Source organism: Kitasatospora sp. NPDC088351 (genome assembly GCF_040685575.1).
Taxonomy (GTDB): domain Bacteria; phylum Actinomycetota; class Actinomycetes; order Streptomycetales; family Streptomycetaceae; genus Kitasatospora.
On record NZ_JBFBIL010000031.1, the window covers coordinates 1 to 56,489 of the forward strand.

General features: G+C 72.4%; 51 protein-coding genes (1 of these 51 running past the window's edge). 28 read left to right on the plus strand and 23 right to left on the minus strand.

Annotated features, from left to right (window positions below):
- Positions 1 to 100 precede the first annotated feature (100 nt).
- Positions 101 to 1,297, plus strand: coding sequence for a hypothetical protein (locus AB0P06_RS21610; RefSeq protein ID WP_363609640.1), 1,197 nt, complete (start codon positions 101 to 103; stop codon positions 1,295 to 1,297).
- Between the two features lie 8 nt (positions 1,298 to 1,305).
- On the opposite strand, the gene AB0P06_RS21615 is transcribed toward AB0P06_RS21610, so the two are convergent.
- The gene (locus AB0P06_RS21615; protein WP_363609642.1) at positions 1,306 to 2,322 is read right to left on the minus strand and encodes an NAD-dependent epimerase/dehydratase family protein; all 1,017 of its coding nucleotides are present in this window, start codon (positions 2,320 to 2,322) and stop codon (positions 1,306 to 1,308) included.
- Between the two features lie 329 nt (positions 2,323 to 2,651).
- On the opposite strand from AB0P06_RS21615, the gene AB0P06_RS21620 reads away from it, so the two are divergent.
- Positions 2,652 to 3,308, plus strand: a complete 657-nt coding sequence (locus AB0P06_RS21620; RefSeq protein WP_363609644.1) for an RDD family protein — start codon at positions 2,652 to 2,654, stop codon at positions 3,306 to 3,308.
- Positions 3,309 to 3,402: 94 nt separating this feature from the next.
- Here the strand turns inward: AB0P06_RS21620 and AB0P06_RS21625 are convergent, their stop codons facing one another.
- Positions 3,403 to 4,626 carry a putative PEP-binding protein gene (locus AB0P06_RS21625; protein ID WP_363609646.1) on the minus strand — a complete coding sequence of 408 codons (1,224 nt, stop codon included), beginning with the start codon at positions 4,624 to 4,626 and terminating at the stop codon, positions 3,403 to 3,405.
- Positions 4,627 to 6,510, minus strand: a complete 1,884-nt coding sequence (locus tag AB0P06_RS21630) for an FAD/NAD(P)-binding protein (RefSeq protein WP_363609647.1) — start codon at positions 6,508 to 6,510, stop codon at positions 4,627 to 4,629.
- Positions 6,511 to 7,002: 492 nt separating this feature from the next.
- Here AB0P06_RS21630 and AB0P06_RS21635 point away from each other — a divergent pair, with 492 nt between their 5' ends.
- Together AB0P06_RS21635 and AB0P06_RS21640 are read left to right on the plus strand one after the other, a co-directional pair.
- Positions 7,003 to 8,682, plus strand: a complete 1,680-nt coding sequence (locus AB0P06_RS21635; RefSeq protein WP_363609801.1) for an MFS transporter — start codon at positions 7,003 to 7,005, stop codon at positions 8,680 to 8,682.
- Entirely contained in the window at positions 8,679 to 9,203 is a 525-nt protein-coding gene (locus AB0P06_RS21640; RefSeq protein ID WP_363609649.1) for a MarR family transcriptional regulator, read from the plus strand. The genes AB0P06_RS21635 and AB0P06_RS21640 overlap by 4 nt, the downstream gene beginning before the upstream one ends.
- 54 nt (positions 9,204 to 9,257) lie before the next feature.
- On the opposite strand, the gene AB0P06_RS21645 is transcribed toward AB0P06_RS21640, so the two are convergent.
- From AB0P06_RS21645 to AB0P06_RS21655, 3 genes are read right to left on the minus strand one after another with little or no spacing between them, the layout of a single operon-like run.
- Positions 9,258 to 9,650 carry a roadblock/LC7 domain-containing protein gene (locus AB0P06_RS21645; protein ID WP_363609651.1) on the minus strand — a complete coding sequence of 131 codons (393 nt, stop codon included), beginning with the start codon at positions 9,648 to 9,650 and terminating at the stop codon, positions 9,258 to 9,260.
- Positions 9,647 to 10,630, minus strand: a complete 984-nt coding sequence (locus tag AB0P06_RS21650; RefSeq protein WP_363609653.1) for a hypothetical protein — start codon at positions 10,628 to 10,630, stop codon at positions 9,647 to 9,649. The genes AB0P06_RS21645 and AB0P06_RS21650 overlap by 4 nt, the downstream gene beginning before the upstream one ends.
- Positions 10,627 to 10,986, minus strand: coding sequence for a hypothetical protein (locus tag AB0P06_RS21655; protein ID WP_363609655.1), 360 nt, complete (start codon positions 10,984 to 10,986; stop codon positions 10,627 to 10,629). Before AB0P06_RS21655 ends, AB0P06_RS21650 begins: the two co-directional genes overlap by 4 nt.
- Positions 10,987 to 11,132: 146 nt before the next feature.
- Here AB0P06_RS21655 and AB0P06_RS21660 point away from each other — a divergent pair, with 146 nt between their 5' ends.
- Entirely contained in the window at positions 11,133 to 11,498 is a 366-nt protein-coding gene (locus tag AB0P06_RS21660) for a hypothetical protein (RefSeq protein ID WP_363609657.1), read from the plus strand.
- A gap of 258 nt (positions 11,499 to 11,756) precedes the next feature.
- Positions 11,757 to 11,960: a hypothetical protein gene (locus tag AB0P06_RS21665; protein ID WP_363609659.1), complete on the plus strand. Its 204-nt coding sequence runs from the start codon at positions 11,757 to 11,759 to the stop codon at positions 11,958 to 11,960.
- Positions 11,961 to 12,021: 61 nt separating this feature from the next.
- On the opposite strand, the gene AB0P06_RS21670 is transcribed toward AB0P06_RS21665, so the two are convergent.
- The gene (locus AB0P06_RS21670; protein WP_363609661.1) at positions 12,022 to 12,741 is read right to left on the minus strand and encodes a DUF6193 family natural product biosynthesis protein; all 720 of its coding nucleotides are present in this window, start codon (positions 12,739 to 12,741) and stop codon (positions 12,022 to 12,024) included.
- A gap of 122 nt (positions 12,742 to 12,863) precedes the next feature.
- On the opposite strand from AB0P06_RS21670, the gene AB0P06_RS21675 reads away from it, so the two are divergent.
- Positions 12,864 to 13,307 (plus strand): NUDIX domain-containing protein, encoded by a 444-nt coding sequence (locus tag AB0P06_RS21675; protein WP_363609663.1) that lies wholly within the window; start codon positions 12,864 to 12,866, stop codon positions 13,305 to 13,307.
- Between the two features lie 144 nt (positions 13,308 to 13,451).
- On the opposite strand, the gene AB0P06_RS21680 is transcribed toward AB0P06_RS21675, so the two are convergent.
- From AB0P06_RS21680 to AB0P06_RS21690, 3 genes are all read right to left on the minus strand, one after another.
- Positions 13,452 to 13,988 carry a kinase gene (locus AB0P06_RS21680; RefSeq protein ID WP_363609665.1) on the minus strand — a complete coding sequence of 179 codons (537 nt, stop codon included), beginning with the start codon at positions 13,986 to 13,988 and terminating at the stop codon, positions 13,452 to 13,454.
- A gap of 186 nt (positions 13,989 to 14,174) precedes the next feature.
- Positions 14,175 to 14,429, minus strand: coding sequence for a hypothetical protein (locus AB0P06_RS21685; protein ID WP_363609667.1), 255 nt, complete (start codon positions 14,427 to 14,429; stop codon positions 14,175 to 14,177).
- Positions 14,430 to 14,773: 344 nt separating this feature from the next.
- Entirely contained in the window at positions 14,774 to 15,724 is a 951-nt protein-coding gene (locus tag AB0P06_RS21690; RefSeq protein WP_363609669.1) for a MerR family transcriptional regulator, read from the minus strand.
- Positions 15,725 to 15,788: 64 nt separating this feature from the next.
- On the opposite strand from AB0P06_RS21690, the gene AB0P06_RS21695 reads away from it, so the two are divergent.
- Entirely contained in the window at positions 15,789 to 16,550 is a 762-nt protein-coding gene (locus AB0P06_RS21695; protein ID WP_363609671.1) for a maleylpyruvate isomerase family mycothiol-dependent enzyme, read from the plus strand.
- A gap of 17 nt (positions 16,551 to 16,567) precedes the next feature.
- On the opposite strand, the gene AB0P06_RS21700 is transcribed toward AB0P06_RS21695, so the two are convergent.
- Positions 16,568 to 17,206, minus strand: coding sequence for a GntR family transcriptional regulator (locus AB0P06_RS21700; RefSeq protein WP_363609673.1), 639 nt, complete (start codon positions 17,204 to 17,206; stop codon positions 16,568 to 16,570).
- 104 nt (positions 17,207 to 17,310) lie between these two features.
- Between AB0P06_RS21700 and AB0P06_RS21705 the strand changes: the two genes are divergently transcribed.
- The 13 genes from AB0P06_RS21705 (at position 17,311) to bla (ending at position 31,860) form a co-directional block, all read left to right on the plus strand.
- Complete coding sequence (locus AB0P06_RS21705; protein ID WP_363609675.1) at positions 17,311 to 19,266, plus strand: beta-galactosidase; 1,956 nt, start codon at positions 17,311 to 17,313, stop codon at positions 19,264 to 19,266.
- 9 nt (positions 19,267 to 19,275) lie between these two features.
- Positions 19,276 to 20,625, plus strand: coding sequence for an aminomethyl-transferring glycine dehydrogenase subunit GcvPA (gcvPA, locus tag AB0P06_RS21710; RefSeq protein WP_363609677.1), 1,350 nt, complete (start codon positions 19,276 to 19,278; stop codon positions 20,623 to 20,625).
- Positions 20,622 to 22,178, plus strand: coding sequence for an aminomethyl-transferring glycine dehydrogenase subunit GcvPB (gcvPB, locus tag AB0P06_RS21715; RefSeq protein ID WP_363609679.1), 1,557 nt, complete (start codon positions 20,622 to 20,624; stop codon positions 22,176 to 22,178). The genes gcvPA and gcvPB overlap by 4 nt, the downstream gene beginning before the upstream one ends.
- Positions 22,112 to 23,281 carry an NAD(+)/NADH kinase gene (locus AB0P06_RS21720; protein ID WP_363609681.1) on the plus strand — a complete coding sequence of 390 codons (1,170 nt, stop codon included), beginning with the start codon at positions 22,112 to 22,114 and terminating at the stop codon, positions 23,279 to 23,281. Before gcvPB ends, AB0P06_RS21720 begins: the two co-directional genes overlap by 67 nt.
- The gene (locus tag AB0P06_RS21725) at positions 23,278 to 24,027 is read left to right on the plus strand and encodes an SDR family NAD(P)-dependent oxidoreductase (protein ID WP_363609683.1); all 750 of its coding nucleotides are present in this window, start codon (positions 23,278 to 23,280) and stop codon (positions 24,025 to 24,027) included. The genes AB0P06_RS21720 and AB0P06_RS21725 overlap by 4 nt, the downstream gene beginning before the upstream one ends.
- Positions 24,028 to 24,088: 61 nt before the next feature.
- A complete protein-coding gene (locus AB0P06_RS21730; protein WP_363609685.1) occupies positions 24,089 to 25,402 on the plus strand; it encodes a sugar ABC transporter substrate-binding protein in 1,314 nt (437 codons plus the stop codon).
- Positions 25,399 to 26,352, plus strand: a complete 954-nt coding sequence (locus AB0P06_RS21735) for a sugar ABC transporter permease (RefSeq protein WP_363609687.1) — start codon at positions 25,399 to 25,401, stop codon at positions 26,350 to 26,352. Before AB0P06_RS21730 ends, AB0P06_RS21735 begins: the two co-directional genes overlap by 4 nt.
- 7 nt (positions 26,353 to 26,359) lie before the next feature.
- Positions 26,360 to 27,184 (plus strand): carbohydrate ABC transporter permease, encoded by an 825-nt coding sequence (locus AB0P06_RS21740; RefSeq protein WP_363609689.1) that lies wholly within the window; start codon positions 26,360 to 26,362, stop codon positions 27,182 to 27,184.
- Positions 27,184 to 28,767, plus strand: a complete 1,584-nt coding sequence (locus AB0P06_RS21745; RefSeq protein WP_363609691.1) for a glycogen debranching protein — start codon at positions 27,184 to 27,186, stop codon at positions 28,765 to 28,767. The genes AB0P06_RS21740 and AB0P06_RS21745 overlap by 1 nt, the downstream gene beginning before the upstream one ends.
- Positions 28,768 to 29,219: 452 nt before the next feature.
- Positions 29,220 to 29,456 (plus strand): hypothetical protein, encoded by a 237-nt coding sequence (locus tag AB0P06_RS21750; protein ID WP_363609693.1) that lies wholly within the window; start codon positions 29,220 to 29,222, stop codon positions 29,454 to 29,456.
- 19 nt (positions 29,457 to 29,475) lie between these two features.
- Entirely contained in the window at positions 29,476 to 30,258 is a 783-nt protein-coding gene (locus tag AB0P06_RS21755; RefSeq protein ID WP_363609695.1) for a helix-turn-helix transcriptional regulator, read from the plus strand.
- An 80-nt stretch (positions 30,259 to 30,338) separates the two neighbouring features.
- The gene (locus tag AB0P06_RS21760; RefSeq protein ID WP_363609697.1) at positions 30,339 to 30,761 is read left to right on the plus strand and encodes a sigma factor-like helix-turn-helix DNA-binding protein; all 423 of its coding nucleotides are present in this window, start codon (positions 30,339 to 30,341) and stop codon (positions 30,759 to 30,761) included.
- Between the two features lie 172 nt (positions 30,762 to 30,933).
- On the plus strand, positions 30,934 to 31,860 hold the full coding sequence (gene bla, locus AB0P06_RS21765) for a class A beta-lactamase (protein ID WP_363609699.1): 927 nt from the start codon (positions 30,934 to 30,936) through the stop codon (positions 31,858 to 31,860).
- Positions 31,861 to 31,962: 102 nt separating this feature from the next.
- On the opposite strand, the gene AB0P06_RS21770 is transcribed toward bla, so the two are convergent.
- Entirely contained in the window at positions 31,963 to 34,683 is a 2,721-nt protein-coding gene (locus AB0P06_RS21770; RefSeq protein ID WP_363609700.1) for a M4 family metallopeptidase, read from the minus strand.
- Positions 34,684 to 35,187: 504 nt separating this feature from the next.
- Here AB0P06_RS21770 and AB0P06_RS21775 point away from each other — a divergent pair.
- The 3 genes from AB0P06_RS21775 to AB0P06_RS21785 all read left to right on the plus strand — a co-directional run bounded on the left by AB0P06_RS21775 (position 35,188) and on the right by AB0P06_RS21785 (position 39,831).
- The gene (locus AB0P06_RS21775) at positions 35,188 to 36,147 is read left to right on the plus strand and encodes a LysR family transcriptional regulator (RefSeq protein WP_363609702.1); all 960 of its coding nucleotides are present in this window, start codon (positions 35,188 to 35,190) and stop codon (positions 36,145 to 36,147) included.
- A gap of 241 nt (positions 36,148 to 36,388) precedes the next feature.
- The gene (locus AB0P06_RS21780) at positions 36,389 to 38,959 is read left to right on the plus strand and encodes a collagenase (RefSeq protein WP_363609704.1); all 2,571 of its coding nucleotides are present in this window, start codon (positions 36,389 to 36,391) and stop codon (positions 38,957 to 38,959) included.
- Between the two features lie 254 nt (positions 38,960 to 39,213).
- Positions 39,214 to 39,831, plus strand: a complete 618-nt coding sequence (locus tag AB0P06_RS21785; protein WP_363609706.1) for a TOPRIM nucleotidyl transferase/hydrolase domain-containing protein — start codon at positions 39,214 to 39,216, stop codon at positions 39,829 to 39,831.
- Positions 39,832 to 40,156: 325 nt separating this feature from the next.
- Here AB0P06_RS21785 and AB0P06_RS21790 read toward each other — a convergent pair whose 3' ends face one another.
- From AB0P06_RS21790 to AB0P06_RS21805, 4 genes are all read right to left on the minus strand, one after another.
- A complete protein-coding gene (locus AB0P06_RS21790; RefSeq protein WP_363609708.1) occupies positions 40,157 to 41,314 on the minus strand; it encodes a hypothetical protein in 1,158 nt (385 codons plus the stop codon).
- A gap of 200 nt (positions 41,315 to 41,514) precedes the next feature.
- Positions 41,515 to 42,492, minus strand: coding sequence for a DUF6529 family protein (locus AB0P06_RS21795; protein ID WP_363609710.1), 978 nt, complete (start codon positions 42,490 to 42,492; stop codon positions 41,515 to 41,517).
- Entirely contained in the window at positions 42,489 to 43,442 is a 954-nt protein-coding gene (locus AB0P06_RS21800) for a metallophosphoesterase (RefSeq protein ID WP_363609712.1), read from the minus strand. Before AB0P06_RS21800 ends, AB0P06_RS21795 begins: the two co-directional genes overlap by 4 nt.
- Positions 43,439 to 43,954: a cupredoxin family copper-binding protein gene (locus AB0P06_RS21805; RefSeq protein ID WP_363609714.1), complete on the minus strand. Its 516-nt coding sequence runs from the start codon at positions 43,952 to 43,954 to the stop codon at positions 43,439 to 43,441. Before AB0P06_RS21805 ends, AB0P06_RS21800 begins: the two co-directional genes overlap by 4 nt.
- Positions 43,955 to 44,772: 818 nt before the next feature.
- Between AB0P06_RS21805 and AB0P06_RS21810 the strand changes: the two genes are divergently transcribed.
- The gene (locus tag AB0P06_RS21810) at positions 44,773 to 45,183 is read left to right on the plus strand and encodes a hypothetical protein (protein ID WP_363609716.1); all 411 of its coding nucleotides are present in this window, start codon (positions 44,773 to 44,775) and stop codon (positions 45,181 to 45,183) included.
- A gap of 132 nt (positions 45,184 to 45,315) precedes the next feature.
- On the opposite strand, the gene AB0P06_RS21815 is transcribed toward AB0P06_RS21810, so the two are convergent.
- From AB0P06_RS21815 to AB0P06_RS21845, 7 genes are all read right to left on the minus strand, one after another.
- Complete coding sequence (locus AB0P06_RS21815; RefSeq protein ID WP_363609718.1) at positions 45,316 to 46,053, minus strand: class I SAM-dependent methyltransferase; 738 nt, start codon at positions 46,051 to 46,053, stop codon at positions 45,316 to 45,318.
- Positions 46,050 to 47,090: a thiopeptide-type bacteriocin biosynthesis protein gene (locus tag AB0P06_RS21820; protein ID WP_363609720.1), complete on the minus strand. Its 1,041-nt coding sequence runs from the start codon at positions 47,088 to 47,090 to the stop codon at positions 46,050 to 46,052. Before AB0P06_RS21820 ends, AB0P06_RS21815 begins: the two co-directional genes overlap by 4 nt.
- 20 nt (positions 47,091 to 47,110) lie before the next feature.
- Positions 47,111 to 48,418, minus strand: a complete 1,308-nt coding sequence (locus tag AB0P06_RS21825; RefSeq protein ID WP_363609722.1) for a lanthionine synthetase C family protein — start codon at positions 48,416 to 48,418, stop codon at positions 47,111 to 47,113.
- Entirely contained in the window at positions 48,415 to 51,456 is a 3,042-nt protein-coding gene (locus AB0P06_RS21830; protein ID WP_363609724.1) for a lantibiotic dehydratase, read from the minus strand. The genes AB0P06_RS21825 and AB0P06_RS21830 overlap by 4 nt, the downstream gene beginning before the upstream one ends.
- A gap of 279 nt (positions 51,457 to 51,735) precedes the next feature.
- Entirely contained in the window at positions 51,736 to 51,936 is a 201-nt protein-coding gene (locus AB0P06_RS21835; RefSeq protein ID WP_363609726.1) for a hypothetical protein, read from the minus strand.
- 214 nt (positions 51,937 to 52,150) lie between these two features.
- Positions 52,151 to 52,576 carry a hypothetical protein gene (locus AB0P06_RS21840; protein ID WP_363609728.1) on the minus strand — a complete coding sequence of 142 codons (426 nt, stop codon included), beginning with the start codon at positions 52,574 to 52,576 and terminating at the stop codon, positions 52,151 to 52,153.
- A 188-nt stretch (positions 52,577 to 52,764) separates the two neighbouring features.
- Positions 52,765 to 53,220 (minus strand): hypothetical protein, encoded by a 456-nt coding sequence (locus AB0P06_RS21845; RefSeq protein ID WP_363609730.1) that lies wholly within the window; start codon positions 53,218 to 53,220, stop codon positions 52,765 to 52,767.
- A 231-nt stretch (positions 53,221 to 53,451) separates the two neighbouring features.
- Between AB0P06_RS21845 and AB0P06_RS21850 the strand changes: the two genes are divergently transcribed.
- The 3 genes from AB0P06_RS21850 to AB0P06_RS21860 form a co-directional block, all read left to right on the plus strand.
- On the plus strand, positions 53,452 to 53,913 hold the full coding sequence (locus AB0P06_RS21850) for a hypothetical protein (protein WP_363609732.1): 462 nt from the start codon (positions 53,452 to 53,454) through the stop codon (positions 53,911 to 53,913).
- Between the two features lie 109 nt (positions 53,914 to 54,022).
- Positions 54,023 to 55,321 carry a CBS domain-containing protein gene (locus AB0P06_RS21855; RefSeq protein WP_363609734.1) on the plus strand — a complete coding sequence of 433 codons (1,299 nt, stop codon included), beginning with the start codon at positions 54,023 to 54,025 and terminating at the stop codon, positions 55,319 to 55,321.
- A gap of 404 nt (positions 55,322 to 55,725) precedes the next feature.
- Positions 55,726 to 56,489: the 5' portion of a divalent metal cation transporter gene (locus AB0P06_RS21860; RefSeq protein ID WP_363609736.1), read on the plus strand. The gene runs 703 nt beyond the window's last position; 764 of the gene's 1,467 nt are visible here — the first part of the coding sequence; the start codon lies at positions 55,726 to 55,728; its stop codon lies off the right edge, out of view.

Genomic DNA, 56,489 nt, shown 5'->3' on the forward strand with positions numbered 1-56,489 from the left:
TTCACCAAGAAGCAGTAGCCGACCGAACCCCCGCAGCCAGCAGCCCTCTCCCCAACCTCAACTCGAAACGGACATCAACTCTCGAACCGCCCTCTCAGTCATGACCGTCTCCCGCTGGAGGAACGGCGGTGTGAAGGGGTTGCCCCGCTTTCCTGCACCGGCGGTTCTGGAGCGGATGTTCCCCAGGCTCACCGCCAAGGACCTGTTCGCCCCGGCGGGCGGCAGCTCAATGCCGCCAGCCGTCGGGTCCGTGATCGATGAAAGCGATCTTGTAATGAATGCACGACGAGCCGCCGAGCACGCGAGCGATGCCGCGGCCGGCAACCTGCCGGACATGACGCTCGACCAGGTTGAGGACGATGCCCTCGCGCTGGCTCGGGCCTATCACACCCATCCGCCGTTCGCCGTGTACGGGATGGGAAACGAGTTGCTCGCCACGGTCACGGCGATGCTTGACCGCACCCAGATCGTCAGGCAGCGGGAACGTCTCTACCTCGCGGCCGGCCAGGCTTCGGCAGTCTTGGCGACTGCGGTGTTCGACCTGGGGTCGATCACTGCTGCTACGAGCTTCGCACGGACAGCCGCCATGTACGGGGAGGTCGTCGACCATGGCCCTCTCAGGGCTTTCGCTCACGGAACTCTTGGGATTCTGGCCTACTGGGATCAGCGGCCCGCAGAGGCCATCCGACAGGTAGAGAAGGCGCAGAGTTTCCCTGGACTCGGCGACACGGCCCGCCAGCGCCTGGCGGTGATCGAAGCGAGGGCCTATGGCCACCTTGGTGATGCCAACTCCGCTCGCCTGGCCGCGACTGCCGCTCTGGAACCCGGCGATGGGAAGCGAGACGGCCTGCACGATGACGTCGGCGGTGAGTTCAGCTTCTCGCGCCGCCGCGCGCTCATGAGCAACGCCACGACGTTCCTTCTCGTCAAGGACGGTCCGGCCGCCGAGCAGTCGGCAATGGAATCGATTGCCCTGATGCGGAAGGTCCACGATTCTGGCCTGTCGACCCCTCAGGAAGCAACGGATCTGGCGCAGGCAGCCATCGACCTGAGCCACGCCAGGCTACTGGCCGGCGAATTCGATGGAGCCGTGGAGGCGGTAGCGCCCGTTTTCGAGATCCCCAAGGAGCGGCGGGTAGCCGGCATCACATCCCGTGCTGGGGGTCTTCGGCGCGCTCTCGCGTCTCCGGAGATCAGCGGACCGGGTCCTGTACGGGTGGAACTCGCTGAGCGGATCGAGGAGTATGTGGCCGTCGGCGCGCACTCCCAACTCGGCGGCACGCTGGCCATAGGCTGATCCGTCAGTCAGCGGACGCTGGCCAGCACGAGGGCTTCCTTGTCCTCGCTGATGCCGTGGGCGTGGCGCCTCGGGTGGTCAATTAGTTCGCCACCCTCTTGGAGCCACGCCCACGTTTCGTTGATCGTCTGCTCGATCGGCCGGAACCGTGCCCCGGCGGACACTGCCTTCTGAGAGCAGACGCTCCAGACACCCTGGTGCGTCCGCCACAGCGGCAGTTCGGTCCACTCCGTCACACCATGCCTGGCCAGCGCGTCGCTCTGGGCCCACACAGGTCGGCCGACCCCGCCCGTGACGCGCAAGCAGGCCTCAACAAAGTCACCGAAGGTAATTCCGATCGGGTGTGTGACGTTGAAAATGGCGCCCTCGGCTACGGCCGCCCGGTCCAGCGCGAAACCGGCAACGTCTCTGACGTCAACTGGCTGGATGAGTCGATCGGCCGGTGCGGGCGCGAGAATGCTGCCGCCACGAGCTGCCCGGCCGAGCCACCACGGAAGCCTCCCGACATACTCTTTAGGGCCGAGGATTACCCCCGGGCGTAGGAATGTCACGTCGTTCCCGAACATGGTGGTGACCGCCCGTTCACCGCCGGCCTTCTGGAACCCGTAGACAGTCGGGGACCCGTCCACACCCGTGTATCCGAAGGTCTCGTCGGCGTCAGGCGGGCAGTCAAGCATGGCGTCCTGTTCGGTCAGTACCGCGTGGGGCCACCCCCGATACACAGAGACCGTCGAGACATGCACCCAATGGCGAACCTGGGAACGCAACACCGAGGCACCCAGGAGTACGCCCCTCGGGGCCAACTCGGTCGAGGACGTGTCGATCACCGCGTCCCACGGACCATGACCGGCAAGACGGCGCAGATCTTCCTCCACCGTCCTGTCTCCCAGTACGTGATCAGCCCCGGGCGCCGGTGAACCGGACCGGCCGCGGCTGAACGTCGTCACTGACCACCCACGCGCCAGCGCGCCGTCCACCACCGCTCTGCCGAGAAACCAAGTGCCACCCATCACCAGAAGCCTCATGCGTCGATCCTGCCTGCTCAACCGCCATCTACGCCACCCTTGACGGAGGCTGGCCAGGTCGAGCCGGCGCGGAAGGTCAAGTCTCCCGTGTGCCACAGCGCGCAGCAGCGCCGTGTTCGAGGAAATTCATCACCGCACAGAGAGACGAGATCACACGTGACCTTTCACCAGAACGCCTACCGTGATGGCGGCCTCGACGCCGGGGCCTGGAGCGGCCGTGACGAGATCGCGAATCCGTGGTGTTCACGTAACGGTTGACCCCGCGGTCTTCCTAAAGGATCACCCAGCCGCTAGACCCTAGGGGACACCACCACGAGACGAGCAGGACGATGACGAACCCACCTCCCGGCTACGGCTACCCGTCAGAGCAGAACCCCTACGGCAAGCAGCCTCCGGCGCAGCCGGGCCACGGTGCCCCGCAGGGCCCGTACGACCCGCAGTCCGGCCCCGGCTACCCGCCCCCGCCCCCGCCGCCCGGTCCCGGCTACCCGCCGCCCGGCTCCGGCTACCCGCCCCCGCCCGGTTACCCGCAGGGCGGCGGCCAGATCCCGCCGTGGCTGGGCCCGGGCCGCACCCTGGCCGGCCCCGGTGACCGCTTCCTGGCCCGCCTGATCGACTGCCTCGTGCTGCTGATCCCGTTGCTCGTGATCCAGCTCACCGTCGCGTCCGCGGCCGGCTCGATCCTGGCCGGCGTCATCGGCGCCGTGGTCGTCTTCGGCTACGAGGCGGTGATGATGCTCACCCAGCTCCAGCAGTCCGTCGGCAAGAAGGTGATGAAGCTGCGGGTGGTCTCGGCGGCGCACGGCGGCCGTCCCTCCGACAACGAGCTCTGGACCCGCAGCGCGGTCTACGGCCTGCCCCAGGCGGTCTACTGCATCGGCTCGTTGTTCTCCCTGGTGAACGTGCTGTCGCTGCTCTGGGACAAGCCGCTGCAGCAGTGCTTCCACGACAAGGCGGCCAAGACCGTGGTGGTCAAGGAGGCCTGATCGGCGGCCGGTCGCCGCCCGTGAGCCCGACGAAGCCCGGTCGCCCCGGTCACCCCGGCGGCGGCCGGGCTTCGTGCTCCGCGCGGTGGCGGCGTCAGGGCTGCGGCTGAAGGACCACCTGCCGGAGTTCGGCGGTGCACATCATGTAACCGTCCGGGGTCGGCAGGCGCTCCAGGTAGTGGGTGAGGTCCGCGCCCAGCGAGAACACCCTCACCGGGGTACCCGCGGCGCGCGCGGACTCCACCACCCTGCGCACCCCGTCCAGGACGGCCGGGTGCCGGGTCTGGTAGGACTCGGCCACCAGGTGGTTGGTCCGGTCCGCGGCCAGGTAGAACTGCACCAGGTCCTTGGTGCCGACGAACAGCTCGCTGGCGCCCGCGGCGCAGATCTCCGTGGTGGCGTGCACCGCCGCGGGCGTCTCGATGAACGCGGACACGGGCACGTCGGCCGGCAGTTCGAGGTGCGCCCTGAGCTGGGCGAACTCCTCCGCGTCGTTGAGGAACGGAACCGAGAGGTGCACGCGGTCCGCGTCGTCGCCGAGCCGCTTGCGCAAGGACGCGAGCACGGTGTGCAGCGCGTCCCGGTAGGCGGTCGAACCCAGCAGCCAGCGCGCGCCGTGCAGGCCCAGCTCGGGGTTCGGCTCGACCGCGACCGGGGCCAGCTCGGTGACGCCGGCGGCGTGGTCGGAGCGGAGGTCGAGAAGCCTCAGGACCAGCCGCTGGCCGGGCAGGAGCGCCTCGACGAAGGTGCACAGCCGGTCCGCGACGGCCTGCCCGTAGACCGCGATGTCGGCGGGGCCGCCGTCCAGGGCGTCGAGCGGACGCAGGCCCGCCGCCAGGCAGAGGAACTCCTCCCGGATGAAGAAGGAGTCGACCCGCTTCGCGTTCGGCCCGCACGAGTTGATCGTGCGGATGTCCTGCAGGTCCGCGATGACCGCGCACGCGGAGCCGAGATGGTCCACCGACGGACTCCCGGCCCCCGGGCCCGGGGCCCCGACACCCGCGTCGGACCCGATGACGACCGACTGGCTCTCCAGGTGCAGCGTCACCTCGCCGACCAGGTCGGCGAGGTCCGCCTGGTCGACGCGGAGCACGGGTATTCCCCGGCCGCGGCAGATGGACTGCATGTGGCCGGTCAGCCCACCCGAACCGCAGACGATCGCACGCGCCGCCACGATCGCGTCGTACAGACCCGCTTCGAGGGAAGGGGCGACGAGGATGGATCCCTCGAGTGGACTTCTGGTGCGGTTACAAGTACCTCGCAACACACTCTGTGTACCACCGGTCAAAAGGAATCCCTGAATCCGCCGCCCGTTCAATTAATCCCCCAGATCTTCGGCGTTCGCTATCCCCAGTTGTCGACGCAGCTGCCGTGGTGTCACGGAGACGTCGGTGAGTCGTTCGACGGCGGCCCGGGTGACGAACGCCCTGGTCAGGCGGTTGTGCCGGGAAGCCTCCACCGGAAGGGTCGGAAGTGCGCCGATGGACCGGATACAGGCGTCCAGCCGGGAATCGAGCAGTTCCCGTTCACTTCGGGCACGGGTGGCCATCCTCCTCACCTCCATGACCACAGCCTCCTCGAATCCGGCCCCGGCCGCTTCCTCTGTATTGCCGACATGGCCACGGTATTGAGCCATGTTCCCGGCCAACCCGTCTTCGCGCAGTTCCAGTTGTTCGATCGCGTGTGCGGCGACCGCGATTGAATGGTTCTTGATGGCGGCGAGATTGAAGGTGAAGGCACCGGTCCGGCCGTTCCGCACGATCTCGTCGCCCTCTCTCAGCACGCCGACCGCGGAGACCGGGCCGGCCGGCTCCCCGCCGGGGCCCAGCAGCACCCCCTGCCCGTCGACCTCCAGGCCGCGCCCGGTGCGCTCATGGGGGACCGCGATCCCCCTGCGCAGGAGATTCCTCCAGAGCGGCTGGCCGACCCTGCTGTAGTCCGACTCCCGGCCGAAGTTGGACACCACCAGGTCGGCCTCGATGGCGTGTTTCTCCTCCGGGGCCACGACCGAGACGACCAGCCGCCCCGACCGCGCCGGCGTGATCCCCTCCACGTTGCCGACGACCAGCTTCACCGACCCGTCCGCCGGGTGCATCGCGCGCTCGATGACCTCCATCGTGTACTCCACCGCGCCGACCCGGAAAGCGGCTATCGCGGTACCGAACTCGTCCAGCAGGCGCCGCAGTTCATCGGAGGGAATCCGCTGGAGGGCCTTGGGCAGATGCGGCTCCCACGCCTTGGCCACCCGCTCCGCGACCACCACCGGGTCGACCCCGGGATGGTCCCGGACGACCGCCGAGCACGCCGCCTCCCACTCGGCCCGGACCCGGGCGAGGAACTCCTCACGATTGCGGTACGGCTCCAGCAGCGTTGCCGGGCAGGGAAGTTGCACCACTCCGTGCTCGTGTCCGCCGGGGTACGTCCGGAACATCGTCCCGGTCTTGGAGATCAGATGGATCCTCCCGGTGTGGCCCCGGCGCAGCAGAAGGCCCGCCGAGTCGTACGCGCTCAGCACGGACCCGACGATCGCGACGGTCGCCCCGGGCGGCAGCGCCGCGAGCTTTCGGACGCCGGCCGCTGAGTACGGGTTCCGCACGAAGGACTCGTGCGCGAACACCCCGGCGGCGAAGGGCGGTTCCCTGAGTTCGAGGCCGGTCGCGAGAACGACGTGATCGGCGAACAGCACGGTCTCTTCCGGGCCCGGCCCGGCCCCGGTACCGCCCGCGGACGGCCGGCGCACCGTCACCTCGACCCCTGCGGGCCGTACGTCCAGGTCGACCGCCTCGCCGTCCGCCTCGACGAGCACGACACCGGGACAGGCCTCCCGCCTGGCCTCGGCCAGCCGGTCGATCAGGTAGTCCTGGAAGATCCGCCGGGGCGCCGGGCCCTGCTCGACGAACTCGAGCCCGGCCCAGGGCTCCGGCCAATCCCGGCGGTCGGCCTCGGAGTTGGCCCAGCGGACGAAGTCATGGACGTCCTCCCGGAACACCGACATCCGACCCGCCTGGATGTTGAACACATGGTCCCAGGGGTTGCCGTCGCGGTGGTACGCGACGCCGGCGGACCGGTAGTCGCAACGCCGCTCCAGCAGGACGATCTCGAGCGGCCTGCGCGCGAAGCGGAGCAGCCGGATCGCCGTGGCGGTGCCGGCCAGGCCCGCCCCGACGACGAGAACTCTTGGACATATGCCTGTTCGACTCATGGTGGAGCCTCCCCGCTGAACGATGGGCACCCGGCTCTGCGGTCTCCCCCCGGGCGCAAGGACTGCTGACGGAGTGTTACCTCGACGGAAGGAAGTACTGTCCGGACTGAGCCGATCCGTCCTTTCCAGGGACCGATCACCGGCGACGCGGACGCGGATCGTCCGCGCACAAGGCTAAGGGCTCGCACACAAGATCACATGAACACGGACCGGACGGCCGCCGCGGATCCGCGCGGCAGCCCGGGACGCACCGGGTCCCCGTACCCGGTGCGCCTGTCCGCAGGGCGATGACCGGACTATCGTTAGCTGACGAGAGCTATCGACATGCTCTCCGCACGGCAGCCACAGCCGATCGCTCTCCAGGAGGCAGCGGTGGCGACCAGAGCAGCGAGCGGTGACAGAACCGGCCGTACGGGCCGCTCCCGCAGGACCGCCGGTCCCGGCCGTCCGCACGACAAGTGGGTCGCGCTCTCCAACACCACCCTCGGCACCCTGATCGCCACCGTCAACGCCTCGATCGTCCTCATCTCACTTCCCGCGATCTTCAACGGCATCGGCCTGGACCCGCTGCAACCCGGCAACGTCGGCTACCTGTTGTGGATGCTGATGGGCTACCTGCTGGTCACCGCGGTCCTCGTGGTCACCCTCGGCAGGCTGGGCGACATCCACGGCCGGGTGCGGATCTACAACGCCGGCTTCCTGATCTTCACCGTCACCTCGGTGGCCCTCTCGCTCGACCCGCTGCACGGCGGCCCCGGCGCGCTGTGGCTGATCGGCTGGCGGGTGGTCCAGGCGGTCGGCGGCTCGATGCTGATGGCCAACTCGGCGGCGATCATCACCGACGCGTTCCCGGCCGACCGGCGCGGCACGGCGCTCGGGGTGAACGTCGTCGCGGGCATCGCCGGCTCGTTCATCGGTCTGGTGCTGGGCGGGCTGCTGGCCGAGTGGAACTGGCGGTCGATCTTCTGGGTCAACGTGCCGATCGGCGTCCTCGGCACGGTCTGGGCCTACCGGTCGCTGCGCGACACCGGGGTACGGCGGCCCGCCCGGATCGACTGGTGGGGCAACCTCACCTTCGCCGTCGGCCTGACCGCCCTGCTGGCCGCGATCACGTACGGTATCCAGCCCTACGGCGGCCACACCATGGGCTGGACCAGCCCCTGGGTGCTGGGCGGGCTGACCGGCGGGGCGGCGCTGCTGGTCGCCTTCTGCCTGATCGAGTCCAGGGTCGCCGAGCCGATGTTCCCGCTGGCCCTCTTCCGCGACCCGGTCTTCGCCGGCGGGAACGCGGCCACCCTGCTGGGCTCGATCGCCCGCGGCGGCCTCCAGTTCATGCTGATCATCTGGTTGCAGGGCATCTGGCTGCCACTGCACGGCTACGACTACGCGGACACCCCGCTCTGGGCCGGGATCTACCTGGTCCCCCTGACCTTCGGCTTCCTCGCCGCCGGGCCGGTCTCGGGATATCTCTCGGACCGTGCCGGGGCCCGGCTGTTCGCCTCCGGCGGGCTGGTGGCGATGGCCGTCTCCTTCGCCGGACTGCTGGTGCTGCCGACCGACTTCGGGTATCCGTGGTTCGCGTGCCTGGTGTTCCTCAACGGCCTGGGCGGCGGCCTGTTCGCGGCCCCCAACACCTCGCTGATCATGTCGAGCGTGCCGGCCGAGGCCCGCGGCGCCGCCTCAGGCATGCGTGCCACCTTCCAGAACGCCGGCATGGTCCTGTCGATCGGCGTCTTCTTCTCACTGATGGTGGCCGGGCTGGCCGGGTCGCTGCCGCACACGCTCAGCTCCGGGCTGACCGCGCAGGGGGTACCCGCCGGCGACGCGCAGACCATCGCCTCGCTGCCGCCGGTCGGCACGCTCTTCGCCGCGTTCCTCGGGTACAACCCGATCCGGCAGCTGCTGGGCCCGCACGTGCTCGGACAGCTCCCGGAGGCCAACGCGCATACGCTGACCGGCCGGCAGTTCTTCCCGCAGCTGATCTCGGGGCCCTTCCACGACGGCCTGGTCGTGGTGTTCTGGCTGGCGATCGCGATGTCGCTGGTCGCCGCCGCGGCCTCGCTGGTGCGCGGGCGTACCCGGCCCGGCGGCCCGCGGCCGGGCGGGGGAGAGGCCGGTGGACGCCCCGGCGCGGGCCGGCGCGGGCCGGCCGGAGGGGCCGGCCGGTCATGACCGGGGCCGGGGCCGGGGCCGCGAGCGGGGCCGGCGGCGGTGGCCTCTCCGCGGAGGCCGTCGTCCGGCTCCGCCTGGTCATCGCCCGGCTCCACCGGCAGATGGCCCAGGCCTCCAGCGGCAAGGACCTCACCTCCGCCCAGCTCTCCGCGCTGGCCCGGGTCGAGCAGCACGGCCCGCTGCGGCTCGGCGAACTCGCCGCACGGGAACGGGTCGCCGTCCCGTCCATGGTCCGCACGATCGCCCCCCTGACCGCCGACGGGCTGATCGCCAGGACCCCCGACCCGCTGGACGGCCGGTCACAGCTGCTCGAACTCACCCCGGCCGGCCTGGCGGCGATCACCCGGATCCGCCAGGAGCGCTCCGCGCTGCTGGCCCACCGCAGCGGGCGGCTCACTCCGCAGCAGTGCCGGGAACTGGAGGCCGCCGTCCCACTGCTGGAACTGCTGCTCGACGAGCCCGAGGCCGGCCGTCCCGCCGCCGGGCGCCCCACCCCGGACCAGGGCGGCACCGGCACCTGACGACCCGCCCTCACCCCCGCCGGCCGCGTCCCCGGGCCTCACGGGCCGGTACGGCTAGAGCGCGGCGGGGGCCATCCCGAGCAGCCCGCCCAGCCGACGGACCGAGGCGGGCGACTCGCGGTGCAGGCCGGCGATGTCCAGGCCCTCGTCACCCAGGATCATCAGCAGCGCCTGCTCCCCGATCGACAGCACCACGACGTAGCCGCCGTTGCAGCGGGTGACCACGTCGCGCAGGCCGCCCAGGCCGAACTCGGCCGCGGTGCGCCGGCCGAGGCCGAGCATGGCGGCCGACAGGGCGGCGGCCGACTCGGGGTGCACGGCGGCCGTGTCGGCGGCCACCAGCAGGCCATCGGCGGTCGAGATGACACTCTCGGAGATGCCCATGACCCGGTCACGGAGGGACTTCAGCTCGTCGACGAGTGCTGCGGGCGATGTCTGGCTGCTCATGGTGCGCTCTTCTCGGTGTTCTCGGTCGTCTCGGTCCGCTCGGCGCGGTGTCCGTTCGGTGGCTCGTCGGAAACGGCCGCCGGGCCCCCGGGCCGGGCGGGGCCGCCCGGGCCGCTCTGACCGCCCGGGCCGCGCACGCCGGGGGTCCGGCGCGGCAGCGGCCCGGTCCCGGCCGGCGGCGGGCCGCTGGGCGGGGTGCGCGGGGCGACGCCCGGCACTCCGGTGGCCGGGCGCGCCGGCTCCCGGTGGAGCAGGTGCCGGGCGTCCATCCGGGCCAGGTCGAGCAGCACCGCGAACAGCCCGCGCCCAAGGGCGAATCCGATGTCGCGCGCGGTGCGCCGGCCGGTGGCGGCGATCAGGATCTCCCGGTAGCGGTCCGGGATCCGCAGGGCCCTGGACTCGGCCTGCGCGGCGGGGCGGATCCGGGTACGGGCCAGCTCGCCGGGCGGGCCCCAGAGGCGGGTCAGCAGGGCCACGCGCTGGGCGGTCTCCTCGAACAGCCGCTGCGGCTCGATCCCGGGGCGCAGCGCGATCCCGGCGGGCGCGGCCGCCTCGGCCACCTGCCAGCTGCCGGGCGGACTCAGCACCAGGGCGAAGGCGCCGTCGAAGACGGCGGCCGCGCAGACGGTTTCGAGCTCGGTGGCGCCGATCGACCCCTGGGCCACCAGAGCCGCACCGAGGCCGCCGCCCCACGGCCCCGGGGCGTCGCCCGCGCGGGCGGCCGCGGCGGCCGTCTCGGCGGCCGCCCAGTCCGCCTCGCCGACGCGCCGCGACTTCAGCAGCAGGGTCTCGGCGGTGGGGGCTCCGGGGGTCTCGATCGCGGTGACCAGCCCCTGTTCCAGGTGGATCGTGCCGCCCGGCGCACTGGAGACGGTGACCGAGCCGGTGAATCCCGCCCGGCGCAGCGCCAGCAGCAGCGCCGGCACGTTGCGCGCGGCGGGCGGCACGGGCCGGGCGGAGTCATGGGAACGGAGGGTCATGCCAGCAGGTCCCCGGCCCGGTCGGCCGTCTGACGCAGCGCCAGCGCCAGGTTGGTCCGCTCCCGGTCCAGCACGGTGGCCAGCAGCAGCGGGTCGCCCTGCCGGGGCACCACCCGGACGACCTGGTGATGGCGGGTGCTGGTGACCACCAGGCTCTCCAACTCGCCCTCCGCCCCGGCCTCGTGCAGCCGGTCGCCGATCAGGTTCGTCAGCTCGGCGAGCTCCGCTCCGGTCCCGAGCAGCCGGTGCTCCCCGGCGGACCGGTAGCCGAGGCCCGTGACGGCGTCGACGAGGGCGGCACCGACGACTCCGGGGGAGCCGAGCACATCGGAGAGGGAAGCCTCGAGTGCGCGCACCGGTACCCCTTCACTTTTCTGAACTGCCTGCGCAGCGTACTTTATTCCACCCTTTCCGCGCGGTGACCACAGCTGACGACTTCTTGCTACTTTGTCCCCTGCACACGGGGGTTCCGCCCGGAAGTCACGCAAAGGACGAACAGCTCATGAACATTGACAACGCACTCAAGGACGCGATGGGCATCGAGGGCGCCATCGGGGTGGCCCTGGTCGACTACGAGAGCGGTATGTCACTCGGGTTTCTCGGCGGGAGCCAGCAGCTCGACCTGGAGATCGCGGCGGCCGGCAACACCGAGGTCGTCCGCGCGAAGATACGCGCCCTGGCCGCGCTGTCGGTCGACGATGTCATCGAGGACATCCTGATCACGCTCGGCACCCAGTACCACCTGATCCGCCCGCTGGCCCGCAGCCGCGGCTCGCTCTTCCTCTACCTGGCCCTGGACCGCTCGCGCGCCAACCTGGCGCTCGCCCGGCACGGCCTCAAGCGCATCGAGACCGGGCTGGACGTCTAGGCCACCGCCGGGGGGCCGCCCGCCCGGGGAAATCCCGGCGGGCCGTGCGCCGCGAGACAATGGCCGGACGGCGCGAAAGCAATGCGTGATGAACCGGCTACCGCGACCCGGCCGTGGAAATAGGGCCGGGATCCCATCCGGTGCGCACCCAATCACGGAAACGCGTGACTTTCCGATGACTGGGCGTCATATTCTTTTCACTGTTCCGGCGCTCCGGCCCAAAGCCGGAACCCCGGAACACCGGGCCCGGAACGCCGAATGGAACGCACAAGTCGGCCCCGGTACCCGCCACGGCCTGTCGCGCCCGGCACCGGCCTGCGCTTCACCGTCCCCGGCAGCGGCGTCTTCGAGCTCACCGGCCACGCCTACCTCCCGGACGGCCCGCCGGCCGAGCGCGACGGCAACAGCTACACCCGGCTGTCGGGCCACTGGTACGCGTGGACGGACAACGGGCACTTCTGACGCCCGGCACGCGCCGGCCAACCGGGCCCGGCCGAGCGCCCCGCGCGGGCGGCCGGCAGGGTCAGCGCGCCGGGCCGGCGTCCTCCGGCAGAGCGGCCACCACGAGGGCGACGGCCTCCTCGGGGGTCTCGGTGCGGGCGACGACCTCCCCCTTCTCGTCCCGTACGACGTACAGCCCGTCGTGGTGCGGGTCGACCGAGTACCCGACCGACGCGTACGGGAAGTTGACGCGGGTGGAGAACCGGAGCAGGTAGTGGCTGTTGACCGGCATCAGCCGACGAAGGGCCGGCTGGGCGTGAGCCGCTTCCGTCAGCGCACGGCTGTGGGGACGGCGGTCCCACGGGGGCAGGTGGTACCGGTCGAGCTTGTGCCACCAGGCCAGCTCGACCGGGTCGAACGGCTCGCGCTCGTGGGCGACGGCCCAGTCCCCGAACCGGATGAACGGGGCCACCGCCCGGGTCTGTTCGAGGTCCGCACCGCTCATCCAGGCCACCGTGGCCCTGACCACGGCGGCCAGGTCCGCGGTCCGCCCGGTGGCGAGCCAGGCGCCCTGCTTCCGGAAGCGCACATCGTGGCGGCGCCTCCTGTTGGGGGTGTTTATGCACACCCGGCGGCCGTCGGCGTCCTTGAACTCGGCGCTGCGCTCCCACTCCTTCTCCGGCGCGGGCAGGTCGAGGCCGAGCTCCGCGGCTGTGCGGCGCAGGCGGTCCGCGAGGCCACCGCCGACGGCCGGTCCGGGCGGCAAGGGGTCCGGGACAACGCCCGACGAGGAGGAGGTCATGGCTCGATTCTGCCGGGAAACCGGCCGTCTGTACGGTGATCCGCCGGCAGGCCCCGTTCTCCACGAAGCGGGCGGCGATGCCGTCGACCGGTGCCACCGCAGCGCCTGGGAGAATGATCCACATGACACAACACGATGGGGCGGTCGCGCCCGGGAACCATGACGAAGCCGCGCCGTTGATCGTCGTGGCTGCCGCGGTCGTCGAGCAGGGGAAGCTGCTCGTTGTCAGCAAGAAGGCGGCACCCGAGGTGTTCTATCTGCCGGGCGGGAAGCCGGATCCGGGTGAAGCGCCGGCCGAAGCACTGGTCCGGGAACTCGACGAGGAACTCGGAGTCCGTCCTCTGGAACCGCGGTTCCTGGCCGACGTCGAGGCCCTGGCCGCGCTGGAGAACGTGCCCATGCGGATGACGGTCTTCACTGCCGGGATCAGCCGGATCCCCCGGCCCGCGGCCGAACTGGCGGACATGCGGTGGATCACCGGAACCGAGCCGGACGTCCGACTCGCTCCGGCGGTCAGGGACCAGGTGCTGCCGCTCCTGAAGCGCAACGGCCTACTCGCCGCGTAGGGAAGGACAGTTACGCGGCTCGCTGTGCACGGACACCGCGGTCCGTGCGATCGGGACCGCCCGGGAGAGCCAGGGCTTCGCACCGGGCGCCCCCGAAGACCTCGCGGCGCCCCGGCACCGGCGAGGCGGGTCGCCAGCGGCGGCTCAGGGGCGGGGTGTCCAGCCGGCCGGGGTGAGGGCGGTGTCGGCGAGGATCCGCTCGACCGTGGCGTTCAGGGTGCTGTGCCGGCCGATGACGTGTTCGCGGGCGCCCGGGACGAGGTCGTGGGGCCGGTACCAGCCGGCCATGTCCTCGGGGGAGAACTCGGCGGCCTGCGGGCGGGTGGAATGCCGTCGCACGGTCTCGTCGAAGTCCACGTCGAGGTAGTACAGGAAGGTGCGGCCGCGGTGGTCGGCGGCGAGCCGGGCGAGCATCGGGCCGTAGCGCTCGGCGGCGAGGATGCCTTCGACGACGACGTGGAAACCGTGGTCGAGGGCGTGCCGGGCGACCAGGTCGATCAGGGTGATGTTCGCGCCGCCGGCGACGTCGTGCTCGCGCAGGACGGTTCGGCGCAGCACGTCCTGGGCGACGACGGCGATGCCCCGTCCGTAGGCGGCGCGCAGCCGTGCGGCGATGGTGGACTTGCCCGCGCCGCTCGGCCCGCGCACCACCACCAGCACCGTGTCCGGACTGCCCGTCATGCCGGTACCGTACCCGCCGGCCGGGAGCCTCCGCCCGCGCCCTGGAAGGCGTCCAGGACGGCCTGTGCGGTCCGGTGACCGAACGCGCCGGGCCGGACCGGGCGGGTTCGTGCCGTGGTGCGGACGTGGTGCGGGCCCTGCCGTGAACCGGCCGGCAGGGCCCGCACCACGTCCGCGCGTCAGCGGTCAGTCAACCCGGTTCCCCCGGTAGCCGACCGGCCCCTCGCCCGGGAACTGGGCGGTGCCCTGGAACGAGGCGCCGTTGTCGAAGAAGGTGACGTTGCCGTTTCCCGCGTCGCCGGACCAGGTGACACTGGTGCCGGTCGCGGGAGCACCGTCCTCGGGAACGACATTCGAGCGGTTGGCGATGGAGAGGCTGAGCGGCTGGTCCGGCTGCCAGCCTCCGCCACCCGTGTGGATCTCGGTCTCGTACGTGGGCATGCCTTCTCCTCTTGTCGACAACTGACTTGCTCAGTACGGGTACTGATACACCGTCGGCTCCCAGGGTGGTGTGCCCGCGCGCCCGTGGGGGAGGCAACCGGCATGAAATCACCCGTTCGGATGCTGTTTCGGGGCACCACCGGAGCCCTCGTCCTCCGCCCCGACGGGCGAAGGGCTTGTTCGCCCGTGTCCGCCGACCCGGCGAATCGCCGGCGAAGAAGGACGGCACCGGTTCCGTGAAACCGGTCATCGCCGTACCGAACGGATCCCGGGAACGCGAAGCGGGCACGCTCCGGCCAGGACACCGGCCAGGACACCGGGCAGCCCGCCGACCGCGCCGGGCGTCAGCCACCGGGAGCGGCACCACCGGGAACAGCCCCACCGGGACTCACGGAGCGTTCGAGGGCGTCGGTCAGCCACAGGTGGGACGCGCCGGGCGTCGCCGGGTCGCCGCCGGCCTCGGCCACGAGCCGCCAGTAGCGGCGCATCCGCGGATCGCGGTCGGCGGCCACGTGGGCCAGCAGCCGGCCCCGGAACCGCGGGGTGTCGCCGCCGCCGCGCACCGCGACGTGTGCCGCGACGAACCGGTCGAGCTCGGGGCCAGCGCGGGGCGGCTCACCCGCCCGCACCAGGGGCCGGGCCAGCGCGCACGCCTCGCCGATCCCGTGCAGCAACTCGGCCTCGTCGGCGACCAGTTCGGCATTGGCCCGCGCCATGGCCAGCAGGCGGCGGGTCAGCTCCCGGTCACCTGCCAGCGCGAACAGCTCGGCGAACGCGACCACCTGCGACGGCGTCGGATCGGCGGGCGGCTCGGGCACGGCCATCGCCACGAACGCGGCGAGCATCGCCCCGGACACCGGGGCGACCAGCGCGCGCCGCCAGAAACCGGCCAGCGCGTCGCGGGCGGCACCCCCGTCCCGCACCGCCGCCAGCAGCTCCAGCCGCGCGGCCCGCTCGGCCGGTCCCGCCTCCTCGACCGCCCGCAGCGAGGCCCGCCGCCAGGCCAGGTCCGCGAGCCGCACATCGAGCGCGGCCCGCTCGGCCGCGACGACCTCGGCCACGGAACGTTCGCCGGTCAGCACCTGCCGGACGGAGGACAGCCCGAGCCCGAGCCCGCGCAACCGCCTGACCAGGCCGAGCCGCTCCACGGCCGCCCGGTCGAACCTGCGGTGCCCGCCCGTGCTGCGCACCGAGTCGACGATGCCCTCGTCACAGTAGAAGCGGATGGTCCGCACCGGCACGCCGGTCAGCCGGGCCAGCTCGCCGATCCCGAACGTCTCATCGAGCAAAGGCACTTGAACCTCCACCGGACTGGAGCTTCTACCGTACCTGCGTCACCTTGTGAGAGGAGCTTTCGTGATGACGTCGACGCTGGACACCGCACGGCTCGTGGAGGGCCTGCGGGAGCAGACCGGGGGGTTCGTCCGCGCGGTCGCCGGAAGGGACCCGGACACCCGGGTGCCCACCTGCCCGCAATGGCCGCTGCGCACCCTCGTCGGGCACGTCGGCCAGGAACACCGGTGGGCGGCCGAACTCGTGCGCGGGGGAGAGCAGTTGCCCGTCCCCGACCCGTGGCAGGCCGATCCCGGCGCCCCGGACGGGTGGGCCCGGTGGCTGCGCGAGGGCGCGGAGGAGCTGATCCGCGCGATCCGGGAGACCGGCGCGGGCACCGGGACGCGCACGTTCACCGGGCCGCGGCCGGCCGCCTTCTGGCTGCGCAGGATGCTGAGCGACACCTGCGTCCACCACTACGACGCGGCGCTGGCGACGGACACCGCGTTCACGATCGCCGACGACCTCGCGGCCGACGTGATCGGCGAGAACCTGGACCTGCTGTCCACACCGGCCTTCGCGGCGGTCAGGCCGGCGGTCGCCGGGCTGCGCGGCCGGGGCGAGCGGATCGGGTTCCGGCCGGGGGCCGCGGAGGGCTGGGTGGTCACCAGGACGCCCGGGGCGCCGCGGTGGGAGCGCGGACCGGTCGAGGCCGACGTGGTGGTGTCGGGGGCGGTGGCGGACCTCATGCTGGTGTTCTCCCGCCGCGTCCCGCCGCTGGACGGCCGGGTGACGGTGACGGGCGACCGCGCGCTGCTGGACCACTGGCTGGCCCACGCGGCGTTCTAGCCTGACAAGCCCTGGCATCACGGGATGTGGGCGAGCATGCGCTCCATGCCGCCCACCCAGTTGGCCCTGAGTGCCCGGACGGCGCCGGGGAGGTCGTCCTCGAGGAGCCTGCGGGCGATCTCGCAGTGCTCCTCGGATTCGCGGGCCACCGGCTCGTCCTCGGCGACGACGAGGTTCTCGTAGCGCCGCATCCCGGCCTTGACGCCGGCGAGCAGGTCCAGCAGGCGCTGGTTGGGGCAGCCGCTGAGCAGCAGGCCGTGCCATTCGTCGTCGCGCCGGTCGACCGTGGCGTGGTCGGCCACCGGGTCGGGGAACTCCTGGGCCATTCCCAGCAGTTCCGGGGCGATCTTCCGCAGGTGCGCCGGGTCGGACGACTCCAGCGCGAGGGACTCCAGCGCGGCGACGATCGCGACCAGTTCGCGGAACTCCTTGCGGCTGACGGGCGCGAAGCGGAAGCCGCGGCCCTGGCTGCTCTCCAGCACCCCTTCGCCCGCCAGCGTGATCAGCGCCTCGCGCAGCGGGGTGCGGCTGACGCCCAGTTCGGCCGCCAGGACGGCCTCGTTGACGTCGGTGCCCGGGGCGAACTCGCCGCGGGTGAGCCGCTCCATCAGCTCGTCGCGGATCTGCTCGCGCAGCGGTCGGCGCTTGATCGCCATCGGGTCCCCAATCTCCGGTTCCGGCCTGGCCCTTGACCGGGTGCAGAGTACTGCACTATGCATTCTGAATACAAAATGCGGGTGGGGTGGACGGGAGACGGACCATGGGCCTGACACGGGTGCCGGGGCTGCTGTTCGGGGGCGACTACAACCCCGAGCAGTGGCCCGAGGAGGTGTGGGAACAGGACATGCGGCTGATGGCCGAGGCGGGTGTGAACATCGCGACCGTCGCGGTCTTCTCCTGGTCCCGGCTCGAATCCGCGCCCGGCGTCCACGACTTCGGCTGGCTGGACCGGGTCCTGGACCTGCTCCACGCGCACGGGATCGCCGCGGACCTCGCGACGGCGACGGCGACACCGCCGCCCTGGCTCGTACGGCGCCACCCGGAGGTGCGGCCCGTCGACGCGGGCGGGACCGTCCTGGAGTTCGGCTCGCGCCAGGGCTACTGCCCCTCCTCCCCGGTGTTCCGGGACGGCACCGTCCGGCTGGCGCGCGCCATGGCCGAGCGCTACCGGGACCACCCCGCGCTGGCCATGTGGCACATCGGCAACGAGTACGCCGACCATACGGTCGAATGCTTCTGCGAGGAGTCGGCCCGGCACTTCCGCCGCTGGCTCCAGGCCCGCTACGGGACCCTGGAAGGCCTCAACTCCGCCTGGGGAACGTCCTGCTGGGGCCAGCACTACACCGGCTGGACGCAGGTCAACCCGCCCCGGAAGGCCCCCGGCCCGGTCAACCCCGCCCAGCTCCTGGACTGGCGCCGGTTCTCCAGCGACGCGCTGCTCGCCTGCTTCGGGGCCGAGCGCGAAGTGCTCAAGGAGGTCACCCCGGACATCCCGGTGACCACGAACTTCATGAGCATCCTGCACCACCTCGACTACTGGAAATGGGCCGCCGCCGAGGACCTCGTCAGCGACGACGCCTACCCCGACCCCGCCGACCCCAGGGCCCACGTGAAGGCCGCGCTCAGCTACGACCTGATGCGGTCCCTGAAGCGGCAGCCGTGGCTGCTCCTGGAATCGGCGCCGGGCGCGGTGAGCTGGCGCCGGGTGAACGTCCCGAAGGAGCCGGGCGTCATGCGCCTGCACAGCCTGCAGGCGCTGGCCCACGGCTCGGACGGCGTGATGTTCTTCCAGTGGCGCCAGGCCAGGTACGGCCCGGAGAAGTTCCACTCGGCGATGCTTCCGCACGCGGGGACGGACTCGCGCCAGTGGCGGGAGACGCTCGCGCTGGGCGCGGACGTGCGACGGCTGGCCGAGGTCGCCGGGGCCACGACAGCGGCCGACGTCGCCCTCGTACTGGACTGGGAGAGCTGGTGGGGGCTGGAGGCGCCCGAGTCCCTGCCGTCCGACCGGCTCAGGCTGCACGCACTCCTGCTCTCCTGGTACGCCCCGCTCCACGCCCGCGGCATCGCCGTCGACCTGGCGCCGCCCGGCCGCGACCTCTCCTCCTACAAGGTCGTCATCGTCGCGAACCTCTACCTGTGCACGGCGGAGCACGCCGCCAACCTCGCCTCCTTCCCGGGCCGGCTCGTCGTCGGCCCGTTCAGCGGGGTCGTGGACGCCGCCGACCAGGTCCACGAGGGCGGGGCGCCCGGGCCGCTGCGGGAACTGCTCGGCGTGCGCGCCGAGGAGTTCTGGCCGATCCCCGACGGCCGGACCCAGGACGTCGTCATGCGGGACGGCACCCGGCTGACGGCCCGGACCTGGAGCGAGTGGCTGGACGTCGACGACGCGCAGGTCGTGGCCCGCTACCGCGGCGGCCCGCTGGACGGGCGCGCGGCCGTCACCCGTCGCGGCACCGCCACCTACCTCGGCTGCCTGCCCGACGACCTGACGCCGGTCCTGGACGAGGTCCTCGCCGCCGCCGGCGTCACCGGGACGGACCTGCCGGAGGGCGTCGAGGCCTGCCGCCGCGGCGACTTCCTGTTCCTGCTCAACCACGGGGCCCAACCGGCCACCGTCCCCCTGCCCGCCCCCGGGACCGACCTGCTGACCGGCCGTCTCCTGACCGGCCGCGTGGTCATCGCGCCACGCGACGCCGTGGTCCTGAAGCACTGAGGAGCACCCGTGACCCATCCCTACATCCCCAACGCGGGGGCCGAGACCCGGGCGGCGATGCTCGCCGAGATCGGTGCCCCGGACGTCGCCGAGTTCTACGGCGACATCCCCGCCGACCTGCGGCCGGCCCGTCCCCTCGACCTGCCCGCCCCCTTCACCGACGAGCAGGGCCTGGTGCGGCACATGCGCGGCCTGCTGGCCCGCAACACCGACACGACGCAGGTGCTGAGCTTCCTCGGGCACGGCTGCTACCCGCACCACGTTCCGGCGGTCTGCGACGAGGTGAACGGGCGCGGCGAGTTCCTGACCGCCTACGCGGGCGAGCCCTACGAGGACCACGGCCGGTTCCAGGCCCTCTTCGAGTACGTCTCGATGATGGGCGAGCTGCTGGAGATGGACGTCGTCAACGTGCCCACCTACGACGGCTTCCAGGCGGCGGGGACGGCCCTGCGGATGGCCGCGCGCCGCACCGGCCGCCACCGGGTGCTCGTCAGCGGCGCGGTCGCCCCCGACAAGCTCGCCAAGATCCGCGACTACCTCGCCCCGGACATCGAGACGGTGCTCGCCCCGGTGGCCGCCTCGGGGGAGACGGGCGAGGTCCGCCCGGACGACACCTTCGCCGCCCTCTACCTGGAGACGCCCAACGTCTACGGCGTCATCGAGACCCGCGGACGCGAGCTGGCCGACCTGGCGCACGGCGCCGGCGCGCTCCTGGTGGTGGGGACGGACCCGATCTCGCTCGGCGTGCTCGCGCCGCCGGCGTCCTTCGGGGCCGACCTCGTGTGCGGGGACATCCAGTCGCTCGGCATGCACCAGCAGTACGGCGGCGGCCAGGCGGGCTTCATCGCCAGCCACGACGAGGAACGCCTCGTCGCGGAGTTCCCCTCCCGCCTGTTCGGCATCGCCCCGACCGCGGTCGCGGGCGAGTACGGCTTCGGCGACGTCTTCTACGACCGGACCTCCTTCGCGCTGCGCGAGGAGGGCAAGGAGTGGGTCGGCACCGCGGCCGCCCTGTGGGGCATCACCGCGGGCGTCTACCTCGCGCTCATGGGCCCGCGGGGGATGCGCGAGATCGGCGAGACGATCCTCGCCCGGACCAGGTACGCCATGCGGGCCCTCGCCTCCGCCGGCGCCCGGGTCCGCCACCAGGACGCCTTCCACTTCCGCGAGTTCGCCATCGAGGTGCCGGACGCCGACGGGCTGCTCGCGGCCCTGCGGCGCGCGGACATCTTCGGCGGGGTGCGGCTGGGCCCCCGGGAGGTCCTGGTCTGCGTCACCGAGCGGCACTCGATCGCCGACATCGACACCCTCGCGGCGGCCGTCAAGGACGCCCTCTCAGCCCTCGGAGGCACCAAGTGAGCTCGCAGGGAGAACCGTTCGCGACGCTGCCGGTCGCACCCAAGCCCGTCCTGCGCCGCTTCCACCAGGCCCGCTGGGACGAAGAGATCATCTTCGAGCTCTCCCGGCCCGGGCGGCGCGGCGTGGGCGTCCCGGCCCCGGACGCGCCGCCGGTCGAGCTGCCCGAGGGCGTCGGCCGCCGCACCCCGCCCGCGCTGCCCGAACTGTCGCAGAACCAGGTGGTGCGGCACTACCTGAGGCTGTCGCAGGAGACCCTCGGCGCCGACCTGAACATCGACGTCGGCCAGGGCACCTGCACGATGAAGTACAGCCCGAAGGTCAACGACACCTTCGTGCGCGACCCGAAGATCGCCGAGCTGCACCCGCTGCAGCCCGAGGACTCCGTGCAGGGCGTGCTGGAGATCTACTGGCGGCTGGAGCAGATCCTCAACGAGCTCTCCGGCATGGCGCGGGTCTCACTGCAGCCCGGCGCGGGCTCGGCGGCGATCTACGCCAACATCGCCATGATCCGCGCCTACCACGCCTCCCGGGGCGAGGGCGGCCGGCGCGACCAGGTCATCACCACGATGTTCTCGCACCCCTCGAACGCGGCGTGCGCGAAGACCGCCGGGTACGAGGTCATCACCCTGATGCCGGACGCCGACGGCTGCCCCGGCATCGAGGCGCTGCGCGCGGCCGTCGGCCCGCGCACCGCCGCACTGATGATCACCAATCCGGAGGACACCGGGATCTTCAACCCGAGGATCCGCGAGTTCGTCGAACTGGTCCACGAAGCGGGCGCGCTGGCCTGCTACGACCAGGCCAACGCCAACGGCATCCTCGGTGTCACCCGCGCCCGTGACGCCGGGTTCGACCTGTGCCACTTCAACCTGCACAAGACCTTCTCGACGCCGCACGCCTGCGGCGGCCCGGCGGCGGGCGCGTGCGGCGTCTCCGAGGCGCTGGTCCCGTTCCTGCCCGGCCCGGTCGTCGACCGCGACGGCGACTCGTACACGCTGAACTCCCCGGCCCGTTCGGTCGGGAAGATCCGCCCGTTCCTCGGGGTCACGCCCAACGTCGTCCGCGCCTACGCCTGGGTGATGGCGCTCGGCGCGGAGGGCCTGAAGGAGGTCGCGGAGACGGCGGTCCTCAACAACAACTACCTGATGCACAAGATCCTGCGGATCCCCGGCGCGTCCGTCCCGTGGGCGGACCGGCGGCGGGTGGAACAGGTCCGCTACTCCTGGCAGGAGCTCTCCGAGGAGACCGGCGTCCACTCGGAGGAGATCGGGGTGCGCGCCGCCGACTTCGGGGTGCACTACTGGACCAGCCACCACCCCTACGTGGTCGCCGAGCCCTTCACCCTCGAACCGACGGAGTCCTACTCCCGCGAGGACCTGGACGAGTACGCCGCGATCCTCGCCCAGGTGGCCTCCGAAGCCCGCGAGAACCCGGAGTTCGTCAGGAACGCGCCCTACAACCAGAGCGTCCACCGGATCGACCCGGCGTGCCTGGACGACCCGGCGCAGTGGTCGCCGACCTGGCGCGCCTACTGCCGGAAGCACCGCCGGTGATCGTCGGCCTGGTCGTGAACCCCGTGGCGGGCCTCGGCGGTCCCGTCGCCCTCAAGGGCAGCGACGGCCCGGACATCCAGGCCAGGGCGCTCGCCCTGGGCGCGGTTCCCCGCGCGGCCACCCGCGCGGCCGCCGCGCTGACGGCGCTCCACCGCCGCCGCCCGGACATCCGGGTGCGCACCGTCGCGGGCGCCATGGGCGAGGACAGCGCCGTCGCCGCCGGCGTCCCGTACGAGATCGCCCACCGCCCCCGGCCCGGGGCGGCTGCCGACGGGCCGGCGGACACCCGGGCGGCGGTGGCGGCGCTCGCCGGGGCGGACCTGCTGCTGTTCGCGGGAGGGGACGGGACGGCGCGGGACGTGCTGGACGCCCGGCCGCGGGGGCCGGTGCTCGGCGTGCCGGCCGGGGTGAAGGTCTACTCCGGGTGCTTCGCGGTCAGCCCGTCCGCGGCCGGCACCACGGCCGCCGCCTTCGACGGGACGACGCTCGCCGCGGAGGTCGTCGACCTGGACGAGGACGCGTACCGGTCGGGGCGGGTCGGGGTGCGGCTGTACGGGACCCTGCGGGTGCCCGCGGCCAGGGCGCGGCTCAGCGGGCGCAAGAGCGGGTCGTCGGCGGCGCCGCCGGGGTCGGCGGAGTCGATCGCGCGCCAGGTGGTGGCGTCCATGGCACCCGGTGCGGCCTATGCGCTGGGGCCCGGCGCGACGACGCTCGCGGTGGGGCGCGAGCTCGGCCTGGAGCTGACGCCGCTGGGCGTGGACGTGGTCCGGGACGGCGTCCTGCTCGCCTCGGACGTCACCGAGCAGACCCTTCACACCCTTGCCATGTCACAGGTCACACATGGCGTGTTGTCCGTCATCGGAGGGCAGGGCTTCGTGATCGGCCGCGGCAACCAGCAGTTCAGCCCGCGCGTGCTCGACCGGCTCGCCGGGATCGTGCTGCTCGCCACCCAGCAGAAACTCGCCGCGCTCGGCGGCCGTCCGCTGCTCGTGGACAGCGGGGACGCCGCGGCCGACGCCGCGTTCGGCGGGCACGCCCGGGTCGTCACCGGGTACCGCGAGTCAGTGATGTACCGCATCCAGTCAGCGAGTGAGGACCTATGAACACGTTGCGGAACAAGGTCGCCATCGTCACCGGCGGCGCCTCGGGCATCGGCCGGGCCACCGCGCGGCTGTTCGCCGCCGAGGGCGCGGCCGTGGTCGTCGCCGACGTGGCGGACGCCTCCGGCGTCGTCCGCGAGATCGAGGCCGGCGGCGGCCGGGCCGTGCCGGTGCGGGCCGACGTCTCGTCCGAGGCGGACTGCGAGCAGGTCGTGAACACCGCCGTCGAGAGGTTCGGCGGCCTGCACGTCCTGTTCAACAACGCCGGGATCATCCGCCGCCAGACCGCGCTGGAGATCTCCGCCGCCGACTGGGACCGGGTGATGGCCGTCAACGTGAGGTCGGTCTACCTGATGTGCCGCTTCGCGGTCCCGGCGATGACGGAGGGCGGCTCCATCGTCAACACCGGTTCCGGGTGGGGCCTGAAGGGCGGCGGCAACGCGCTGTCCTACTGCGCCTCCAAGGCCGCGGTCGTCAACATGACGCGCGCCCTGGCCATCGACCACGCGGCCGCGGGCATCCGGGTCAACTCGGTCAACCCCGGCGACACCATGACGCCGATGCTCCGCGACGAGGCGCGCCAGCTGCGGGCACAGTGGTCCGCCTTCGAGAAGGACGCCGCCGACCGGCCGATGGGCCGCGCGGGCTCGCCGGAGGAGATCGCGAACGCCGTGCTGTTCCTCGCCGGCGACGCGAGCAGCTACATCACCGGCTCCGCCCTCGTCGTCGACGGCGGCGGCCTCGCCTGACCCCGCCCCACCAGCTCCTCCCCACCCCGCTCCTCCCACGAGAGCCCCCAGGAGGCACCCGATGCCCGCTTTCCAGAGAAGAACAGCCCTGGCCGCCGCCGCGGCCGTCGCCCTGTCGGTGTCCGTGTCCGCGTGCAGCGGGACCGGCGGCGCGGGCCCCGCCGGCGACTCCAGGGACGGCAAGGTCACCCTGCGCTGGTCGACCTGGGGCTCGGCCGAGGACATGGCGGTCTTCAAGGCCTTCACCGACGAGTTCACCAAGCGGCACCCGAACATCACACTGAAGCTCGAACCGGTCGCCTCCTACGAGGACTACCACCCCAAACTGCTCACCCAGCTCACCTCCAGGACCGCCCCCGACGTCTTCTACGCCGGCGACGACTACATCGGCAAACTCGTCGCCGACGGCGTGCTCGCCCCGCTCGACGAGCAGCTCGCCGGGCCCCTGAGCAAGAGCAGGCCCTCGGACTTCTTCGAAGGCCTCTACGGCGGCGCGAAGAAGGACGGCGTCACCTTCGGCGTCCCCAACGACACCAACCCCGAAGTCCTCTGGTTCGACAAGAAGGCCCTGGCCGCCGCCGGGATCACCGAGGACCCCGCCGCGCTGAACGAGTCCGGCCGCTGGACCATGGCCACCTACCTGGAGATGAACGCCAGACTCAAGGCCGCGGGCAAGTACGGCTCCATATTCTGGAACTGGTACGGCGCCAACTACAGCCTCGTCAACGGCTTCGGGGGCAAGGTCTGGGAGAACGGCAGGTTCGTCGCGCCGTCCGACCCGAAGGCCCGCCAGGCGTTCAGGACCCTCGCCGACGGCTTCCAGGACAAGACCTTCGCCTCCGCCGACCTGCTGCCCGAGGGCAACAGCGCGGCCACCCAGTTCGTCAAGCACAAGGCCGGCTTCTACGCCGGAGGCCGCTGGGTCATCGAGGGCATCGACAAGGGCGGCGACCGCCAGAACTACGACGTCGTGCCGTTCCCCTCGGAGTCCGGACAGCCGATCCAGGGCGCGGTCGCGGCGTCCTACCTGACCATCAACAAGGACACCAGGCACATGAAGGAGGCCTTCACCTTCCTGAGCGAGTTCGTCAGCAAGGAGGGCCAGCAGCTGCGGCTCAAGGGCGGCAGCGCCGTACCGTCGGTCAAGGGCGCCGAGAGCCTGGTGACGGAGGGCAACTACCCCGCGCACGCCCAGACCTTCCTCGACGTGCGCGACAAGGGCTTCGCCAACTACCCCGACGAGGTCGCCGTCCCCGGCCTGACCAAGGCGATCAACGACCACCTCCTGAAGATCTGGGAGGGCAAGGTCGGGTTCGACGAGGGGATGACCCAGCTCCAGAGCCTGGTCGACGGCATGAAGGGCCCAAAGGGTTGAGCGCCGCCACCCGGACCACGGCCCCCCGGCGGGCCCGCCCCGCCCGCCCCGCCCGCCCCGCCCGCGAGCCGCTCTGGCGGCGGCGGGACCGCCGGTGGGCCGTGCTCTTCCTCGCCCCCCAGCTGCTCGCCCTGCTGGTGTTCCTCGTCGGCCCCCTCGGCTACGCGGTCGTCCTGTCCTTCATGGAATGGGACGGCATCGGCGACGCGACCTGGGTCGGGCTGGACAACTTCCGGACCCAGCTGACCGACCCGTACTTCGGCCGCGCGGTGTGGAACACCGTCAAGATCGGCCTGATCACCGTCCCGGGCGGGCTCGTCCTGGCCCTGCTGCTGGCACTGGCCCTGCACGGCGTGCGCGGCCGCACCGCCTACCGGGTGATCTACTTCCTGCCGGTCGTGACCAGCTCGGTCGCCGTGTCGGTGATCTGGCAGATGATCCTCGGCGGCGGCACCGACGGCATCCTGAACGGCACGGTGCGGGACCTGTTCGGGATCACCCCGCCGGACTGGCTGGCCGACCCGACCTGGGTCGTCCCCGCCATCGCGGTCGTGACGATCTGGTCGTCGCTCGGGCTCAACGTCGTCATCTTCCTGGCCGGGCTGGCCACGATCCCGCCGAGCCTGACCGAGGCCGCGCGGATCGACGGCGCGGGACCCTGGCAGATGCTGCGCTCGGTCACCCTGCCGATGCTCTCACCCACCGTCTTCTTCACCGTGGTGGTGTCGGTGATCAGCTCGTTCCAGGCGTTCGACCTGGTCTACGTCCTCGTCAACCCCGACCACAACGAAGGCGCCCAGACCATCGTCTACAAGGTCTACCAACAGGGCTTCCGCGAGTTCCACTTCGGCCTGTCGAGCGCCGCCGCGCTGCTCCTGCTGCTGCTGACGCTCGTCGTCACCGCGGTCCAGTTCAAGGCGCAGAAGCGCTTCGTCCACTACGAGTCGTGAGGCCGGCATGACCAACCGGAGACAGACCCTGCTGCACGCCGGCCTCGCCCTCGGCGGCCTGGTCATGCTGTTCCCGTTCATCTGGATGCTGCTGACCTCCTTCAAGGGCGCCACCCAGATGATCAACGAGCCGCTGGCCTGGCTGCCCGGGCCGTGGCGCCCGCGGAACTACCCGGACGTCCTCGACGAGGTACCGCTCGGGCGGGCCTACTGGAACAGCATGTACATCGCGGCCGTCACCGTCGCGGCCACCCTGCTCACCAGCGCCATGGCGGCCTACGCCTTCGCCCGGATACCGTTCCGCGGCTCCGGGCCGCTGTTCGGCCTCTTCCTGGCCACCCAGATGGTCCCGGCCCAGGTCACGATCGTGCCGCTCTACCTCATGCTGGCCAGGCTCCACCTCATCGACTCGCACCTGGCGCTGATCCTGCCCGCCGTCGCCAACCCCTTCGCGGTGTTCCTGCTGCGCCAGTTCATCCGGGCCGTCCCGGTCGAACTGGAGGACGCGGCACGGATCGACGGGGCGGGCCGCTGGACCATCTTCTGGCGGATCATCCTGCCCAACATCCGGCCGGGCCTGTGGACGCTCGGCATCATCGTCTTCCTCGCCAGCTGGAACAGCTACTTCTTCCCGCTGGTGTTCCTCAACACCCCGGACCTGTTCACCATCCCCCTGCTGCTCGACGCCTTCCACTCCCAACGGGGCGGCGTCGACTACGGGCTGACCGCCGCCCTGTCGGCGATGACCGTGGTACCGATGCTCATCGCCTTCCTCGTCGGGCAGCGCAAGATCCTCAACAGCATGGCCTCGTCGGGCCTGGGAGGACGCTGATGCTCACACTGGACCTCGTGGAGCGGCCGTTCACCGAACGCGGCTCACGGCTGCTGGTCACGGCCGGCCCGGACGGGCTCCGGGTCGCCCGGGCCGCCTACGAGACCCCGCTCGCCGAGACCACGGAACTGACCGCCCTGGTCGTACGCGACCCCGGCGGACGCCCGCTGCCCGTCGTCTCGGCGACGCCCTCCGAGGTGGCGTTCGCCGGCGGGGTGTCGCTGCTGTTCGCCGACCCCTCGACCCTGGTGATCGCCGGACGGCACGCCCGGGCCTCCTGGCGGCTGCCCGACGCAACGGAGCACACCCTCGCGCTCACCGGCTGCCACGTCCTGGCCGGCCCGCCGGGCCACTGGCCGGAACCGGCCGTGCGCGCCGCGGCCGAAGCCCGCTGGAACGACTGGTTCGCCCGCATGCCACCCGTACGGGCGGACCTGGCGGAGCGCGCCCGGATGGCCTGGTGGACCCTGGCCGTCAACCTGCTGCCGATCGCCGGCCGCGAAGGACTCGTCCCCTCCAAGTACGGCTACGTGGGCGTCTGGAACTGGGACGCCCTCTTCCACGCCGTGGCACTGCGCCACGCCTCACCGGCGCTCGCCCGTGACCAGATCCTCCTGCTCCTGGACCACCAGCTGCCCGACGGCCGGCTGCCCGACGTCGTCCACGACCACGGCGTGCTCGCCGAGACGACGGACCTGCCCCGCGCGGACCACGTCCGCCTGAGCGAACACGTCGGCCGGGCGAACGGCACCGCACCCAGCCCGGGACCGGTGCCGGTCACCAAACCGCCGCTGGCCGCGTGGGCCGTGTGGAAGGTCCACCAGGCCGACCCGGACCTCCCGTTCCTCGCCTCGGTCTACCCCCGGCTCGTCCGCGCGCACGCCTGGTGGTTCGCCGCCTCCGACCCGGACGGCGACGGCCTGCCCGCCTACCTGCACCCCTACTCCTCCGGCCTCGACGACAGCCCCGTCTGGGACTACGGCCCCCGGGCCGAGCCCCCCGACCTCAGCTCCTACCTGATCCACCAGGCCGACCGCCTGGCCGACATCGCCGACGCCCTGGACCTGCCGGGGGACGCCGCCCGCTGGCGCTCGCGCGCCGCCGCCCACACCCGCCTGCTGGTCGCCAACCGCTGGGACGGCACCCGCTTTCGCACCGTGGCGGACGGCGAGAACGTGCCCGTACGGACCGCACTGGACCTGATGCCGCTGTTCACCGGACGCCTACCCCCCGAGATCGCCGCCCGCCTGGAGAGGACCCTGCGCTCCACCGCGTACTGGGGCGAACACCCCGTCCCGACCGTCGCGTTCGACGATCCCGCCTTCGACCCCGAGGCGATGTGGCGCGGCCCCGTCTGGCTCAACATCAACTACCTGCTCATCGAGGGCCTGCGCCGCTCCGGCTTCGCCGCCACCGCCGACGAACTCCAGCACCGCACCCTGGCCATGGTCCGCGACGCCGGCGGCCTCTACGAGTACTGGAACCCCCTGACCGGCGCCCGCGCCACCCGGGCGACCTCCGGCTTCGGCTGGTCCTCCGCCCTGTTCATCGACCTCGCCCGCCGGCCCCCGGGGACGCCGTAGCGGTGGGTGAGGCCGGGAAACGCAGAGAGACCGCTCGGGCCGTTGCGGCCGGGCGGTCTCTGCTGTCCGGGCGGGCCCATGCGCCAACACGGCCCGCTCCGGGTGTTCCCGAAATTGTTGGAGTAATCAGCGCCCCCGGGTTCCCGACCCGTAGGTCTGGATGACGCTGCTGCAATCGTCACACCCAGCGGTGAGGGCGACAAGGGGATGCTGCGCGAACGCGCATCAATTTCCAGTTTCACCTTTCTGACCTGCCGGTATGCGGTAAGGGCAGGTCGAAAACGCGGGCTCGGGCCTGGACGGTGGCGCATCAATCCGCGTGGTGTTCACCGAATCGATTGGGAATCGCCTGTATGCCTGACAGAGTGTTACCCGAACGGATGCTTCGCGTGACGCCAACCACCGAAGTGCCGTCCTGTTGGAGTGATCAGTGCTATAGGAGGGTCTCGTCGATGACGAGGAAGCGCAAGAAAGCCGCCCCCGTCCCCGCCCACTGCGCCGCCGGAGGCATCACGCCGCCGCGCCCGCGCCCGTCCTGGCTGCCCGGACGGGCGGAGGCGATCGTGATCGTCATCGTGATCGCCGTCGCCGCCGTCCTGGTCGCGGCGGGCATGTCGGCCGGAGCGGCGCTGGAACTGGCCGGCGGCGGCTGGCTCGTGGGGCTGAGGCTGCGGCGGGAGCGGATCTAGCGGAGGGTGCCCGCCCGCGATGGGACGCCGAGAGAACCCGATCACGGCGACCGAACCGGCACTGGGCAGACTGGCCGCGTGGCTGCGCGAGCAGCGCGACGAGGCCAAGCTGACCTACCGCCAGCTCGCCGATCGGACGAACTACCACTCGACCACCCTGCAGAGGGCCACCAACGGCCGGTCCCTGCCGAGCTGGGAGGTCGTCGAGGCCATCGCCCGCGAATGCGGGGCGGACCTCAAGACGGCCCGCAAGAAATGGACCCACGCCAACTACTGGGCCCACGTACCCCGTTCCTCCGGAACCCGGCGCCGGCGCGTGCCCAAGCGGCTCAACCCGGAACACGCCGACTCCTTCGCCGACCTGCGCCGGGCCATGCACGAGATGCGCCGCAAGGCCGACTGGCCCTCTCTGGAAGAACTGGACCGCCGGGCCCGGAAACTGGGAGGCCGCCTGCCCTCCAGCACCCTGGCCCTGGTCCTCAAGGGCGAAGCCCCCCTCCACAAGACCGTCTTCACCACCTACATGGAGGTCTGCGGCGTCAAGGAGAACCGCCGCGTCCTGTGGGCGGCGGCCTGGGAACGGACGAACAACGCCCGCACCCCGGTGCCGATGACCGCCAGGACCTACCAGCGCGAGTTCGCCCGCGCGATCAAAACCTCCACCGGCGGCATCCCGACAGAGACCCTGTTCAAGCTGTGGGTGACGCTCAAGAACAGCCTCGCCGCCGACAAGGCCGACGACGCGCACCACCCGGCCCCGGCGGGCCGCGACGGCACCGGAGAAACCCCGGCGCTCGTGTGACCAGGCTCCGCGGGCAGGGCCCCACCACGGCCCCGCCCGCGGACCACCCATCCGCCCACCCGGCTACCTCGGGAACACCCATGCCCGCATCACCCCGAACCCGGACCACCGCCCACCCCGGACCCCACCTCGGCCTGTGGGCGCTCCACGACCTCCACCTCCACAACTACCTGCGCTACGCCGCCCTCCTCCTCACCCCCGCCGACGCCGGCCGCGCCGTGCACGACGCCTTCGACGAACTCGCCGGACGCTGGCCCGACGTCCTCGCCGCCGCCAGCCCGGCCGCCTGCGCCTGGCAGGCCGTACGCCGCCACGTCCGCACCCTGGCCGGCCCCCGCCCGCTCCACCCCGTCGCCCACCTCACCGACCCCCAGCAGGACGTCCTGCTGCTCCACCTGGTCCTCGGCCTGCCGCAGAGCGAGGTCGCGGCCGTGACCGGCACCGAGCCGGCGGCCGTCCACGTGCAGATCCGTTCCCTGGCCGGAGCCCGGCGCCCCGCCTGAGCCGTCCCGCCCCCGGCCGGGCCCGGCCCGGTCGTGCGGCCCGTGGGCCCGGACCGGCTGCACCGGCGGTGGCGCACGAGCGGCAGAAACGGGGGAAAGCGGGCGAACCGGTCGGGCCGTCGAGGTGTCCTGATCTCCGGAGGATGGTCGCCGGACAGAGGAGGACACGATCGTGGGGATCTTCGCAGGACGCCCGGGCCGCCGTGCGGTGCTGGCCTTCGGCGCCGGGACGGCACTGGCCGGCGCCGTGTCCACGGGTGGGCCGGCCCACCCGGCGGGCGGCGCGTCACCGGGTGGGGACACGGTCACCCGGGCGCTGGCCGGCCTTGAGCGGGAGCACGGCGCCCGGCTGGGGGTGTTCGCGCGGAACACGGTCACGGGCAGGAGCGTGGTGTACCGCGCCGACGAGCTCTTCCCGATCTGCTCGGTGCACAAGACGATCACCGCCGCCGCCGTCCTGAGGGACCTCGACCGGGACGGCGGGTTCCTCGCCAGGCGGATCCGCTACACCGGCAAGGACGTCACGGACGCGGGCTACGCCCCGGTCACGGGCACGCCCGGACACCTCGCGAACGGCATGACCGTCGCCGAGCTGTGCGCCGCCGCCATCGGCTACAGCGACAACGCCGCCGACAACCTCCTGCTCCGTGAGCTCGGCGGCCCCACGGCGATCACCCGCTTCTGCCGGTCCATCGGCGACGACGTGACACGGCTCGACCGGTGGGAGCCCGATCTGAACTCCGCCGAACCGGGGCGTGTGACGGACACCACCAGCCCGGCCGCCATCGGGCGGAGCCACCTGAGGCTGGTGCTCGGGGACGCGCTCGCCCCGCAGGACCGGCGGCGGCTGACCGGGTGGCTGCTCGCCAACACCACCGGCGCCGCCCGCCTCCGCGCCGGACTCCCCGGGGACTGGACCCTCGCGGACAAGACCGGCACCGGCGGCTACGGCACCACCAACGACGTCGGCATCGCCTGGACCCCGGACGGGACGCCCGTCGTCCTGGCCGTCCTGTCCACCCGGCGGGACGCCGGCGCGCCGGCCGACGAACCGCTGGTCGCCAGGACCGCCGCTCTGCTGGCGGCGGCCCTCGTCTGATGCCTCACGGTGCGGCCCCGCCACGGACGAGGAGACCATCGCCCCGGTACCCGCCGGCACCGGGGCGAACGCCGCAGCGGCGGCCTGATCAGCAGGACCCGGTCAGCAGGACCCGGCCGGGCGGTCGCGGACCACCAGGTCGGTGCGGCCGGGGGTGGCGTCCAGCCAGACCACCCGGGTGCCCCGGTCGGCGGCCGCCTCGTACTGGCCGCCCCGGTTGCAGGAGACCCGTACGGGGGTGCCGCCGGTGAGCGGCAGCTGCCAGAGCTTGGGCAGCGCGGCGTTGGTCCAGCCGCTGGCGGGCTTGCCGCCCTCGTCCCGGGAGATGACGGCCTGGAAGGTGACGGCCTGGTCGGAGGCGGTGATGGCGGCGGTCACCTGGGCGTACGGGGAGTCGGCGGGGAGCACGTCGACCACGCCCGAGCCGTCCAGGGCGCCGGAGCGGATCGCGCTGCGCGCGGTCGGGCCGGCCGGGGTCTCCACCCAGAGCAGCCGTCCGCCCGCGAGCACGGTGGAGCTGACGGTGCCGGCCGACTCGTAGCGCGCGGTCACCCGGCCGGTGGTGAGCGAGTGGACGGTGGCCGCGGACATCTCCCGCTCCCCGGCGGTCCACTGCTCGCTCCAGCCGAGCACGCCGTCCCTGAGCGTGAGGCCGGACGGGCGGTGGCCGTCGGGCAGCGGGAGTTCCACCGGCGGGGCGCCGTCGCGGGAGAGACGCACCGTGGTCCGGCCGCTCTCCCAGTCCTCCACCAGGAAGGCGATGTCACCGCCGGAGATCCGGACCTCGGCGAGCTGCTCGGTCCGGGAGGCGAACAGGCTGCGGACCGGGCCGCCGGCCAGCGAGCGGGTCAGCACCTCCATGCCGAACCTGCCCTCGGCGTCTGGGCCGACGGCCAGCCAGGCGGCGGACTGTCCGTCGGTGGCGGCCCAGCTGTGCCGGCGGCCGTCCTCCGGGCTCAGCCGGGTGGGCGTGCCGGGGGCGGCGGTGGAGCCGGTGTACAGGGCGGGGTCGCCGGTGCCGGTCGAGTTGCCCATCACCCAGCGGCCGCCTGCGACGGCCGGGGCGGCCATCGAGGTGGGGATGGCGCGCACCAGCGGGCGGCTGTCCGTCCCGATCCTGGACTCCCAGCCGGCGCGGATCCCGTGGGCGTCGAACGCGGCTGCCACCGAACGGAGTTGGGTCGGGCTGAGGTTCATCGAGCGGCCGGCGGCGAGCACCGCGTTGCGGCCGTCGACGAAGTCGTCCAGCGGGGTGAGGTAGTCGGCGAGCGCGCGGTAGACCAGCCGGTCGGCGGTGAGCGGGTCGAGGGTGCGCCGGATGTCCCACAGCGCCCCGGAGAAGATGGTGGAGTTGAGGTGCACGCCGCCGCTGTCGAGGCTGAGGTCGGTGCCGAGGTAGTCGTCCACGGTGGTGCGGCGGTCGTCCAGCCGGCGCCCCGCGCAGGCCTCCGGGGTGCCGGTGCGGCACACCGCCTCGCCGAACAGCGCGGCCTTCGGGTCGGTCATCGACACGCCGCGGGCGGTCACCTCGACGGCGTTGCCGAAGTAGTCGGCCAGCGCCTCGTTCATCGCCCCGGTCTGGCCGGCGTTGACCAGGCCGGCGGTGTGGTCGATGACGCCGTGGGTCATCTCGTGTCCGGCTATGTCCAGCGCGACCGCGAACGAGTGGTACTGCGGGCCGCCACCGCCGTAGGACATCATGGTCCCGTCCCAGGTGGCGTTCATGATGGGTGCGCCGTCGTTGGTCACGCCGACCAGCGAGACGATCGGGGAGCCCTTGCCGTCCAGCCCCTCCCGGCCCAGCCGGTCGCGGTAGAAGTCGTACACGATGCCCGCGTTGAGGTGGGCGTCGGTGGCGCCGTCGGCACCGGTGGCGGCCGGGAAGTCGGAGGTCGGGGAGGCGGCCGGGCGGAGGTCGGCGGGCAGGCCGTCGATGAAGTCCAGCAGGTCCCGTCCGGCCGCGTCGTAGGTGGTGATGGAGGCGGGCCTGGTCAGGTCGACGAGCTGGTGGCTCCCGTCCGGCAGCCGGGCGGTGTTCACCTTCACGGTGCGGCCGTAGGCGTCCGGGGCGGTGCCGGTGGCGGGTTCGAGCGCCGGTGCGGCGGCCGCCGCTGTCGCCGGTCGGGCACCGGCCTGGTACGGGGCGCGGGCGTCGTGGGCGAGGGCGATCCCGCCGACGGTGGCGTCCACGTAGACCTCGCGGGTGGTCGGCTGCCCGCCGGCCCGGTCGGTGCCGCGCACGGTGAAGTGCCGGGTCAGCCGGCCGGTGCCGCCGGGCAGCACCACCAGGCCGCGGTCCTCGGCGGTGGCGCCGGCCCGGGCACGCGGGTCGGTGAGCGAGCCGAGCGCGAGGCCGCGCAGCACCGGGTCCGGGACGGCGGGGGTGGTCGGCGCGGTCAGTCCGGTGAAGTACTTGCCGCCGGCCGACTCCACCCGCTGGCCGGCGCCCTCACCGGTGAGGCGGACCAGGTACTGCCCGCCGAGCACCGGTATGCCGCCGTGGTACTGCTGGAACCTGACGGTGTGCCGCCCCTCGGCCGTACGCCCGGTGCCGACCTCGGTGAGCTGCCCCGGGTCGATCCGGTACCGCTCCGGGTGGGCGGCCAGGTGGGCCCGGGCCGCCTCGCCCGGACTGCCGGGCGCCGCCTCGGCCAGCCCGGTGACCAGCTGCGGGGCGGCGGTGTCCCGGCCGGCCACCAGAGCGGGCACCGGGTCGGGGTCGGCGGCCGGTCCGGCCAGGGCGGGCGGTGCGGCCAGGGTCAGGCCCAGCACGGCGGTGACGGCGAGGCCGAGCGCCTTGGGGGTACGGGACGGGTGCGGCACTGGGTGTCCTCCACGGAAACCGGGATCGATGACGGAACGTCATCCCGATGCTTGATCGCGGAAGTCCGGAAAATCCAGGCGTTTATCGGTAAATGCAGAGAATCCCGGAGATACGTGTACGTTCACGCAACGACGGCCTGCCCGAACAGGCAGAACCGCCCCTCCACGAGAACCCGCGCCACCTCAGGGCCGAGCACGGCCGGACCCCGCCGGAGGGACACCGGCGCGCGCACCGCACGAGGACGCCGGCCACCGCGCGAAGGGCCGGCCCCGACCCGGCAGCCGTCGGACGGTCAGGCGGACGGTCAGGCGGACGCAATGCCCTGGTAAAAGGTGGTGCCGGTATCGCCGTCCGGCCCCGGAAGGGCCTTGACGAGGCAATCCGCGGGGGGTGAAGGTAGGCCGCTGACATGTCATGTGTGCTGTTGCACTGTCCTCGGCGGCAGCCACCCGACGCCGACGGCCGGGAAGGCCCGGCCGTCGCGTGAAGGGGAGGGGAGGGGCATGGAGCTGGAGCTGCGGCACCTTCGGGTGCTGTGCGCCATCGCCGACAGCGGGAGCGTCAGCCGCGCCGCCGCCCTGCTCGGCGCCTCGCAGCCGGCGACCAGCACACAGCTGCGCCGCATCGAACGCCACCTGGGCGCGCCGCTCTTCGAGCGCACGGCCGCAGGCGTGGCGCCGACCTGCTTCGGCGTCGAGGTGGTGACCGCCGCGCGCGACCTCCTCGCCCGGGCCGACTGCCTGGGCCACCGCCCGGAGGCTCCCGGCGGGCCGGCCCACCGGGAACTGCGCCTGGCCGCGACCATCTCGCCGATCCTGCCCGGACTGGTCACCAGGGCCCGGCACCAGCGGCCCGACCAGCGGTTCACGGTGACCTCCGTCCACCAGTCCTCGGACATCGTCGACCTGCTGGAGCAGGGCGACGCGGACGCCGCCGTGGCCATGGACTACCCGGGCCGGGAGCTGCGCCACTCGCCGTCCGTCGCGCACCGCGGCATCGTCACCGAGCCCTCCTTCGTCGCCCTCCCGGCCGGCCACCGGCTCCGGCACCGTACCGAGATCGCCCTGGTGGACCTGGCCGACGAGGACTGGTTCCTCACCCCCGACGACGGAGCCGGCTGGCACGGCGTCTTCTACGACGCCTGTGCGGCGGCGGGGTTCACCCCGGCCGCGGTCCACGAGTTCCCCGGCGGCCGGCTGGAGCTCCAGGAGATGATCGCCGCCGGGCTCGGGATCTCCGTCGTCCAGGCGACCACCCGGCCGCTCGCCGACGTGGTGGTCAAACCGCTCGCCGGTACGCCGGTCTGGGTCCGGCATCTGCTGGCCTGGCGGCCCGGCGGGGTGAGCGGGGAGGTGGTGGAGACCCTGTTCGGCGCGGCGGCCGCGGCGTACCGGGACCTGATCGCCGCCTCGCCGGCCTTCCGGGCCTGGGCCGCGCGGACGTACCGGCCGACCCGGCCGTAACGGGGCGGGCGCTGTTCGCGCCGGCGGCGGCCGGACGCGCCGGGCCGGTGGTTCGGCACGGCCGTTCCGAGGCCGTGTTATGACCGGCCCACCTGATGTCATATGACCTGTGACATTGTTCTGACGCCCTGTCGAATGGCAGGATCATGCCGCATCCCCCCACGCCTCGGCAGTCGTCCAGAGACCTCCCCCACAGGAGAAGGGCCCAGCAGTGCGCCTTCGGATACCCCTCCCCACACTCATGGCCGGCGTCGTCGCCGGCTGTGCCGCCACCGCCACCCTGTTGCCGGTCCCGGCGCTCGCCGCCTCCGGACCGGCCTCCCACCCGTCGGCCAGTGCCCGGCCGGCGGCCGACGCGGGCTCCGCCGCCCCGGGGCCGCTGGGGGCCTTCCTCACGGCCGACCCCTCCGAGGACCTCGCCCCCGCCGCCAAGCCGCTGCCGCCGGCGCTGCTCGGCCAGGTCGTGATGGGCCAGCCCGCCGGCACCACCGTGCAGACCGCACCGCGACCGGCCGACCGGAAGACGCCCCCGGCCAGGCCGGGCTCCGCCGGCCGCTCCGCCACCGGTCCGGCCGCCGCCGGCGCGCAGAGCTGCACCCCGGCCGACTTCGGCGGCCGCAGCGGGGCCGACCTGGTCTCCTTCGTCGAGGGCTCGACCCCGGACTGCGTCAGCACGCTGTTCAACGTCACCGGCACCGACGCGGGCGGCATCTTCAAGGAAACGAAGATGCTCACCGTCGCCAACGCCTTCCAGAACCTGGCGGCCGGCTACACCGGCGACAACTCGACCGGCATCCTGCAGCTCGTGCTCTTCATGCGGGCCGGCTGGTACGTCCAGTCCTACAACGCGGACGCGGTCGGCCCGTACGACGCCGCCCTCACCAGTGCCTCCAGGGCCGGACTCGACGCCTTCTTCGCGAGCCGGCACTGGACCGATGTCACCGACAACAACGGCACCGTCCTCAACGAGGTGCTGGTCCTCACCGACAGCGCCAACCTGCAGGGCAGTTACCTGGGCGTCTACAAGCAGGTGCTGAACAGCTACGACAACTCCTACAACGCGTTCCCGAAGATGCTCAAGTCGGTCAACGCCGTACTGTCCGCGCCGCTGTGGCGGGGCAACTGGAACCCCGACTTCGTCAAAGCGGTCAGCGCGGACCCGGCCATCGGCACCGCGCTGGGCACGTTCGCGCTCAACCACAAGGACCTGCTCGGCACCGCGAACTCCTACCTCGACGTCAACGCGGGCAACGACCTCGGCCGGATGGCCGGTGACGGCCCCGCGGTCGAGGCCGCGCTCAAGGACCAGGTCAAGGCGGTGCTCGACGCCGTCCGGATCACCGGGGTGACCGGCCCGCTGTACGTCCACACCGCGTACCAGGCCAACACGTTCGACCCCGGCCAGTGCTCGTACTACGGCATCTGCGACCTGCCGGCGAAGCTGACCGCGGCGGTGCTGCCGAACCAGCTGGTCTGCGACAACCGCACCATCCAGACCGAGGCGCTGTCGCCCGCCGACCTGGCCGCCGTCTGCGCGAGCCTGCGCGGCGAGGACACCTTCTTCCACGCCATGGTGAAGGACAACGGCCCCATCCCCGGCCAGTACGACAAGACCCTCACCCTCGCGGTCTTCGCCAACCAGGCCGACTACCTGACCTACTCCTGGGCGATCTTCAGGAACTCCACCGACAACGGCGGCCAGACCGTCATGGACCCGACCGACCCCAACGACCAGGCCGTGTGCGTGATGTACCAGAAGTCGTGGAACGACGGCTTCACCGCCAACGTGTGGAACCTCAACCACGAGTACACGCACTACCTGGACAACATCTACGACATGAAGGGCGACTTCTCCACCGAGGTCTCCGTTCCGGACATCTGGTGGATCGAGGGCGTCGCCGAGTACGAGTCCTACGCCTACCGCGGCACCACCGACACCCAGGCGATGTCGGAGGCGGCCAAGCACACCTACACGCTCAGCACCATCTTCCAGAACACGTACCGCAACTCGGACTCGGTGCGCACCTACCCGTGGGGCTACCTCGCCGTCCGGTACATGTTCGAGAAGCACCCGGCCGACATCACCGCCATGCTCGGGCACTTCCGCACCGGTGACTACCAGGGCGGCTACGCGGTCTACAACAACGTCGGCACCGGCTACGACGCCGACTTCGACGCCTGGCTCGACAGCTGCGCCGGCGGCGCCTGCTACGCGGCCGGCCCGACCGCGCTGTTCGACCAGGCCGTCAACGGCGCCACCGTCACACTGACCGGCAAATCCGTCCAGACCGGCCCCGGCCGGATCACCGCCTGGCACTGGACCTTCGGCGACGGCGGCTCGTCCGACCAGCAGAACCCGACCCACACCTACGCGAGCGCCGGCACCTACACCGTTGCCCTGACCGTCACCGACGACACCGGCAGGACCGCCAGCACCCCGGCCCCGGTCACCGTCACCACCGGCAGCGGCGGCACCACCCTGCCGACCTGCGCCGACCCGCGTACCGACGCGCTCGGCCGGAACTGCTCCCGCTCCGGCCTCTCCGCCACCGCCGGCCACCTCGACTACCTGTACGTCTACCTGCCGGCCGGCACCAGCACCCTGAAGATCGACACCTCCGGGGGCACCGGCACCGCGTACCTGTACTACAACGCGGACACCTGGGCCTCGCCGAGCGCCTTCACCACCTCGTCCACCAACCCGGGCACCACGCAGAGCATCACGGTCACCAACCCGACGGCCGGCTACCGCTACATCAGCCTCTACGCGAACACCGACTTCAGCGGGGTGACGGTCAGCACCCAGTTCTGACCGGACGCCCCTCCCCGTGCGGGCCACGCCCGCGGCAGACCTGCCGCGGGCGTGGCCGTTCGGCGTCGCCGTCCGCCGACCGGGGGAGCGCGGGGCGTGCGGATCCCCGCGGCCCCACTGCCTCCGACAGGCCCGACTGACGAGGCTTCCCGAAAAAACGGCCGGAGCCGCTCTCCCCCCTCACGCGAAGCCCCCGGAGCGCGGCCGACGAAAAATCCGTGCCGCGCCTGCCCGAACAGGAGCAAAATCGCCCCATGGCGGACATGCGAGCGTTCCGGGATGCGGTCACCAGCTGGGCGGCGGGCAGCCCCGGCGGGCCGGCGAGTGAGCTGGCCGCACGACTGCGCGTGCGGACCGCGGTGCTGCTGGAAGGGCCGAGCGACCTCGCGGCCGTCGAGACGCTGGCCGCGCGCTACGGCCGGGACCTGCCCGCCGAAGGGGTGTGCGTCATACCCATGGGCGGAGCGATGAGCGTCGGCCGCTACGCCGGCCTCCTCGGGCCGCCGGGGCTGGGTCTGCGCCTCGCCGGACTGTGTGACGAGGGCGAGCAGCGCTTCTACGACCGCGGTCTTGAGAAGGCCCGCGCGCCGCGTCAGGGGTTCTTCGTGTGTGCGGCGGACCTGGAGGACGAACTCATCCGCGCGCTGGGCGTGGCACGGGTTGAGGAGATCGTCCAGGCCGAGGGCGACCTCCAGGCCTGGCAGACCTTCGTGCGCCAGCCCGCCCACCAGGGCCGGCCCCCGCAGCGGCAGATGCGGCGCTTCCTCGGCACGAAGAAGGGCCGCAAGATCCGCTACGGCCGCCTCCTGGCCGAGGCCCTCGACCCCGACCGGGTGCCCGCTCCCCTCCACAATCTGCTCGCGAACCTGTGACCGAAGCGCCGCCCGGGGTCAGCGGCGGCTACCGCCGGGACTGCCGGTGGAGCGCGGCGTGGCAGCCGGGGACGAATGTGACGACGGCTCCGGAGATGAGGCCCGGCACCACGACGCACCGATCGAGATCGCACAAGGGCGGCAGGTCGATCGAGCGGGTTTGGCCGGCACTCCGCGCGGGCGTGGCCGTCTTCAAGTGTCCCGACCTGCGCTGCCTGGCCCTCACCGGGGGCCGGTGGACCGTCCTGCTGGACGAGGACGAGGTGTCGCCCAGCCCGGCCCTGAAGGATTGCTGATGAGTTCATTCCTGCCGGGCCCCGCTCGTTCAGCGGGCGGGAACCGCGGCCCGCTCCGCCGCTTTCAGGCGCGTCTCCAGACGGGCGGTGCGGGCCAGTTCGGGGCACTGGGCGCGGGCCCGGGCGAGAGCGGTGCGGGCCTGCTCGTAGCGGCCGAGGGCGGTGAGCGCGGCGGCCAGGGTGCAGCAGGCGTCGGCGCGCCAGAAGGGCGAACCGGCGGTGCTGCTCCAGCGCTTGGCCAGCCGGGCGGCCTGCTCGGGGCGGCCGTCGAGCAGTTCGGCGTCGGCGGCGGTCTGCGCGTACCGGTGCATGATGCGCGGGTCGGGCTCGGAGCCGTCGCCACCGAGGCCGATGAGCGCCAGGGCGACTCGGTGCCGGACCTCCTCCGGGGGCAGTTCGCCGGCCTCCCCGGCGGCCACGGCGGCCGCGGCCAGCAGCTGGTAGCCGATCGGGTGGCAGGGTGCCTGGTGGGCGTGCAGCAGTTCCCGGGCACCGGCGGAGGCCTGATCGTAGCGGCCTTCTGCGAGCAGGACGCCCACCTCGGTGGCGCTCGGCAGGGGCGATTCGGGTACCAGGTCGAGCAGTCGGCGGGCCGCGCCGATCCGGCCCCGGACCAGTTGCCGTTCGGCCCGCAGCAGGTCGGGGTGGCGCAGCTGCGGTTCGAGCAGGTCGCGCCGCAGCGTGATGCCGAGCGCGGCCCACAGCGGGGCCAACGGACCGGCCTGGTAGCGCAGGTTGCTGATGACGGTGGTCACCAGCAGGGCGATCCCCAGCCCCCGGGCGAAGCCCTCCGGGCGCGCCGTGAGCAGTGCCCCGAGACCGAGCTGGACGGCGAGCAGCACGGCCGAGTGCAGCCACAGCCGCAGGCGCAGCCGCGGGGCGGACACGAGGTTGAGGGAGAGCGTCAGCTCGGCGGCGGGTACCAGGCCGATCTCGACGGGAACGCCTGCCACGGCGGTGGAGGCCAGCAGGCGGCCGCGGCCGTAGCGGACGACCATCAGTCGCGCGCCGGCCGCCCGGGCGAACAGCAGGCACCACACGTCGGGGAGCAGCAGGCCGAGCCCGACGCCGAGCGGGAGCCCGGCCAGGGCGCCGGGATCACCCGCCCGAAGCGCGAGGAGGACGAAGGGGGTGAGCAGTACGGCGAGCAGCCGCCTGGCCAGCTGACGGGAGATGGGAAACGTCACGGGCGAAGCATTTCGGCAGGTCACCGTGAGGGAAAGTGCCTGTGACGCACTTGTGACCTCGATCCGTGGGTTCGGCGGCTGCCGCCGGCTCGGCCTCCTCGGGCGGGGTGCCGGCGGTGGCGAATCCGGCGCGGGGCGAACTGGGCCCCGCCGCCCGGGAACCCGCTGCCGGCCGTCGGGAGGGACGCCTCACGTTCTGCTCACAGGCCGGGTGCCTGGAAGTCGTTCAGGTACCAGAAGGGGGCGGCGTACCAGATCAGGGCGATCGCGGTGACGAGGGTACCGCCGGCTAGGGGGAGTGCCCAGCCGGGCCAGCGGCGGTGCCGGACCACGATGACCTTGGCGACGAAGGCCCCGTAGAGGAAGCAGCCGGTGAGCGAATGCAGTGCCACGCGGGGGTCGGTCAGTTGGACGCCGTAGGCGGTGATGCAGTGCCGGGCGATGGGCAGGGAGAGGAGGAAGGCGGTCAGGCCGACGAGGCGGTGCGTGGTGCGGACCTTGTGCGGTGCGGTTCGCAGTGCGGGCAGGCGGCCGTAGATCCACAGGGCGAGAAGGAGCTGGATCAGCGCCAGGCCCAGGAGCGCGGATCCCAGTTGGGCTTTCAGCAGTCTCGCGTCGTCGCCGCGGTTCCCGAAGAGGCTGGTCTCGTAGTCGGGGGTGTGTACCCGGCCGTACCAGTAGAGGCCGACCATCACCGCCACGGGCAGGAGAAGCCACAGGATGTCGTGGAGCCGTCGGTGGCCGGCGGGGTGAGCGGGGCCCTCCGCGTGCCCGGCCGCCCCCGCTGTCGATTTTGCCGCCGCGACCCCGGATGCCTGCCAGGCCACGACGATCAGCAGGGTGAGCGTCTCGGCGATGAGGCTGAGCAGGGCCTGCGGGGCGGGTCGCAGGCCCTGCTCGGAGAACCCGAACAATCCGATGGTGCGGGATGCGGTGAACCCGGCGAGCGAGCCGACGGCGATCGCGGCGGCGGCGATTCGAAGGAGCAGGGGTGCCGCCAGCAGCAGGAGTGCGGCCACCGCGAAGGCGGTGCTGGCCTGCAGCAGGAACAGCGAGCCGATGATGTGGACGAAGCGGTATCCGTCGATGTAGAGCTGGGCGTGGATGTATCCGCTTGCCGCGAGCGTGGCGGCGAGCAGCAGGCGCAGTGCGAGGGCTGGCAGGCTCCGGGTGTTCATACGAGTTTCTCGTCCTTGACGGCCAGCGCGTGGTTGCCCTGCCAGTAGTTGACGGTGCGGATGCCGAGCGCGTCCTTGAGGCGTCCGGCGGGCAGCACCTGTGGGAGCGGTGCGGGGCCCTGGCCGGGTTTGGGGAACGGGTAGCAGGTGGGGCGGGCCGAGTGGAAGGTGATGTTTCCCTCGGTCTTGCTGAACAGCTGGTGGACGTGCCCGTTGAGGCACGTGACCGAGGAGAAGCGGCGCAGCATCGACAGCACCTGCACCGCGTCGTCGGTGCCCCAGCCCCACGTCGGATACATCGCGAACAACGGGATGTGACTGAAGACGACGATGGGGGTGTCCGACGACAGGCCGGCGATGTCCTTGCGCACGAAGTCGATCTGGTCGTTGCCCAAGTGGCCGAGCTGTTCCAGGTGCAGGGTGTTGACCAGCGCGATGAAGTGCACACCGTGGGTGTCGAAGCTGTACCAGCCGTCGCCGAGGGTGTTCTTGCCGAAGGTCTGTCGGTAGGCGAGTGGTCCGTTGTCTCCGATCGAGTCGTGTTCGCCCGGCACGGTGAAGACCCGGTCCGTGTCCAGCTGCGACAGCATCTGCTTGACCTGGTCGAACTGGGCGGGGGTGGAAAGGTGCGTCAGGTCGCCGCTGTGCATGACGAAGTCGGGCCGGAACCCGAGGGAGTTGACCTGGTTGATCGCTGCGGCGAACGTCCCGGTGACGTCCGTGTTGGCCGGGCCCTGGAAGCCGATGTGGCTGTCGGAGACCTGCACGAAACGCAGGTCTGCGCTGCTTGCCGGGGCCACGCTCGCCGAACCGGGGATATGACTGATCACCTCTCCTGCGGTGACTGTCAGGACCACGACCCCACCGAACCAGGCGGAGTGCCGGATGAGCTGCCGGCGGGTCATGCCGTGCTCGCCGTCACCGCCGGAGTCGGGTGTCTGCCCGGTCATGGCGTCACCTCCACGGTGGCGGTCATGAACGGGTGGATGGTGCAGTAGTAGGCGTAGGTGCCGGGTGCGGTGAACGTGTAGCTGTAGGTGTCGTTGGTGGCCAGGGCCGCCGACTGCAGCGGCCCGCCCGACCCCTGCTTACTGGTGACGGTGTGAGCGTCGGAGTCGGTGTTGGTCCAGGTCACCGTCGTGCCCGCCTTGACCGTCAGCGTGGCCGGGGAGAACGCAAAGTTCTTGATCGTCACCGCGTTGGCGGCCGCTGGAACGGACGGCTGGCTGCTGGTGGGTGAGACCGAGGGCGTGACTGCCGGTGCGCTGACCGTGCCGCCCGTTCCGGAGGCACCGGGAAATCCCGGCAGGGTCTGGCCGGGCCCGGGACTCAGCGTGCCGGCGGGTCCGGGCTGTGACGATCCGCCGCACGCGCTGAGCAGTCCCAGTGCTCCGGCGACGACGACGGCGGCCAGGCACGCCGTACGCGAGCGCCGGACCGGCGGAGAGGAGTTCGCATTCATGACCATCGTTCCTTCTGCGCGTCCCCAGCGGCACGGGCGGGTGTGGTCCAAGACCGGTCCGGAAACGGTCTCCTCAAGCGGATGGACGACCCCGTTACACCCGCCGGGGGATTGGGGATACTGGAAAGGGTGCAACCCGGTGGGTTAATTTATGTGAGCGGACAGCGCATTCCGTGCAGCGAAACGAATTCCCTGGCGGGGTCCCGTCGTTTCACCCCGACGGCGGGCAGCGGAACGCCTCGAAGGTAAGTCCCCAAGCCCCGGTGAACCTGCAGGCGGGCCGGCCAGAGGACGTTCGGCGAGTCCAGCGGCCGATCGAACCCGGGATTCCCCGGGCCGACGGATTCCGGCCTCGGATCTGAGCCAGGCCGCCGTCGACGCTCAGGTCCATGCCGGCACAGAAGCCGCTCTCGTCGCATGCGAGAAAGAGGACGGCCGCGGCGACTGCCGGGGGGCGGTCCATGCGAAGACTGGGTTCAGGGCCCCGAAAATCCCCGCGCAGGATGCCGGCGCCGCCTTCACTGCTCCCCGCGCTGCCGCTCACGCGCCCACAGCGCCCGCGGCACCACCCGCAACGAACCCAGCTGACTTCTGAAACAGAACGCCGCGCCCTCCACGCCGGCGGAAACAGGCACCCCGCACCGAAGCGCGCTGGGTGCTGGGGACCTCGAAGCATCGCAGGCTGTTACAAGGAAGTGACGGTCCGCTCGCAACCTGTGCGTGGAGCGGAGCGTCCCTACGGATGACAGAGCCCGGATCGCACCGACCGACCGTGCCTTCGGGTAAACAACCACCTCCCCTTCGAAAGAGGTGTACCTGTGATCGTCTCCAAGCGGAACTCCCTGCGCCTGGCCGCCGTGACCACCCTCAGCGTGCTCTCCCTCGGGCTGGCGGGCACCGCCATGGCAGCCACCCCGGTCGCCCACCCCGCGTCCGCCTCGCAGCGAGCCGCCGCGCACGCCGGCATCACCGCCAGGCCGTCGGTCTCGTCCGTCCAGGCATGGCAACTGTTCCGTGTCACCGGCACGACCACCGGCCTCACGGCGGGAAGCAAGGTGACCCTGCAGCAGAAGCAGCACGGCACGTGGGTCACTCTGCCGGCCTCCGCGCCCACGGCCCGCGACGGCTCCTACTCGCTCGGCGTGAAGCTCGGACTCAAGGGCCTGAACGAGCTGCGCATCGTCAGCGGTGACACCGTCTCTCCCGTGTTCACCGTGACCGTGCGCTGACCTTTGGCCCACAGCCCCCGCCGTCCCACCCCGCCCCGCCGCGCCCGCTCCCTCGCCGCGCGGCCTGATCTCCTCCACGGCTCCACCAGTTGAGACCGGGACCCTTGCGGGCGAGGGCGCCGAGCCCGCGGTTCACCGCAGGACGAGGTGCGCCAGATAGTGGAAGTCGCCGTGGTGGATCTCATGAACGCGCCACGGGGAGCCGGTGACGAGTTCCTCCAGCTCGGCGGGGGAGAGGAAGGCGTAATCGAACCATTCCGTCGCCAGGCCGGCGTGGTGGACCCTGATCCGCCACTGCCCGGGCAGCCGGCCGCGCGCGGCATTGTGTTCGCGGTAGCGGTTCTCCGCGGGCGTGGTCAGGCGGGCCGGGTCGAAGGTGGTGCCCAGCAGCGAGGCCCCCGCCGCGGCCACCCTGGCGAGTTCCGCGAGAACCCGGGGGGCCTGCTCCCTGCTCTCCAGGAACCCCAGCCCGTTGCCCGTCATCACGATGGTGCCGAACCGGCCGTCGACGGGGCCGAGGTCGGCCGCCGTGCCGCGCACCGCGGGAAGCCCGCGGTCGAGGCAGAGCCGGACCGCGCCCGGTGACGGGTCGACGCCCAGGGCCTCGTGGCCGCGGGCCCGGAGTTCGGCCAGCGTGCGCCCCGCTCCGCACCCGATGTCGAGGACCGGGCCGCGGACGCGGCGCAGCAGTTCCCGGTCGACGTCCGGCCAGGCGTCGGCGGTGCTGAAGTACATCGAGGCGGGGGAGCGGTAGAGCCGGCCGTCGTCCCGCTCCAGGACTTCCTGGACGCCGCCGTGCTCCCAGCAGTCGCGGACCAGCGCGCCGAACGCGTCGCCGGTCGTGGGCGTTTCGTGTGGCCGGGTGGTCACGGCTGGCTCTCCTCTGACGGGCCCTGGGCAAGCGCCTCGGTGATGCCCACCTGCCAGTTCTTCGGCATGCGGGCGCGGTTCCAGTGGAAGACGGTCAGGAGGGCGGCGGCCTCCCGCGGGCCGACCCGTGCGCCGGGACTGCCGAAGTACTCCTCGTGCCAGGTGTCGCACGCCCGCGCGACGGACTCCTGGAACGCGTCGAACGCCGGCTCGATCACCGGGGCGCGCAGTGCGGCCAGCTGCTGCGGCGAGTGCCAGAGCAGGTTCAGCCGGGCCGACAGGGCGGGCCAGTCGGCCGGCGGCTCCGCCTCGAATCTGCGGCCGAGCTGTCGGCGCAGCCGGTCCCAGACGTCCCGGTCCTCGAAGTCGGCGACGCCCAGCCGCTCCAGCAGGACCCGGGTCGCCGCCAGGGACAGGGCCCAGCCGGGGGCGGGCGGCGTCGGCAGCGACAGGTGGCTCAGCCACAGAAGGGAGTCGGCCGTGAAGACCCGGTGCACGCCGCGCATCGACCGCGGCCCGCCGAACAGGTGCTGCTCCGGCTCGTAGACGGCGGGCCGGACCTCGGTGAGCAGGCCGGCCGCCCGCCAGTCCTCCCACGCCCGGGCGAGTCTGTCCTGGGTCTGCGCGCGGTACGCCGCGCAGGTGTCGAAACGGACGCGCAGTCCGGGTGTCTTGTGGACGAAGAAGAAGTCGTCGATCCACCGGGCCGCGAGCAGTTCGCGCACGGTGTGCAGCAGGCCCTCGTACAGCGCGGGCGTCGCGCCGTCCGGCCCGGGGACGAGCCGGTATTCGAGCCAGGTCCGCGGTTCGGCCGCGGCGCGCAGCGCTGTCAGCCCGGCGCCGAGGAAGCACTCGGCGACGGGCCGCAGCTCGGGGTCCGCGGCGGTGTCGGCGTGGTCCAGCTGGGCCGCCACCGCGCGCAGGAACTGCGGGACCGTCAGCCGGGCTTCGCCGATCCGGATGGTCTCGCCGTCGTGCGGGGCGTCGTGGTCGCCGGGCGCGGGGGCCGGTCGTCCGGCGCCGGGGTGGGTGCGCATGTGGTTCCCCATGTGGTCGGTCAGTTCAGCAGCAGGGCGATGTCCCAGGGCAGTGACTCCTCCGGGCGGGCGTAGTGGTTGAGGGCGAGGGCCAGGCCGGCCGTTCCTTCGAGGAAGCCCGCCGGGTGGCTGCCGCCGGCCAGGCCGTCGTAGCCGAGCTGCAGGCGCGGGGGGCCGTCGGCCTCGAACTCCTCGATGATCCGTCCGGCGATGGTGTCGCGCAGCCCGCGCACCGGTGCCGCGTGCGGGCCGTCGGTGAAGTACCCGAGCAGGTGCAGCACTCCGGACCAGCCGTGGCACAGCGACCAGTGTTCCGTCCCGAACGACTCCAGCGGCAGGCGGGTGAGGGGCGCGATCGAGGCGTGGGCCTGCTCCAGCCAGTCCGCGCGGCCCATGGCCTGGCCGGCGATCTGCAGTGCCCGCGAGATGCCGGGCGCGCCGTAGCACCAGGCGGTCCGGCCCCGGGCGCGGCCCGGTTCGGCGTTGCCGAAGGCGGACAGGGAGACCGTCGGCGGCCAGAACGGCCCGTACTCGTCGGTGTCCTGGAACCGGTCGAGGAGCGCCACCAGCGACTCGACGGCCTCGCGCTGGCCGTCGACGACGGCGCCGTGCCGGTGGGCGATGGCGAGCAGGGCGAGCGGGCCGGCGATGCCGTGGGCGAGGCCGAGGTTGAGGTGGCCGTGGTCGACCAGTGCCGGGTCGGTGGCCGGATGCCAGTTGGGCGGGGTGACGGACCAGTAGCGCGGCACCCGCTGCCCGTGGTGGTCGGCCGGGCCGGTCATGCCGACCAGGGAGGTGAGCAGCTGCTCCATGTCGGCGGATCCGCCGAGGCCGCGCAGCAGCAGGTAGCGGCCCAGACCGGCCAGGCCGTCGAGGACGTCGTAGCGGGCCATCGGGCCGAGCGGCACGGTGTCCACCAGCCGGGACAGCGCGGAGGCGGCCGCACCGGCCCTGGCGTCGAGCGCGGCCAGGGCCCGGCCGTAGCCGCCGCCGGCCTGGCTGGCCAGATGGAGGGCGAAGCCGAGGCCCGCGACCTCGTAGAGCAGACCGTGGTGCGGTGCCGGCTGGGTTTCCAGACTGGCCGCCGCCAGCGACGCGTACCGGTGCGCGGTCAGCCGCTCCGCCGGATCGCGCAGGCTCCGTTCGCTGAACAGCAGGGCGATGCCCGCGTGGCCGCTGGCCAGCGACGAGACCTTCCACCGCTCGTCCGGCCCGGTTCCGTGATCGGCCTGGGGCAGCGACGCCGGGTCCCGCAGCTGGCCGGCCAGCTCCTCGGCCAGGGCCAGGGCCTGCTCGCGGTACGTGGGCGGTGCCGTGGTGGTGGTCACGTGCGGTTCCTTTCCGGGACGTGTGCGGGCCGCCGGTCCTGGCCCTGGGCCTGGTGGGCCAGCCGGCCGCGGTGGGCCCGGGCGGCCTGCCCCAGCAGGGCCAGGCCGGCGAGTTCCCCGGCCGGGTCGATGCCGTACAGCCGGTTGTGATGCATGTGGAGCAGGCTCGCCACGGCCGCGTCCTGCCATCCCCGGCCGCCTTCCCGGCCGATTCCCGGCAGCACCAGCTCGCCGAACCGGCCTGCCGCGGCGGCGATCCGGGCAAGAGCCGGACGGTACGGATCGGGAAGGATCCCCGCCAGCAGTTCCCTGGCCCGACCGGGTATCAGGAGCCGTTCGGCGGCCCGGACTTCGTCGCGCGGCCGTGCGGCACCCGGGCTCCTGGGCGCCACGCGGCCCACCCACGCGCACCAGTCCCACGGGCCCAGGGAGTCCAGCAGGTGGACGTACCCGGCGAGCAGTACCTCGGCCTTGTCGGCCCCCGCGCCGCGGCCGCCGAGGGCGGTGAGCAGGCCGACCGCCGCCAGGCTGTCCGCGCAGAACCACTCCTCCGCCCGTGCGACGCCTTCGACGCCGCCGTACCGGGAGGTCTCCTGCCCGTAGCCGGAGACGCGGAAGTCCCTGATCAGCCAGGACGCCTTCAACTCGCCGCACCCGCTCAGCAGTTGCGGCCAGACGGTGGCGGCGATCCGCTCGGCCGGGCCGTGCACCCGGAACCGGACGTGGTCGCCCGACTGCCGGTAGCGCATGAAGAACCAGCGGTCGACCGCTGCGCCGAACCGGTCCAGCAGCGCGGGTATGTGACGGGTGATCAGTGCCTCGTGCGCCTCCGGCAGGGCGTGGAGCTCGACGAACGCCCACTCGCCACCCGGCTGGTGCACGGGCCGCACGGCGCTGTTGGCGACCCGCTGCGGGTCCAGCGCGGGTACGGGGCCGGGGGCGGGCGCCGCGGCGCGCAGGGGCACGAGGATCTCGTTGCCGTGCCCGCCGAGCCAGCCGAACGCGTCGGCCTGCGCGTGCGGGCTCTCGGTGATCGTCACCCCCTCGCGCAGCACCTCGCGGCGCAGCATCTCCCGCTGGAACCCGCTGCTCAGGTCGAGTTCGCACACCTGGTCGCGGTGGCCGACGCTCACCCGGTCGTCGACCCGCAGCTCGCGCCGCCATGTCTCCACCGCCCGCGGCCAGTCCCGGCCGTGCTCGGCGTGCTCGCGCAGCCCGGGGCCGGGCTGCCAGCTCAGCGGCGAGACGACGACCCGCCCGAGCCGTACCCGGGGCAGCACCGGAAGGTGCTCGAACGGCCCCCAGTTCCACGCCTGCCAGATCTTCTCCTCCCCGCAGTACGCCAGTTCACCGAGGAAGCGGACCAGGTTGGGCGCGGCGGTCCCGAGCGACAGCACGTGCGGGATCACCGGGCGCACCTCCTGCCCGGTCCTCTCCCAGTACAGGCGCAGCCGGTCCCCGTCCGCGGCGACGACCAGGTCGCGCCAGTCGATGCGGCCGGGGCCGGCCGGATCGTCGAAGGTCCCGACCGGGATGGAATGGGGGAGCATCCGCGGCACCTGCATGACGTTCAAAGCGCGGGGCAGCACCGGGACGAAGTCCACCTGGGCGGCCAGCGCCTGCCCGTCGCCGGCCAGCAGCCGGCCGAGGTCCTCGGACGCGCCGGCGAGGTCGGCGAACCGCCCGGCCATCGCACCGGCGGTGAGGGTGCCCGTGGTCGGCGTGGTCACCAGCGTGAAGTCCCCGGCCGCCAGGTCCGCCCGGCTGCGCGCCACCAGCTGGAAGCAGAGTTCGAGGGAGGCCGGCGGCGGCGTTTCGGTGTCGACGCCGAGCCTGCGGATGTCGTCGTCGGTGAGTACGACCTCCCGCCGCTCGGCGGACAGCCCCCGCTGGAGCACGTCCGCCAGCGCCCGCACGCGGGCGCTCTCCGCCGGCGACTGCTTGGGGCGCTGCCCGGCGGGGAAGTCGGTACTGGTCCGCGGGTGCAGGTAGGTGGCGGGGTAGCCGAGGCCGCGGTGAGGATCCACCAGTTCCTCCAGGCGGACCGCGCCGTGCTGCCCGTAGGTGTCCAGGAAGGCCTGCCGGTAGCCCCGCATGTGGGCGAAGGCCCCGCTCGGCGCCGACAGCGACCACATGACCGCGCCGTACCGTTCCGCCTCCCGCAGCACCGCCCCGGGCAGTCGCGCGTCCGTGTCCATCCGCAGGTCGACCTGCGCAGAGACCGTCTTCGACGGGTGCGCGCGGGCGGACACCCGGACCAGCCGGCGGTACGCGTCCGTCCCCTCGCCCGGGGCGGTGGCGCGGTAGTCGGCCAGGGCGGAGCGCACCGCGCTCAACTGCGCCCTCTCCTCGGAGGATTCGGGCAGGGCCTGCTCCAGCGAGGCCAGGCCGGGGTCGTCGAGCGAGGTCGCGGCGAACTCGGTGAGGAGCACCTCGTGGTGCGCCAGCACTCCCAGGAACGTGTCGAGGTGCGTGCGGCCCAGGCGCGGGAAGGCGGTTTCGGCCGCGGCCAGCAGGTCCGGGTAGGGCACCGGGCGGGCCGCGGCCGAGCGGACCCAGGACAGCAACGGCGTGCAGCGCATGGACAGTTCCTGCGTCGCCTGCTGTGTCCCGGTGATGTCCGCGGCGTCGTCCCCGCGGGCCCGCAGGTGCGGAAGCACCAGCCGGTCTCCCCGGACGAAGCACAGGTTGTTGACCACCACCCGCAGCGAGTGCCGCACGTGCGGCGCCCTGAGCCACTTCGCGGCCAGCCCGTCGAACCAGCCCGCGTCGGGGCGGGCGGACTTGACGGCCGATCCGTTTGCCGGCCGGGCCGGGACGGTCGACACCCCGGCGAACAGGCCGAACGGGGTCGGGCGGCCGGTGATGCGCCGCGCGTAGCGGGTCAGTGAGACGGCGGTGCGGACCAGCCGCTTGCGGCTGAGCCGGGTCCCGTCGGCGATCCGGTCGAGCTCGGCGGTCAGATCGGGGCTCGACACCGCGATCGCCTCCCGCAGTTCGGCGCGGGTCGACAGCTCGCTGATGTAATCCGTGAGCATCTCTTCGGTCGGTGAATCGCCCGTACCGAGCCTGGCGAGCATGCCGTCAAAAGTGTCAGCCGGAAGTGCCGCGGACCTGATGAATATCGGTTCGGCGGCCGAGAAATGGCTTTGGCTGGGCATGCCGGAAGAATCTCGCTTCCATGAAGAAGGCCGACCGCCGCCGGCATCCGCGAAGAGGAGATCCGGCGGCGAAACGGAATCCGAGGCAGTGGACCTCGAACGGCGTCACCGCCCCTTCCCGCGGTGGAGCCGCGGGAAGGGGCATGGCCGTTCCGGCTAGCAGCACATCGGGTTGCAGTGGTTGGTGAAGCCACAGGAGGTGCCCGTGGCGCCGCCGGTGTCACAGGTGATGAAGGTGAACATCTCGGGCCGCAGCGGGGCGTCGGCACCACCGGTGATCGCCGTCTGGATGTCCAGGTCGAGGTCCATGAGGTCGAGGTCCTGCACGGTTTCCTCGGCAATGAGGGTAGTAGGCACATGAACTCCTTTGTCTCGAACGAATCCAGGAAATTCACCCGGTCCCGGGGCACGGCCGGCCGGGCGCCTTTCGGCGCCGCGACACCGGTGACTTCGGGGAGACGGAAGCGCCATTGTCAGCCCCCGTGTCGCACGACAAGCCAGCCCCCCCCAGGTGAATTATCCCGCCTGAATGGTTCGTCTCCCGGTGCAATTGATCCTTGATCAAGGCGTGTCAAATGTCAACCCTTTGCCATGGCTTGCCGTTCGAGGCGAGGCCGGCGCCGTCGCGGCGCATCTGGGGCAGCACCATCTCCGCCTCGCGGGCGAGCACGACCGTGTGCCGCTGGAGCGTGCGGTCGGCCGCGTGCGACAGGCCGGACGTCGCGGCACCGGCCGTCCGTGCCGCACGAACACCGCCACCAAACCGCCGGACGGCAACGAATGACCGCAGGTCGTCGCGGATCTCGTCCGCGTCCCGCTGGGCGCCGGCGTGCTCGGCCAGTTGCCGGCTGCTCTTGCGGCCCACCGGTGCCGGCAGGCCTCGCATGCGGTCGCGCATGCGGCGGCGGGGTTCGACTCGGCGGAAGCGGTGCCCGATGTCCAGGAGGAGATCGTCCGGTGCGCGGTTCCACATCCCGGCGGCGCTCTCGGTGATCACATCGGGAGGCTTCCCCGAAGCCGTCATGACCGAAGGCGCTGTCACGCGACCGAGGGGCGGCCCACGGGAAGCCGCCCCTCGATGCCCCGCACCCCGGCTGTGCTCCAGCCCGCCCGCATCGCCCCGGGTCACGCGGCAAAGTCCTGCTGGAGTACCAGGGGTACCGGTGCCGTCATGCCGTCATGCCGTCACATGGTGCGCGGGGGACGCGGGACGCCCTGCCAGCGGTAGAGCATGGACTCCCACACGTAGGTGTACGTGAAGGTGACCTCGAACGTGGTGCTCCGTTCGAGGTACGGCCCGCCGTCCTCCGGGGTGAGCCGGGTGAACGCTCCGTAGACGCTGGCGCGCGGGTACACGCAGACGGTCCAGATGTACGAGCCGGACGACAGCTGGACGTCCAGGGCGGGCGCGTTGCCGCCCGGGGTGTTGAGGCTCCAGGCGTAGGTTCCGGCGTCCAGGTACAGCCGTCGTGAGGTGCACTGCTGGGGAGGCGTCACGGGAGCCGGCAGCGGTACCAACTGGCCGTACCCCTGCAGGAACTCGTGCTCGGTGGCGGCGCCGGCCGGTGTGACCGCCGGGCCCGTCACCAGGGTGAGCACAAGGGCCGGAAGAGCGAGGATCCAGGTGAGTCTGCGCAGCATTCGTGCCTCCGGTCGGACGGGCGTTCCTGCGGGCGGAGCCTGTGGTCTATGCCAATTCTGCTGGCCGGCCGCGCCCCTTCCCATCCCAGAACCCTGGGATCCCGTCGGCGGGCCCGGCTCCGGGCTCCGCCTTGCGGGCCCGCCCGCCGCCGGTCCGGGTCGCCGGTAACAGCGCCTTCAGCACCACGGTCGGCGGCCGCGTCACAATGAAGGAGAGGGAAGGTGGTCCGTATGCGGGCGATACCCCACCTGCGGACCGGCGAGGGCATGGCGGCGTTCACCGCCGCCGTCGTGGCCGTGGCGGCCATCGCCGCCATCGGCGTGTCGCCTGCCGGGGCCCGGCCCGTCGTCGCTGCGGCGCTCGGCGGAGCCGCGGTCGCCGTTCTCGGCGTTCTGGCGGCGTCGGCCCTCGTGCGCCGGGCTCGTTCCCGCCACCACACCCGGCAGCTCGACCGCGACCCGGCGGAGGCCTGGTTCGCGGCGCCGTCCATGGAGGACTTCCCCGAACAGGAGCTTCGCCGGCTCCTGCCGGAGACCGACGCGCCGTCCATGAACCGTCTCTGCACCGCGTGGGTGTTCGCCACCCACGGTCACGACGCCGTATGGCTCGAACGGCACTTCGACCTCACCGACGGCCTGGCCCGGAAGCTCGTCGAGCGAGCCCACCGACGCGGTCGGTTGCCGTGCCCCTGACTCCCGCACGACCCGCCTTGGCCCCGGCAGGCTGGGCCATTGGGGCCGGGTGCCGGCCCCACCCGGTGCGTCCCACGGGCCATCGCCGACGCCTGGTTAGCGTCGTGGCGTGGACCCCGTCGTGTCTCTCTCCCAACTGCTGCGCCGCCCGCTGGTGGGGCGTGGCGGCGCGGCCGTGGGCCGCCTGTCCGATGTGATCGTCCGCCTGCGCGGGCGCGATCACCCCCTGGTCGCCGGGCTGGTCGTGCGGGTCGGCCGGCGCGAGGTTTTCCTGCCCGTCGAGCAGGTCGCGGCCTTCGGCGGCGAGCAGATCCGGCTCACCAGCGAGGTTGTGGACCTTCGTCCGTTCGAACGGCGTGAAGGGGAGGTTCTGCTGCGCGCCGACGTCCTCGGGCACCGGGTGATCGACGTCGCCGAGGCCGAACTCGTCCGGGCACATGACCTGGAGTTGCGCCGGCGGCCGGACGGCTGGGTCGTCGACCGCCTGGACACCCACCCGCGCCGCGCCCGCCCGTTCGGGTTCCTCGCCGGTGGGAGCCGGCCGCGGTGGCGGGACTGGATGTCCTTTGAACCACTTATCGGCCACGCTCAGTCGGCACGCGTGCGCGGCCCGTCCGGGCGTTTGGCCCGGCTCAAGCCGGCCGACCTGGCGGACCTGCTGGAGGACGCCAACCGCACCGAATCCCACGAGATCCTGCAGACCGTCCACGCCGATCCCGAGCTGGAGGCGGACGTCTTCGAGGAGTTGGAGCCCGACTCGCAGACGCGCCTGCTCGCGGAGAAGAGCGACCGCGAGATCGCCGAGGTGCTGGGCCGGATGCGCGCCGACGACGCCGCCGACGCGATCAACGACCTTCCGCAGAGACGCCGACAGCCGGTACTCGACGCCCTGCCGGCCGGCCAGCGCGCGAAGGTCCTGACCCTGATGGGCTTCAACCCGTCCAGTGCCGGCGGTCTGATGGCCCTCGACATCCTCAGTGCGCGCCCGGACGCCACTGTCACCGAGGTGCTCGGCCTTGTCCGGGCGGCCCGCAACCTGCAGCCCGAGGCCCTGACCAGCGTCCACGTCGTCCGGGACGGAAACCGGCTGATCGGCACCGCGCCCCTGGTCGCCCTGGTGCAAGCCGACCCGGACACCCGCCTGGAAGAGGTCATGACCACCGAACCGGTCAGGGTGCTCCCGGACACCGACGTCGAGGATGTCGCCCTGCTGATGACCGACTACAACCTCCTCACGGTGCCGGTCGTCGACCACCGGGACCAGATCCTCGGCGTCATCACCGTCGACGACATCCTGGAAACCGTCATCCCCGAGGACTGGCGCCGGCGCGAGCCCGCCCCGCACCCCGCCCGCCGAAGCGACGACGAGCCGAGCGAGGCCATGAACACCACGGACCTCGACGGATGACGGCACCCCAGAACCCCCAGAACCCCCAGAACCCCCCGGACCACAACGACCGTGCCGACCGCCCCGCACACGCCCCCGCGAAGAGCCCCGCGAAGGGCCCCGCCCAACCCCCGCCGAAGCACGAGGACGCGCACCCCACCGCGCCGAGAGAACCCACCCCTCCCGCGCCCCGACCGGCCAGACGGCCACCGGCACCGGCAGCACCCGATTCCGCGCCCGCACCCGCGAGGCCGGTACCCAGAAAGCCGGATGCACCACGGCCCAGCGCGGTCCTGGACGAAGCCCACCTCGGCGACATCGAAGGCGCGTTCGGCCGGATCCCCCGAGACCACACCGAAGAACGCCCGAGCCTCAAGACCCGCACACTCACCCTGCTGGCCGTTCTCGGGCCCGGCATCATCGTCATGGTCGGCGACAACGACGCCGGCGGTGTCGCCACCTACGCCCAGGCCGGCCAGAACTACGGCTACTCCCTGCTCTGGGTCCTGCTGCTGCTCGTCCCGGTCCTGGTCGTCAACCAGGAGATGGTGGTACGCCTCGGCGCCGTCACCGGCGTCGGCCACGCCCGCCTGATCAACGAACGCTTCGGCAGGTTCTGGGGCTGGTTCAGCGTCGGCGACCTGTTCGTCCTCAACTTCCTCACCATCGTCACCGAGTTCATCGGCATCTCGCTGGCCGCCGAGTACCTCGGTGCCTCCACATACTGGGTGGTGCCGCTCTCCGCCCTCCTGCTGATCGCCGTCACCGCGAGCGGTTCCTTCCGCCGCTGGGAACGCGCCATGTTCGCCCTCATCGCCGTCAGCCTGCTGCTCGTCCCGCTCACCCTGCTTTCCGGGCCGAAGTGGGGCCAGGCCGCCCACCACTTCGTCGTCCCCGGAATCCAGGGCGGCATCACGGGTGACGCGGTCCTGCTGGTCATCGCGATCGTCGGCACCACCGTGGCCCCCTGGCAGCTCTTCTTCCAGCAGTCCAACGTCATCGACAAGCGCATCACCCCGCGCTTCATCGGCTACGAACGCGCGGACACCGTCATCGGATCGGTCGTGGTAGTCGTCGGAGCGGCCGCCCTCGTCATGATCGCCGACTACGCCGCCCGCGGCACAAGCTTCGCAGGCAACTTCACCGACGCCGCCGGCGTCGCCCACGCCCTCGAACAGCACAGCCGCGC

What these genes read in the sequence shown, in the direction of transcription:
- AB0P06_RS21610 (WP_363609640.1), top strand. Translation starts at nt 101, where the DNA reads ATGACCGTCTCCCGCTGGAGGAACGGCGGTGTGAAGGGGTTGCCCCGC.
- AB0P06_RS21615 (WP_363609642.1), bottom strand. Translation starts at nt 2,322, where the DNA reads ATGAGGCTTCTGGTGATGGGTGGCACTTGGTTTCTCGGCAGAGCGGTG.
- AB0P06_RS21620 (WP_363609644.1), top strand. Translation starts at nt 2,652, where the DNA reads ATGACGAACCCACCTCCCGGCTACGGCTACCCGTCAGAGCAGAACCCC.
- AB0P06_RS21630 (WP_363609647.1), bottom strand. Translation starts at nt 6,510, where the DNA reads ATGAGTCGAACAGGCATATGTCCAAGAGTTCTCGTCGTCGGGGCGGGC.
- AB0P06_RS21640 (WP_363609649.1), top strand. Translation starts at nt 8,679, where the DNA reads ATGACCGGGGCCGGGGCCGGGGCCGCGAGCGGGGCCGGCGGCGGTGGC.
- AB0P06_RS21645 (WP_363609651.1), bottom strand. Translation starts at nt 9,650, where the DNA reads ATGAGCAGCCAGACATCGCCCGCAGCACTCGTCGACGAGCTGAAGTCC.
- AB0P06_RS21650 (WP_363609653.1), bottom strand. Translation starts at nt 10,630, where the DNA reads ATGACCCTCCGTTCCCATGACTCCGCCCGGCCCGTGCCGCCCGCCGCG.
- AB0P06_RS21660 (WP_363609657.1), top strand. Translation starts at nt 11,133, where the DNA reads ATGAACATTGACAACGCACTCAAGGACGCGATGGGCATCGAGGGCGCC.
- AB0P06_RS21665 (WP_363609659.1), top strand. Translation starts at nt 11,757, where the DNA reads ATGGAACGCACAAGTCGGCCCCGGTACCCGCCACGGCCTGTCGCGCCC.
- AB0P06_RS21670 (WP_363609661.1), bottom strand. Translation starts at nt 12,741, where the DNA reads ATGACCTCCTCCTCGTCGGGCGTTGTCCCGGACCCCTTGCCGCCCGGA.
- AB0P06_RS21675 (WP_363609663.1), top strand. Translation starts at nt 12,864, where the DNA reads ATGACACAACACGATGGGGCGGTCGCGCCCGGGAACCATGACGAAGCC.
- AB0P06_RS21680 (WP_363609665.1), bottom strand. Translation starts at nt 13,988, where the DNA reads ATGACGGGCAGTCCGGACACGGTGCTGGTGGTGGTGCGCGGGCCGAGC.
- AB0P06_RS21685 (WP_363609667.1), bottom strand. Translation starts at nt 14,429, where the DNA reads ATGCCCACGTACGAGACCGAGATCCACACGGGTGGCGGAGGCTGGCAG.
- AB0P06_RS21695 (WP_363609671.1), top strand. Translation starts at nt 15,789, where the DNA reads ATGACGTCGACGCTGGACACCGCACGGCTCGTGGAGGGCCTGCGGGAG.
- AB0P06_RS21700 (WP_363609673.1), bottom strand. Translation starts at nt 17,206, where the DNA reads ATGGCGATCAAGCGCCGACCGCTGCGCGAGCAGATCCGCGACGAGCTG.
- AB0P06_RS21705 (WP_363609675.1), top strand. Translation starts at nt 17,311, where the DNA reads ATGGGCCTGACACGGGTGCCGGGGCTGCTGTTCGGGGGCGACTACAAC.
- AB0P06_RS21725 (WP_363609683.1), top strand. Translation starts at nt 23,278, where the DNA reads ATGAACACGTTGCGGAACAAGGTCGCCATCGTCACCGGCGGCGCCTCG.
- AB0P06_RS21730 (WP_363609685.1), top strand. Translation starts at nt 24,089, where the DNA reads ATGCCCGCTTTCCAGAGAAGAACAGCCCTGGCCGCCGCCGCGGCCGTC.
- AB0P06_RS21740 (WP_363609689.1), top strand. Translation starts at nt 26,360, where the DNA reads ATGACCAACCGGAGACAGACCCTGCTGCACGCCGGCCTCGCCCTCGGC.
- AB0P06_RS21745 (WP_363609691.1), top strand. Translation starts at nt 27,184, where the DNA reads ATGCTCACACTGGACCTCGTGGAGCGGCCGTTCACCGAACGCGGCTCA.
- AB0P06_RS21750 (WP_363609693.1), top strand. Translation starts at nt 29,220, where the DNA reads ATGACGAGGAAGCGCAAGAAAGCCGCCCCCGTCCCCGCCCACTGCGCC.
- AB0P06_RS21755 (WP_363609695.1), top strand. Translation starts at nt 29,476, where the DNA reads ATGGGACGCCGAGAGAACCCGATCACGGCGACCGAACCGGCACTGGGC.
- AB0P06_RS21760 (WP_363609697.1), top strand. Translation starts at nt 30,339, where the DNA reads ATGCCCGCATCACCCCGAACCCGGACCACCGCCCACCCCGGACCCCAC.
- AB0P06_RS21775 (WP_363609702.1), top strand. Translation starts at nt 35,188, where the DNA reads ATGGAGCTGGAGCTGCGGCACCTTCGGGTGCTGTGCGCCATCGCCGAC.
- AB0P06_RS21780 (WP_363609704.1), top strand. Translation starts at nt 36,389, where the DNA reads ATGGCCGGCGTCGTCGCCGGCTGTGCCGCCACCGCCACCCTGTTGCCG.
- AB0P06_RS21785 (WP_363609706.1), top strand. Translation starts at nt 39,214, where the DNA reads ATGGCGGACATGCGAGCGTTCCGGGATGCGGTCACCAGCTGGGCGGCG.
- AB0P06_RS21795 (WP_363609710.1), bottom strand. Translation starts at nt 42,492, where the DNA reads ATGAACACCCGGAGCCTGCCAGCCCTCGCACTGCGCCTGCTGCTCGCC.
- AB0P06_RS21800 (WP_363609712.1), bottom strand. Translation starts at nt 43,442, where the DNA reads ATGACCGGGCAGACACCCGACTCCGGCGGTGACGGCGAGCACGGCATG.
- AB0P06_RS21805 (WP_363609714.1), bottom strand. Translation starts at nt 43,954, where the DNA reads ATGAATGCGAACTCCTCTCCGCCGGTCCGGCGCTCGCGTACGGCGTGC.
- AB0P06_RS21820 (WP_363609720.1), bottom strand. Translation starts at nt 47,090, where the DNA reads ATGCGCACCCACCCCGGCGCCGGACGACCGGCCCCCGCGCCCGGCGAC.
- AB0P06_RS21830 (WP_363609724.1), bottom strand. Translation starts at nt 51,456, where the DNA reads ATGCTCACGGATTACATCAGCGAGCTGTCGACCCGCGCCGAACTGCGG.
- AB0P06_RS21845 (WP_363609730.1), bottom strand. Translation starts at nt 53,220, where the DNA reads ATGCTGCGCAGACTCACCTGGATCCTCGCTCTTCCGGCCCTTGTGCTC.
- AB0P06_RS21850 (WP_363609732.1), top strand. Translation starts at nt 53,452, where the DNA reads ATGCGGGCGATACCCCACCTGCGGACCGGCGAGGGCATGGCGGCGTTC.